Source organism: Megasphaera sp. ASD88, assembly GCF_002287425.1.
GTDB classification, from domain to species: domain Bacteria; phylum Bacillota; class Negativicutes; order Veillonellales; family Megasphaeraceae; genus Megasphaera; species Megasphaera stantonii.
Genome location: NZ_NQXW01000006.1, coordinates 57,672 through 101,520, shown reverse-complemented (window position 1 = coordinate 101,520; position 43,849 = coordinate 57,672). Strand labels below are relative to the sequence as shown.

Annotated in this window: 37 protein-coding genes and 1 pseudogene (1 of these 38 running past the window's edge); 4 read left to right on the top strand and 34 right to left on the bottom strand. The window is 42.7% G+C overall.

The genetic code is table 11. The features are described from left to right. Nucleotides 1-197: 197 nt before the first annotated feature. The 21 genes and pseudogenes from bcp to CJ260_RS05450 form a co-directional block, all read right to left on the bottom strand. Nucleotides 198-649: pseudogene (gene bcp / locus CJ260_RS05550) on the bottom strand (thioredoxin-dependent thiol peroxidase). Nucleotides 650-673: 24 nt separating this feature from the next. After that, complete coding sequence (locus tag CJ260_RS05545) at nt 674-2,707, bottom strand: LTA synthase family protein (RefSeq protein ID WP_095629496.1); 2,034 nt, start codon at nt 2,705-2,707, stop codon at nt 674-676. A 97-nt stretch (nt 2,708-2,804) separates the two neighbouring features. Continuing rightward, entirely contained in the window at nt 2,805-3,809 is a 1,005-nt protein-coding gene (locus CJ260_RS05540) for an NAD-dependent epimerase (RefSeq protein ID WP_095629495.1), read from the bottom strand. Nucleotides 3,810-3,824: 15 nt separating this feature from the next. After that, on the bottom strand, nt 3,825-4,991 hold the full coding sequence (locus CJ260_RS05535) for a nucleotide sugar dehydrogenase (protein ID WP_095629494.1): 1,167 nt from the start codon (nt 4,989-4,991) through the stop codon (nt 3,825-3,827). A gap of 18 nt (nt 4,992-5,009) precedes the next feature. Beyond that, a complete protein-coding gene (locus CJ260_RS05530; RefSeq protein ID WP_157949708.1) occupies nt 5,010-5,999 on the bottom strand; it encodes a glycosyltransferase in 990 nt (329 codons plus the stop codon). Between the two features lie 5 nt (nt 6,000-6,004). Then, nucleotides 6,005-7,018 (bottom strand): glycosyltransferase family 8 protein, encoded by a 1,014-nt coding sequence (locus CJ260_RS05525; RefSeq protein WP_095629492.1) that lies wholly within the window; start codon nt 7,016-7,018, stop codon nt 6,005-6,007. Further along, nucleotides 7,015-7,965, bottom strand: coding sequence for a glycosyltransferase (locus CJ260_RS05520; protein WP_095629491.1), 951 nt, complete (start codon nt 7,963-7,965; stop codon nt 7,015-7,017). Before CJ260_RS05520 ends, CJ260_RS05525 begins: the two co-directional genes overlap by 4 nt. A gap of 24 nt (nt 7,966-7,989) precedes the next feature. Beyond that, a complete protein-coding gene (locus CJ260_RS13365; RefSeq protein ID WP_095629490.1) occupies nt 7,990-8,643 on the bottom strand; it encodes a CatB-related O-acetyltransferase in 654 nt (217 codons plus the stop codon). A gap of 51 nt (nt 8,644-8,694) precedes the next feature. Then, nucleotides 8,695-9,903 (bottom strand): O-antigen ligase, encoded by a 1,209-nt coding sequence (locus CJ260_RS05510; protein WP_095629489.1) that lies wholly within the window; start codon nt 9,901-9,903, stop codon nt 8,695-8,697. 19 nt (nt 9,904-9,922) lie between these two features. Then, nucleotides 9,923-10,852, bottom strand: coding sequence for a glycosyltransferase family 8 protein (locus CJ260_RS05505; RefSeq protein WP_095629488.1), 930 nt, complete (start codon nt 10,850-10,852; stop codon nt 9,923-9,925). Between the two features lie 3 nt (nt 10,853-10,855). Further along, nucleotides 10,856-11,614, bottom strand: coding sequence for a glycosyltransferase family 2 protein (locus tag CJ260_RS05500; protein WP_095629487.1), 759 nt, complete (start codon nt 11,612-11,614; stop codon nt 10,856-10,858). Nucleotides 11,615-11,885: 271 nt separating this feature from the next. Next, nucleotides 11,886-13,457: an AAA family ATPase gene (locus CJ260_RS05495; RefSeq protein WP_095629486.1), complete on the bottom strand. Its 1,572-nt coding sequence runs from the start codon at nt 13,455-13,457 to the stop codon at nt 11,886-11,888. A 182-nt stretch (nt 13,458-13,639) separates the two neighbouring features. Further along, complete coding sequence (locus CJ260_RS05490; protein WP_095629485.1) at nt 13,640-15,211, bottom strand: AAA family ATPase; 1,572 nt, start codon at nt 15,209-15,211, stop codon at nt 13,640-13,642. Nucleotides 15,212-15,386: 175 nt separating this feature from the next. Beyond that, nucleotides 15,387-16,769 (bottom strand): S-layer homology domain-containing protein, encoded by a 1,383-nt coding sequence (locus CJ260_RS05485; protein WP_095629484.1) that lies wholly within the window; start codon nt 16,767-16,769, stop codon nt 15,387-15,389. A gap of 376 nt (nt 16,770-17,145) precedes the next feature. After that, nucleotides 17,146-17,391: a type III toxin-antitoxin system ToxN/AbiQ family toxin gene (locus CJ260_RS13410; RefSeq protein WP_369831706.1), complete on the bottom strand. Its 246-nt coding sequence runs from the start codon at nt 17,389-17,391 to the stop codon at nt 17,146-17,148. Further along, a complete protein-coding gene (locus tag CJ260_RS13405) occupies nt 17,379-17,627 on the bottom strand; it encodes a type III toxin-antitoxin system ToxN/AbiQ family toxin (protein ID WP_369831704.1) in 249 nt (82 codons plus the stop codon). Before CJ260_RS13405 ends, CJ260_RS13410 begins: the two co-directional genes overlap by 13 nt. 207 nt (nt 17,628-17,834) lie before the next feature. Further along, entirely contained in the window at nt 17,835-19,229 is a 1,395-nt protein-coding gene (locus tag CJ260_RS05470) for an S-layer homology domain-containing protein (protein WP_095629481.1), read from the bottom strand. A 943-nt stretch (nt 19,230-20,172) separates the two neighbouring features. After that, entirely contained in the window at nt 20,173-21,492 is a 1,320-nt protein-coding gene (locus CJ260_RS05465) for an S-layer homology domain-containing protein (protein WP_095629480.1), read from the bottom strand. 345 nt (nt 21,493-21,837) lie between these two features. After that, nucleotides 21,838-23,145 carry an S-layer homology domain-containing protein gene (locus tag CJ260_RS05460; protein ID WP_095629479.1) on the bottom strand — a complete coding sequence of 436 codons (1,308 nt, stop codon included), beginning with the start codon at nt 23,143-23,145 and terminating at the stop codon, nt 21,838-21,840. 313 nt (nt 23,146-23,458) lie between these two features. Next, nucleotides 23,459-24,919 carry a [FeFe] hydrogenase, group A gene (locus tag CJ260_RS05455; RefSeq protein ID WP_095629478.1) on the bottom strand — a complete coding sequence of 487 codons (1,461 nt, stop codon included), beginning with the start codon at nt 24,917-24,919 and terminating at the stop codon, nt 23,459-23,461. A 236-nt stretch (nt 24,920-25,155) separates the two neighbouring features. After that, nucleotides 25,156-27,027: an ABC-F family ATP-binding cassette domain-containing protein gene (locus CJ260_RS05450; RefSeq protein ID WP_095629477.1), complete on the bottom strand. Its 1,872-nt coding sequence runs from the start codon at nt 27,025-27,027 to the stop codon at nt 25,156-25,158. Between the two features lie 285 nt (nt 27,028-27,312). Between CJ260_RS05450 and putP the strand changes: the two genes are divergently transcribed. The 3 genes from putP (at nt 27,313) to CJ260_RS05435 (ending at nt 31,282) form a co-directional block, all read left to right on the top strand. Further along, entirely contained in the window at nt 27,313-28,818 is a 1,506-nt protein-coding gene (gene putP, locus CJ260_RS05445) for a sodium/proline symporter PutP (protein ID WP_087478812.1), read from the top strand. A gap of 98 nt (nt 28,819-28,916) precedes the next feature. After that, on the top strand, nt 28,917-30,668 hold the full coding sequence (locus CJ260_RS05440) for an SWIM zinc finger domain-containing protein (protein WP_095629476.1): 1,752 nt from the start codon (nt 28,917-28,919) through the stop codon (nt 30,666-30,668). 65 nt (nt 30,669-30,733) lie between these two features. After that, on the top strand, nt 30,734-31,282 hold the full coding sequence (locus CJ260_RS05435) for a helix-turn-helix domain-containing protein (RefSeq protein ID WP_095629475.1): 549 nt from the start codon (nt 30,734-30,736) through the stop codon (nt 31,280-31,282). An 81-nt stretch (nt 31,283-31,363) separates the two neighbouring features. Here CJ260_RS05435 and CJ260_RS05430 read toward each other — a convergent pair whose 3' ends face one another. Together CJ260_RS05430 and CJ260_RS05425 are read right to left on the bottom strand one after the other, a co-directional pair. Further along, nucleotides 31,364-31,987: a hypothetical protein gene (locus CJ260_RS05430; RefSeq protein WP_233127901.1), complete on the bottom strand. Its 624-nt coding sequence runs from the start codon at nt 31,985-31,987 to the stop codon at nt 31,364-31,366. Nucleotides 31,988-32,179: 192 nt separating this feature from the next. Beyond that, complete coding sequence (locus CJ260_RS05425; protein WP_158221371.1) at nt 32,180-32,758, bottom strand: bZIP transcription factor; 579 nt, start codon at nt 32,756-32,758, stop codon at nt 32,180-32,182. 228 nt (nt 32,759-32,986) lie between these two features. On the opposite strand from CJ260_RS05425, the gene CJ260_RS05420 reads away from it, so the two are divergent. Beyond that, nucleotides 32,987-33,400 (top strand): hypothetical protein, encoded by a 414-nt coding sequence (locus tag CJ260_RS05420; protein WP_095629472.1) that lies wholly within the window; start codon nt 32,987-32,989, stop codon nt 33,398-33,400. 578 nt (nt 33,401-33,978) lie between these two features. Here CJ260_RS05420 and glf read toward each other — a convergent pair. The 11 genes from glf to rfbH all read right to left on the bottom strand — a co-directional run. After that, nucleotides 33,979-35,073 (bottom strand): UDP-galactopyranose mutase, encoded by a 1,095-nt coding sequence (gene glf, locus CJ260_RS05415; protein WP_095629471.1) that lies wholly within the window; start codon nt 35,071-35,073, stop codon nt 33,979-33,981. A gap of 64 nt (nt 35,074-35,137) precedes the next feature. Then, nucleotides 35,138-36,235: a glycosyltransferase family 2 protein gene (locus CJ260_RS05410; protein ID WP_095629470.1), complete on the bottom strand. Its 1,098-nt coding sequence runs from the start codon at nt 36,233-36,235 to the stop codon at nt 35,138-35,140. A 4-nt stretch (nt 36,236-36,239) separates the two neighbouring features. Then, nucleotides 36,240-36,980, bottom strand: coding sequence for an SDR family NAD(P)-dependent oxidoreductase (locus CJ260_RS05405; RefSeq protein ID WP_095629469.1), 741 nt, complete (start codon nt 36,978-36,980; stop codon nt 36,240-36,242). A gap of 1 nt (nt 36,981) precedes the next feature. After that, nucleotides 36,982-37,866 carry an alpha-ketoacid dehydrogenase subunit beta gene (locus CJ260_RS05400; RefSeq protein ID WP_095629468.1) on the bottom strand — a complete coding sequence of 295 codons (885 nt, stop codon included), beginning with the start codon at nt 37,864-37,866 and terminating at the stop codon, nt 36,982-36,984. After that, nucleotides 37,863-38,654, bottom strand: a complete 792-nt coding sequence (locus CJ260_RS05395; RefSeq protein WP_095629467.1) for a 1-deoxy-D-xylulose-5-phosphate synthase N-terminal domain-containing protein — start codon at nt 38,652-38,654, stop codon at nt 37,863-37,865. Before CJ260_RS05395 ends, CJ260_RS05400 begins: the two co-directional genes overlap by 4 nt. Beyond that, the gene (locus CJ260_RS05390; RefSeq protein WP_095629466.1) at nt 38,651-39,790 is read right to left on the bottom strand and encodes a glycosyltransferase family 2 protein; all 1,140 of its coding nucleotides are present in this window, start codon (nt 39,788-39,790) and stop codon (nt 38,651-38,653) included. Before CJ260_RS05390 ends, CJ260_RS05395 begins: the two co-directional genes overlap by 4 nt. Nucleotides 39,791-39,793: 3 nt before the next feature. Beyond that, nucleotides 39,794-40,858, bottom strand: a complete 1,065-nt coding sequence (locus tag CJ260_RS05385; RefSeq protein WP_095629465.1) for a hypothetical protein — start codon at nt 40,856-40,858, stop codon at nt 39,794-39,796. Next, on the bottom strand, nt 40,855-41,877 hold the full coding sequence (locus tag CJ260_RS05380) for a hypothetical protein (protein WP_158221369.1): 1,023 nt from the start codon (nt 41,875-41,877) through the stop codon (nt 40,855-40,857). Before CJ260_RS05380 ends, CJ260_RS05385 begins: the two co-directional genes overlap by 4 nt. A 14-nt stretch (nt 41,878-41,891) precedes the next feature. Then, complete coding sequence (locus CJ260_RS05375) at nt 41,892-42,827, bottom strand: transketolase family protein (RefSeq protein WP_233127900.1); 936 nt, start codon at nt 42,825-42,827, stop codon at nt 41,892-41,894. A 17-nt stretch (nt 42,828-42,844) separates the two neighbouring features. Then, nucleotides 42,845-43,705, bottom strand: coding sequence for a transketolase (locus tag CJ260_RS05370; protein WP_095629462.1), 861 nt, complete (start codon nt 43,703-43,705; stop codon nt 42,845-42,847). Beyond that, on the bottom strand, nt 43,705-43,849 hold the end of the coding sequence (gene rfbH / locus CJ260_RS05365; protein ID WP_095629461.1) for a lipopolysaccharide biosynthesis protein RfbH. 1,205 nt of this gene lie beyond the right edge of the window; only the last 145 of its 1,350 coding nucleotides appear in the window; the start codon falls outside the window, past its right edge; its stop codon occupies nt 43,705-43,707. The genes CJ260_RS05370 and rfbH overlap by 1 nt, the downstream gene beginning before the upstream one ends.

Here is a 43,849-nt window from a genome sequence, read left to right as displayed (position 1 = left end):
TAAGCTGTACAATCTTTTCAGACATGGTTTGCTTGCTCCTTTCAGAATGGTGTGTCGCGACTTCATTCTACCAGAGTTCTGCAAGCCATGTCTCTTTTTATTTTTGCGAAACTTATTGTACCTTATCACTCATAACCATGCATGATACAAAAGGAAGCCCAGTCTGCATCACGCAGCGGGCTTCCTTTTGTATTTCTTTATATTTCTTTCAGCATTTTTTTCGGATTATCGCCAGGCCGAACTTTACCGAAAGCTTTGACGATTACGCCGTCTTCATCAATTAAATATGTCAGCGCTCGATGCCCATGTACTTACGGCCGTACATGCTCTTTTCCACCCACACGTCGTATGCCTGAATCACCGTCAGCTCCGGGTCGGACAACAGCGTAAAGGGCAGGCCGTAAGTTTCCTCAAACTTCTTATGCGACGCCACGCTGTCCTTGCTGACGCCCAGTACGACAGCTCCCTTTTCCTCAAACTGGGGATACAATTCAGCAAATCCGCAGGCCTGCTTCGTGCATCCCGACGTGTTGTCCTTGGGGTAAAAATACAGCACGACCTTCTTCCCGGCAAAATCGCTCAACGATACCATAGTACCATTCTGATCCGGCAAGGTAAACGCCGGCGCTTTCGTCCCTACTTCTAACATATTCCAGCCTCCTTATGTTTGTTTTTAAGATTTTAAAAGCTTTTCCACAGGTTCCAGCAATTCCGGATGGCGTAAAATCCAACCCGTTATTTCACAATAGGCATCTCTTTCCTTCTTAAATTGCATGCTGTCATGTTCAACAGGCACCTCATCGCCAGTAACAATTAACTGCTGAGAGATTTGTTCTCTATAATCGCCTATTCTATCTTTTGTCATCCAATGCGTCGGCGTCACAACTCGATCAATCGGTTTAAAGAAAGACTCCATGAGCGAATAGTATTCAAACCCTTTCGGCGCAATCGCTTCAAAAATAGTCGGCAATATATTCATATGTCCGCCAATCGTATTATTAGCAAACATATCTGGAGTAAATTCTCGATGATACATGGCAAAGGACGTAGCAAATTTTTCCCTTAACGTTTCCGTTGTCCGTTTTATAATGCTGCCGTCATAATTATATACACGCCGCGCATGATCGCCCGTTGCAATAATAAGGCTGTCTTCATATGTTTTCTGCATTTCTTCAATGAAGGAAAACATCGATTTATCCGTATACCAGTAAGTTCCCATATTAACCATCATCGTTTTATTCCGACGCAGTGATTCCGGCGCATCGGGCATTATTTTGTCAGGATCCCATCCATATTTCTTAATAGGAATCGTATACGGCCCATGATTTGACGTAGTATATACAAAATGAAAGGTAGGCTGGACAGTCATATCAGCTTTAATTCGCTTAGCAACTTCCTCCAAAAACAGATGATCATAAATCCCCAGCCAAGTTGACGGCGTCCCCTTCGCACAAATATCCGGTCCTCCATAGGCTTCATCAAAGCCGATAGCCCTCGCAAAATTACCGATACTAGCCCAAGACAAGCTGCCTCCATACCATAAAGAGGTACGATATCCTAACTTTTTTAATTGCAACGGCAACGATGTCCTAAGACTATTATGCCAAAATTCATTCGTCTCATTTATTTCCAATTGGCAGTCGTAAATACCAGCCATGAGACTTGTAACTGCCGGCTGCGATATCAGTCCTGCCGGCAAAAAGTTTTCTACTTTAAATGTATGTGGATTATTTCTAAAAAGCTTTCCTCTATCAGTCAAATGCAATACATCAAAAAATTCATCTAACATAGATTGAGTATAACTTTCTCCTACAACAAAGAAAATATGTGATGGAGTATGTATACGAGGACCCGCAGCAATATGCTTAAAATTCTTTAAAATCAGCTTGTCACTTTCTGTGCTTTTAAGAATAAGCGGTTCCATAATTTTTTCAGATGTAGCATCATCATGAGTCAGAATAGTCTGCACAGGATATTTTAATGCCATTTCCAAAGCAACTAAATCATCAACAACAGCTTTCGATAAAAAATCATCCTCTTTTACAATAGTAGGGATAGTGTCACGTTCAGGTTTGTTCGCATGGCGCAAAGTTCCGCCAAATCGAAAATAATAAAAACCTATAATGCTGCAAAGAACTACCACGACATTAAACAGATATTGTATCCATGGATCATTAAAAACAGGATAAGGAATACTCGGCACAGATAATAATACTTGCGTTGCCAAAACACAAAATCCAACGTATGGAATATATCCTAATAAAATAAAAAAACCATGATTTTGATTGAAAAAAATATCTAAAAAATTCATCTTATCTGCATTTTTTCCTAGTTTCACCAATGAGTTAAAGATGTCGTGAAAATGATAATAAAAAATCATTTTTCCCATAAATGCAGTATATAAGATCACCATATATGCCGTATTTAAAACCAGACGAACCTCATCACTGACAGCATAATAGGAGCTAACAAATGCAGCCGGAATACTGACTACAATCATGGAAATCAAAAAGACATATGCATTGAAATCCATTCCCCACCAAAAGCCAAACTGAAAGCAGCGGATTATCCTTTTTGCGTCGTGGGCCAATCTCTTTTTAGGCCGATACACGCCAATAAATGCCAAACGAAATAAAGCGCATACGACAGGTGCTAAAACTGCTAACTTGATATCTTGCTGAATTCCTAAAAAGAAATACTCAAACATGTTATGCCTCTTTTCACAGATATAGTTACATCCTCTTTTCAAAACAGTATTATAGCACGAACAGAGGCAACTAACAAAACATTAGTTGCCTCTGACATCACATTCTATAATGGTCCTTATACCACGCAGCAAATTTTCCCAATCCCTCTTCAATACTCGTGTTGGGCTTGAAATCAAAATCTTGTTCCAATTCGCTTACGTCAGCGTAGGTCTGGTACACATCGCCGGGCTGCATCGGCAGATACTCTTTTTCCGCCGTCTTGCCAAGAGCCTGTTCCAATACTTCGATAAAATGCATGAGCCGTTCTGGCTTGTTGTTGCCAATATTATATACCTTATATTTGTCGCCGGCTTTATTTTCTTTCGGCGGATTGCACAGCATGTGCTCAATGCCTTCGACGATATCGTCTACATAGGTAAAATCGCGGTACATATCGCCGTGATTGTAAATCTTGATCGGCTCGTTTCGATACATCATGTTGGCAAATTTAAAGTAAGCCATATCGGGCCGGCCATACGGGCCGTATACGGTAAAGAACCGCAGCCCTGTCGCCGGGATGCCGTATAAATGGCTGTACGTATACGCCATGAGTTCGTTCGATTTCTTCGTCGCCGCATATAAGCTGATGGGATGGTCTACGTTGTCCGTCGTCGAAAAGGGCGTTTTTTCCTGATTGCCGTATACAGACGAGCTGGAAGCAAACAGCAGATGCTGCACGGGATACTGACGGCATGCTTCCAATATATTAAAGAAGCCGACGATGTTCGAATCAATATACGCCCGCGGGTTGTCGAGGCTGTACCGCACACCGGCTTGGGCCGCCAAGTTCACAACGATATCGGGCTGAAACGATTTAAACGCAGTGGTTACAGCCTGTTCGTCCGCTAAATCGCCCTTGATAAAGGAAAAATTAGAAAATGCACGTAACACGCCCAACCGGTTTTCTTTCAGCGACACGTCGTAATAGTCGTTCATATTGTCAAATCCCAGTACGACGGCGCCCATTTCCAGCAGCCGCTTCGCCAAATGAAAGCCGATAAACCCGGCGGCTCCCGTAATAAGCACCTTTTTAGTTATGTCAAACGCCTGATATGCAGCCATAATATATTCCTCCATCTAATCGCGGTCAAATAAATCCCGCGTATACACCTTATCCTTCACGTCGGCCAGCTCGTCGGACCAGCGGTTGGTCACGATGACGTCGCACATGTCCTTGAAAGCACGCAAATCCTTGACGACGGGCGAACGGAAAAAGTCATCCGCATCCAACGTCGGCTCATACACGACGACGGGAATCCCCTTCGCTTTGATCCGCTTCATGACGCCTTGAATCGCCGAAGCGCGGAAATTATCGGACGCCGTCTTCATCGTCAGGCGGTACACGCCGACGACGCGGGGGTTTTTAGCGATAATCATATCGGCAATATGATCCTTTCGCGTCCGGTTAGCCGCTACGATGGCGGAAATCAAATTCTGCGGTACGTCGCTGTAATTCGCCAGCAGCTGTTTCGTATCCTTCGGCAGGCAATAACCACCGTAACCAAAAGACGGATTGTTGTAGAAATCGCCGATACGCGGGTCGAGACATACGCCGCGGATAATCTGCTCCGTATGGAGGCCCCGCATTTCGGCATACGAATCAAGCTCATTGAAGTACGCTACGCGCAGGGCCAAATACGTATTGGCAAATAATTTAATCGCCTCGGCTTCCGTAGAACCCGTAAACAACATGGGAATATCTTTCTTTACTGCTCCTTCAGCCAAAAGATTGGCAAATACGCGGGCCCGTTCCGAATCCTCACCGACGACGATGCGCGACGGATGAAGGTTGTCATACAAAGCCTTTCCTTCGCGGAGAAATTCCGGCGAAAACATGATATTATCCGTATGGTACTTCTTTTTAACGCTTTCCGTATATCCCACAGGGACAGTAGATTTGATGACCATCACCGCCTGAGGATTAATGTCCAGCACTTCTTCAATTACCGTCTCTACAGACGATGTATCAAAGAAATTTCTATCCGTATCATAATTTGTCGGCGTAGAAATAATGACAAAATCAGCATCTGCAAAAGCTTCTTTAGCATCTAAAGTCGCCTTAAAATGCAGGTCATCACGCTGTAAAAAAGCAATAATATCTGCATCAACAATAGGCGACCTTCCTTTATTCATCATTGTTACCTTTTCCGGCACAATATCTAATGCAACGACCTCATTATGCTGAGCCAACAAAAGGGCATTGGAAAGGCCAACATATCCAGTCCCGGCAATTGCTATTTTCATACAACCAACTTCCTATCTTTATAATTTATTTTGAATCTTTAGCACACTATACCAAAATAAGCATTGCAGCCGCTTCATGGTATTTCCTTTTTTATGATACACTTCGGCTAATTTTTTAAAACTATGATAAAACTCCGGTTTCTTAGGCGGCATAGGATCAGGCATACTCGGCCAGAATGAAATATCTAAGTAGTGCCGCCATAATTCATCATCTTCATCCAGTACAATTTCCCACGGCTTATCTCTTCCTGAATAGTGAATCAAAATTCCTTGAACACTGAAATCTTTGTTTTTATGATGAAATAATTCCGGAATTGGTTTCATATTACCTTCTACCACTAAATTTAATAAATCTTGTGTTTGACCTTTAAATCGCCGTGGATCAGCACCTTGGTAAGAAAAGACTTGTTCTGTAATCTTCTGTTTTATCCATTCATCTACTTGAATCCACATCAATCCATCAGAAAAATAAACATCCTGCTTCATTTTCAAAAATGCAACTCGATCTGGTGTCGGATAGGTTAAAGCCCCTATTGCCTTATCTCCCAAATCAATATTTAAAAATCGCCTTAAACTACCAACACAAATCATATCTGAATCTAAATACAAATAATATTTCGTATACTGACGCAATATCCAGGGCATAACGATGCGAATATAGGTCACACGAGAAAATCGTTTTACTTTTATATGGAAATCCTGGTAAATACTCATATCCATGACATATAAATAGATATTACATTTATACTTTTCTGCTGTTTTACGCAGATTTTCTTTATTATCTTCGCTATATACGTCCACAAAAACATAGAAATTAAAGGCAATATCATCATTAACCTCTAAGATAGATGTAATTTCTGCACCTAATGGCTTAAAAAATGGGTCATTTATATTAAAACAAACGTGCATTCTGTCTCGGGATTCATTTGCATCCATATATTTAAAATCGTATTTTTCGGTATATAACTTTGCTGACTCAAAATACGCAGTTGTAAATTTATTGTTCATATACATTACCTCGATTTCAATTTATATAACAAATATTTTACATATGCATTACATGCCTTTTTATACTCACCAGCATGCCGATACATATCGGATAAATATCTCCATTCAGTATATGACTTGGGTTTATCATATGGAACATTTTTCCATGGAGATTGTCCTGCACAAATTCTCCATTGTTCATAATACGAATATTTCCAAGAATGCTCTTTATCGCCAAAGCAATAATTACTATCCCATAAAGTAGTATATAATTTCCATGGCTTTTTACTCCCAGTAAAATGAACAATTTTTACTTTATTTTCATCAAATTCATGGTTCCGAACAGACATTGTGCAATTATACTGACTAGCCGTATCACATATCACCTTATCTTCCAATAATATATTTAATACATCCTGATCCATATATTTATAATTTTCTTCTCTAGCTAATTGGATTGCTTTATTTCCAATATCCTGCCTTATATATGTTGGAATATTAATTAACATCATTCCAGAATTAAAATAGCGATTTCCACGCATGCCAAGAAAAGCACAATAACGCTTCCACCATTCAGGTATAGACGTAAACCCTTTGACTACATAAGCAATATTTTTCTGCATATCGATAGAAAATAATTCTTCAATATTCCCTTTGCACAACATATCAACATCTAGATACAATACCTTAGTAACCCCTTCTTCCTCCAATACATATGGCATTAGCAATCGATAATATGCTGTAATACTTATATTTTCCGTCTTATGTAAATCATATAGCATTTCATCTTTCATAAAGTATATGATAATCGGAACATGAAATTCCTCAGATAAATATTGAATTTTTGTCTTATTTTCTAAATCAAGCTTCCCTCGAAAAAATATATGAAATGCAAAGCGCGAAGGATTATTTTGCAGTATTGAAAATAACAGCACTCCCATCGCCCGAACAACATTTTTATCTGTACAAACAGCAATACTATATACTTTAGAATAATCAGAAATCTCATTAAAAGCAATTTTTTTCATAATATGATTCATGACAAAAATTCCTCACTATCAGCATCAATAACTTTAATGTTTCTGCTTTTTATTAAGTATTTAAATTCTAATCTCCTACGAAAACTCAAATTTTCTGATATAAAACAATATAATTTATCTTTCATGCTTTTAATTTTATATCCATCATTCGTTGCTCTGACGAAATGAAATAGCTCTCTTGCTAACTTCTTATATAAAAGATGTAAAAAATACGTATCCGAGAAGCCATCGGCTTGTAGATCATGAATAAGTTTATTAGTACATATACAAATATCTAACGGCCTTCGGTTACCTGACCGTGTAATGCTCTGGGGATTCTGGCGATAGTAATATAATGGTTTATCAATAATCATCATTCTTTTACTACGATATAAATACATCCCAGAGACATAATTATCCTGCGAATGACATCTTTCCGGAGACAGAATCCCTTTCACAATATCTTTTTTATAAACAGCATTCCATACAACCTTGCAAAGGAATTCATCAAAGTATCGTTTAAAAACATCTTCATTAATAAAAAGCTGATTCTGAAATTCTTTTTTGGGAGAAAGGATTTCTTTTTTCTCTCCATCAGAAAAAAACGCGGCACATCGAACCATGTCCAGCTTATGTTTCTGCAATATTCGAAGCAGTTCATCATACATGTGTATATCAAGCCAATCATCACTATCAACATACGCTACATATTGGCCTTGAGCAAGGTCCGTTCCAACATTTCTCGCCCCGCTTAAGCCTTGATTTTCTTGATGCACAACCCGTATACGTGTATCCTTAACTGCATATTGATCACAAATCATACCACTACGGTCAGTAGAACCATCATCAATTAACAGAATTTCTAAATTTTCATAAGTCTGATTGATAATAGAACTTATACATTGATTCAAGTAGGTTTCTACATTATATACCGGAACAATAACAGACAAAAGCCCTGCGTTAGTCATTATTCATTTCCACCCCATACCTAATTAAGATATTTCTAGTGAATTAATAAACTTATCAATATTATAAAGATTATCAATTTCTTTTTTTATCTTATTATCTTCCCAATCCCACCACTTTATTTCTAACAACTTCCTGCAAATTTCCTTATCAAAACGATATTTTAAAATTTGATCTGTGTTAATAACAACTGCATATGGAGGGACATCTTTTCGCACAATACTTCCTGCACCGATAACAGCCCCATCACCGATAGTCACATCTTGAAAAATCATTGAATTACTTCCAATCCATACATCATTCCCTATATGAATTGATTGAGCAGGATGCCGTTCTTCATACGTCATATTGTTCATCATCCGAAAAGATGGATTCGCCAAAATAGGACTTGTTGTCACATAATGAATATTATGCGTATTCGTCGGAACCAACAAAATATTTTTTCCTATAGAAGTAAACGCGCCAATCGATGCAATCATATCAAACGGGGACATATTTTGCCAACCATATGTATATTTGCCAATAGATACATTCTTATATTTTTTCAGCCAATATCGGATTAAATCTTCCCGATAACCATATTTTTTTCTAGACCAAGTGTATATCGACTTGGGTGGATTCGTCGTCCCTCGCACATATCGCAAAAAGCTACAACTTACTTTTTCAAATGTAGATACCATATACCTTCTCCACTTCCACGTATTATAATACAAAAGTGACGCAATTCTTCTTTAATTGAAAGTATCTTTTTGGGACAATGCTTTCAGCTGCATCATGATCGCTAAAATAAACCAGAAAATTCGCACGCCAGAAGATAGATCCATCGTATATTCAACTTGACCAAAAATACAAATATAGCTAAGAACAGTTGTTAAAATGAGTAAATCATAGGGATTTTTATCTTTTTTCCATCTACGAAAACTTGTCATGACAAAATAACCTGTAAAATATAATAGTCCGGCCATACCAAGAGTTCCCGTTTCCGCTAACAAATGGAAGAAATTGTTATGCGCATGATTTAATCCCTGTGTATCATCAGCAGTCCGGTAATAAGTTTTATACGTTTTGCTAAATTGGCCCAATCCTATGCCTGCAATTGGATGATCTTTATACATTTCAATACAAGCTTCCCACACAACAATTCTATCCCCATTAGACCGATCTGTCGTTATGTTTGTTATGGAAGCAAAACGCGCAGTGTACTGTGGCTGAGATGCAAAGAAAGCACCAAAAGCAATAAATAATCCAATAATAATACCTAAGAATTTTTTATTACAAACAACATACCTCCAAGCTGAAAAAGGAACTAATACCATATTAGAAAGCCAGGAACCTCGGCTTTTATTGCAAAGAAGCCCTATGCAAATACATAGCAAAGTAAACGCAGAAACCTTCTTCAGCCGTCTTTCAAATGCTGAGTCAAATAATATGACTACTGCCAACGGCATCATAATACACATCAAACTGGCAATGCCTAATTGACTGCCGCCAAGCCCCCACCCTCGTCCATTATCACTTAAATCAAATAAAACCTGAACCAGCGTAACTAAACAATCAATACCAAAAACAGCGGTAAATACAGTCAGCATGTTGACTAAATAATCACGTCGGCGAATACAGAAAAGTATTATAAGAAATACAGCATATCTCCAAAACCACATTTGTAAAAATTCATGCATTCCCTTAGAAAGATCTCCGGAAAATAATGCAGCTGGAAGCGTACTTAACACAAAAATGCCATACGCAATGCAATATCCCTTTGTTTCTTCCGGGAAAGAGAGATAGTCTCGTTGCTTATAAAGTAAAATAATGCCAAATAATAAAGCTAATCCATTAAATACCTGGCCTGCCGCCATGGAAAGACGGGTTAGACACACCATACAAGTAATACACACAGCAATCGCAAAGGTTAACCGCTGCGGAGTTAGGGTTGCTTTCATTAAAAATTCTCCTCAATAATTATAGTATATGAGTCCAAAAATGAGCCCATTTCATACGCCATTCCTGCCGCCGAATACTTTTCCCCTTCATATCTTTTCCCGGCTGCGGCATAGACACATCTTTAAACTCAGTGTATTGCAAATATGTATAATACAAGGAATTAAATAAAGAGCTTACAGAAAACTCCCACGGCTTGTATCGGCCAGCCCAATGAAATACTGCCGGCGACTTTAATGCCTGGACCGCTTCTTTTCTCATATCACTGCAAAGAAATACCTTGAGAGGCAATGAAAATACTGGCGGAATGATATTCCAGCGCAGCGGCAACGGAAGCCAGTGATTTTGAAATATCATATTGAGTCCATCTTGATCATGATGTCTGAATTGATTGGAAGAAATGCAATCTATAACGGCTTGTCCGTATTGCTTTTCTCGCCACTGCACGGTGTCAATTACGAGCATTCCTGAATTAAAGTATGGTTTTCCTTCAGACAATCCGATCGTTTCTCTTTTTTGCCGACGCATTCGTTTAGACGCCATAATGCCGTAATCGCACACAGCACCTAAAGGGTATCCCTGCAGCGATATATTCCACAGCGTTTCTACATCATCCAACACCACTAAATCAGTATCAAAATAAATCGCTTTTTGAACATGTTCTGGCAGCAGCTGCGGAATTAAAAGACGCAAATATGCGGCCTTGCTTAAATGACCGCTCACAAATCCCTGTAATGCCGCACTATCTGCCTCAATAAAGGAGATATGCCCCCCTAGAGATAAAACCGTTTTCTCAATACGGCTGCGCTGCGCCGCCGCTATAGCATCACTTAGCACGTAAATATCTATATGTTCAGGATAAGACGCATTTTTTAATACAGACGCGCAAGCTACAGCCACGTGCTGAGCATAATTATTGTCTGATGCCAATACAATAGAAATTCTATCCATGTGCTATCCCTCTTTATGATTTATCTGCATCTCATACAGCTTAACATATTTCAGCATTGTATAAAAGGCGTGCTGACCACAAGAAAGGATTCCCATCCATCCATCTAAAAAGGCCTTTTTTATCAACAAAGCCCGCAATCCGCCAAAAAAGGAATGCAGAAAAGCGCTGCTCAATGAAGTCCGCTTCCCAGACTCATAACGTTCTTTTGCCCAAATCGTCGTATAGTGATCAGCCTTTTCCAACCACTGATGCCAACTTTCATACGTATAATGGTCTACTCTCCCTGTCAGCATTTTCCTTGGGGAACGGCATTCTGCATGTTCATGAACTTTTCCAACCCAAATTACATCTTTTCTTAGAAACATGCGATATACCGTATCGGGTGCAAAAATGCCATGATGAAACCGATATCCATTGAATACCATATGACGTATCATGCCGTACTGCCCTGCCTCATTCTGCGCCGCAATCTGTTTAACATGCTGGCACATAGCATCATCCATACGTTCGTCAGCATCCAAATACAACACCCAGTCAGCCTCCGTCTGCGACAAAGCAAAATTCCGCTGGGCAGAAAAGTCTCCATCCCAGGCCCGAAAAGCTACTTTGGCCCCTTCTTGCTCCGCTAATTCTACCGTCCGATCCGTACTGCCCGAATCTATGATGACGACTTCGTCCGTACACGTCTTGGCGTTACGAACGACGTCTACGATATTATCCTCTTCATTTTTCGTCAAAATCAAAATAGCTAATGAACTCATGCTGCGACTCCTCAAACCGTACTTAATACGCTTTTATCATATTGTATTATAGCATATTTGCCGCTTATACACTACATAAATTGCACCATCGGCCCGACTCTGAATGGGACAAAAATTTCATTCTCTCCCCGAGTTTTCAGCCATATCGAGCAATGTGCTCCGTAGTCGCACCCTTCAAAACATGCCGTTTCATTTTTTCTGGCAAAAGAAAAAGCAATGACTTAATGAGACATACTCCCTTGCCATTGCTTCTAAATATATTTATATGATATTATGTTGTTTCTTTTTCTATACGGCAGGTATGCTTCTTGCTTCCTCGGTCATACGTAATGCCGACACATAGGATATTTCCTGTGTAATCCTGCAAAGCCCCCGTATACTGTTTATCCCGTATTTGCCGAAGCGCCGTATCGGCAGTGCTATCCCATTTCAGTTCCACGACCATAGCCGGCTTGTCGGCATATTTTTTCTTCGGCAGAAATGCCATGTCGGCAAAGCCTTTGCCCGTCGGCAGTTCGCGGATAACCGTATAGTACTGCCTTGCGCTGTAGTAGGCCAGCGAGACGGTATAGCTCAACGCATTTTCATCGTTATATTGCAGATGGGACGTATTCAAGTGCGCTTCCTCCATGCCTTTCGCTACGGCTTCTTCGTCGCCGTTCCACGTAGCCTGGAGAAGCTTGTCCGACTGCAGCACGGAATGAATAATTTCTGACCACTGGGACACCCGCGTCGCTGTTACGTATTCGCCCATGATTTCCCGATTAGGAATAAAGACTTCCTTCGTATCGAAGTCATAGCCTAAATACCCCAAATGAACGAGCAAGGTCAGCACGTCGTCAGCCGAATGGAAGGTCGTCATATCGTTGACAAAGGACCGCGTGTCGATTTTCTGCCGCCCGCCGGCCATGAGCTTGACAACGGTATCCCGCAGACCTGAGAAGTTCATGTCGATATAAATTTTCAACGCTTCAAAGGTCTCCGTTTCCGTCCAGTACGTATCTAATATACCGCTTTCCATCGCCGATACGACCGAGCGGGGATTGCATATAGACGTCATATCTCGAAATTGGTATCCATCATACCAGCTCATGGTTTCTTCATAATCCATATGATACTGTTCGCACAATTTCCGAACTTCTTCTGCCGTAAAGCCTACAAACGGCGTTAGCTCCCGCGGATTGGTCATGGAAAACTCCGTAAACATATTCAGCGCCGAATGGGTCCCATACTTTTTGATAGGCAGTATCCCCGTCATATAGGCCAAGCCGATATAGGCTTTGTCCTTGAGCCAGCCACGCAGGAAATCCAGATACTGCCGCTGGGCCTGATAATCGTTTCGGTATTCGCGGAAGATGCAGTCCCATTCGTCAATAATGACGACAAAAGGACGCTGCGTTTCTACAAAAACATCGTCCAAACACCCAACCATATCCGTACGATCAAAATAAGAGATATGGGAATATTCCCGCAATACATCATGCAGTATTTTTTGCTTCAGCAAATCCAACATATCTTTCATGGTCTGACTGCAACTCAAAAATTCCTGCATATTAATAAATAAAACATCGCACTGGTTGCAATACATAGCAAACGCCGCATCGCCAGCGATCTCTAATCCCTGAAAAGCAGCCTCACCGTCTACAGTTCGGTCATAATACGCTGATATCATATTGGCCGCCATAGACTTGCCGAATCGCCTGGGACGGCTGACGCAGATAAACCGGCTCTCCGTATCAAAAACCGAATTCAGATACCGAATCAGACCGCTTTTATCGACATATATGCGGCTGTTTCGCGCCATTTTAAATTTCCTGTCTCCCGGATTCAAATAAATACCCATGGTCGTCCTCCCGTTATGACATTGGTTACGAGTACGTTAACCGACATACTTCATATTGCGTACATAATATATGTATATAGTATCAGCATCAGCGGCAAAATTCAACGACGGTATGGCATGAAAAAGCAATGACACTCAGAATACTCCTCCTGTCATTGCTTCTAACCGATTTCTACCCCATATTACATGGTTTCTGTTTCTATACGGCAGGTATGCTTTTTGCTGCCTCTGTCATACGTAATGCCGACGCAGAAGATATTTCCTTTGTAATCCTTCAAAGCCTCCGTACAGTGTTTATCCCGTATTTGCCGCAATGCCGTGTCGGCAGTACCATCCCATTTCAGTTCCACGATCATAGCCGGCTTGTCGGCGTATTTTTTCTTTGGAAGAAATGCCATGTCGGCAAAGCCTTTGCCCGTCGGCAGTTCGCGGATAATCGTATAGTACTGCCGCGCGCTGTAATAGGCCAGCGAGACAGTATAGCTCAAAGCATTTTCGTCGTTATACTGCAGGTGGGACGTATTTAAGTGCGCTTCCTCCATGCCTTTCGCTACGGCTTCTTCGTCGCCGTTCCACGTAGCCTGGAGAAGCTTGTCCGACTGCAGCACGGAATGAACGATTTCCGACCACTGAGAGACCCGCGTCGCCGTCACGTATTCGCCCATGATTTCCCGATTGGGAATAAAAACTTCCTTCGTATCGAAATCATAGCCCAAATACCCCAAATGAACGAGCAGGGTCAGCACGTCGTCGGCTGAATGGAAGGTCGTCATGTCGTTGACGAAGGACCGCGTGTCGATTTTCTGTCGTCCGCCGGCCATGAGCTTGACGATGGTGTCCCGCAAGCCGGAGAAGTTCATGTCGATATAGATTTTCAACGCTTCAAAGGTTTCTGTTTCCGTCCAGTACGTATCTAATATGCCGCTTTCCATAGCCGATACGACCGAGCGGGGATTACATACCGACGTCATATCTCGAAATTGGTATCCATCATACCAGCTCATGGTTTCCTCATAATCCATATGGTACTGTTCGCACAATTTCCGAACTTCTTCTGCCGTAAAGCCTACAAACGGTGTCAGCTCCCGCGGATTGGTCATGGAAAATTCCGTGAACATATTCAGCGCCGAATGGGTCCCATACTTTTTGATAGGCAGTATCCCCGTCATATAGGCCAAGCCGATATAGGCTTTGTCCTTGAGCCAGCCACGCAGGAAATCCAGATACTGCCGCTGGGCCTGATAATCGTTTCGGTATTCGCGGAAGATGCAGTCCCATTCGTCGATAATGACGACAAAGGGGCAATTCGTTTCAGCATATACATCACCTAAGCAACCTATCATATCAGCTCTGTCAAAGTATTCCACATCAGGATATTCCCGCAGTACGTCATGCAAAATTCGCCGTTTCAGCAAATCCAACATAGATGCCATATCCATGCTTCGACTCAAAAATTCCTGCATATTGAGGAATAACACATCGCACTGATTTCGATAGGTATCAAAATCCGCATCGCCGGCAATATCTAATCCCCGAAACACCATGCTGCCGTCTACAGTCCTGTCGTAATATGCCGACAACATATTGGCCGCCATGGATTTTCCGAATCGCCGGGGACGACTGACGCAGATATACTTATTGGATGACTTGAATATACGATTTGTATAGGCAATCATACCGCTTTTATCTACATATATAGCAGAGCGCAGCGCTTCCTGAAATTTGTCGCTGCCTGGATTTAAATAGATTCCCATGGCTCTCCTCCATCATGAATACGTTACCGATATTGTTACGCTTACCATTACGCTGATTGATATTGTCCTGTTACGTATATAGTATCAATATTGGCGGCAAAATTCAACGACAGCAGGTATAACAAAAAGACTACCCATTACTGAGTAGTCTTTTGTATATAACCTAAGGATTCGATTAGAATGCGAAGTTGAATTCTGCGCGAGTCATTTCTTCATCATTCTGGCCTTCACCAGTTGTGCTCTTATCTTTGTAGTCCGAAGCAAAGGACTGCATAATGCTGAACTTAGCGTTCTTAGCGAATACGTAGTCGATACCTACGCCCCAGGATTCGATATTATCGATCTGGCCGAAGTTTCTCCAAGAACCTGTAGAGCCGCCGAGCCATGCGCCGTCTTCAGCATCGAGGTATTCAACCCAGATATCCCAAGACTTCGGCTGAGCCATGTTGGCTTTACCATACATAAGGCGAGCAACCCACATTTCCGGATCACTTACTTTATTACCAGTTGTTAAGCTGTAACCATTTTTGTCAACACTTTCATAGTTAACGAGGAGATTCCATTTAGAACCCATGTTTACACTAGCATATGCACCCCAGAGATTATCTGCATCAGTATAGAAGTTAGCATCATCTTGATCTCCATCGGCACGGCTGAACTGGTTATAATATGCACCTACAGCGGAACCATTACCAAAGAAGCCTTCGATTTCACCATAGCCAGTTTTAACGCCATCTAAGTCCCCATCACCGGTAAGAACTTGACCAGCCCAATTGGTACCCAATGCCTTTTCAGCTATCGCCTGACCACCGTTTTCTTTAAATTTACCATAACCAGCCGTTACAGCAAAGCTGTCGTTCTGATATTTCAATTCAGCGCGGTCAAATACATCGCCATATTGATAACCATAGGAGCGGGGACCACCGAGGAAGTAAGCATCAGTACGTCCAAGGCTGAGGTTCCAGTTCGGGCTGCCGAAATTGTAATCAACTTTGATGATATCTGCATATACATCATTTTCGCCATCATGAGCAGCACCGTTGCTGCCAAAGCTCTGGTTATCAGAAGACAAACCCACCGTAGCGGTTACACGGTCATTAACCTTAGCCTGACCGCGGAGACGGATACGATAATCCCAAGAATTATCGTTCTTCATAGAGCTATCATTCTGGTAACGATAACGGAGACGAGCATCTCCGGTGAATTTGATGTTGCCGACTTTGTTTTCGAGGTTCGATACGCGAACGCCGAGGTTGTTCAATTCGTCAGCATATTCATCAGCCAATTTGTTAATCAAAGCGCGCTGTTCAACAGAAGCTTTGTCCATGTGAGCCATAGCTTTTGCTACCATTTCAGCTGCTTCATAACGGGTGATGTTGCGCTGACCTTGGAAGTATTCGCCGTCTACGCCCTGGATGACGCCTGCGTCAGCCAATTCTACTACGGATTTGTATGCCCAGCTGTCCGTCGGTACGTCGACAAACGGGTTAGCTGCGAATGCACACGTTGCGCTTACTGCCATCGTTGCTGCCAATGCTGCTAATACTTTTGCTTTCATTGTGAAATGACCTCTTTTCGATAAAATAATGTAAAATAAGCCTTACATCGTTACGTGCGAGCGTCCCATATACGCTGCAAGGGGTCATTGGCGAGTTGTCCTAGTTTCCTCTCTCTTACTGCCTCACATTGTACCATGTTTCACTCTATACGAGTCACGCCTACAATATATCGTACCGCAACTCTATGTATCATTTTACCAGAAACTCTTTACTTTGTCAAAAAACAGTAAACCAAAAAGTAATTTTTAAACTATACAGGCCAGGAAAATTATTCATAAGCAAGATAGGCTTGTACTATTTTTAACTTTTTTCACATATTCCTCTGCAGCATATCCATAAATCCGTCTTAAGAATATAGAAGAAATCGTATGGATATTAGGTCTCTGTACTCCTCTTTTCATGCATACCGCAAGTATAATTTCTATATATCTTTTCTAACAGCGTAAAATCACAACAGGTATGATGTAACACATGATTGCTGTTACATCCAAATTTATACAATTTATATGCTAACTCATGAATCTGCTCCGCATGCTTTCTGCAATATCCGCGCTCGATTTCCAACAATCTCCAATATTTTTCATCCGTTTTTCTGATCTGTTCAAAATTCAATTCCGACAAAACACTATGGCCGAGAACATAAATGACAATCGTACAGTCGAAAGGATAGTCCCCATACTATTTTTGATAGCAAAGGAGGTTCTGAACTTTTTAGTATTCGAAGATATAGGCGCAAAATAATTGGCATCATGAATCTTCAAGACAATGCCGCAAACAAATTTAGTATGCCCTGCATATCCTATATTGGGAACTTTAAGCTCATATCGCTGTAAATAGGTCATGTACTCTTGAGCCACATGATAAACCGCATAGATATCCTTTCTAAAAAAAGAGGCAGACCATCGGCCTGTCCCTTTTCAAATTAAGTTCTCACTTACGGCAGAGATTCACCAGTATTACTTGTCTTTCTACTGTCATTATACTAAATTCCAGAAAATACAAGCACATTAGCAAAAAGACCGCCCGTTGCCGGGCGGTCTTTACTTGTTTCCTAAAGGACGGAATTAGAATGCGAATACGAACTGAGCGCGAGTCTGTTCTTTTTCAGCTTCGTTATTGTATCCTAATTTTTGAGAGTCTTTTCTATCCGTTGCAAAGGACTGCATTACGCTGAACATAGCATTCTTAGCGAATACATAGTCAATACCTGCGCCCCAAGAGGTGATATTATCCATCTGACCGAATCTCCAGGAGTTCGTGGAACCGCCGAGGAATGCACCGTCTTCTGCATCAAGGTATTCTACCCAGATATCCCAGGATTTCGGCTGGGCCATATTAGCTTTACCATAGGTTACCTTGCCAATCCATACTTCCGGATCGCTGACATCGTTACCGCTGTAATAGCCAATACCATCACGGTTTACCTTTTCATAGTTAGCAAGGACGTTCCACTTGGAACCAATGTTTACGCTAGCATATACACCCCAGAGATCGTCTGCATCCAAGTATTCACTAGCATCACCATTATTTTCAGCACCGCTACCACCAGCACGTGTAAAGTTATTGTAATATACGCCAGCTGCAGAACCATTGCCGAAGAAACCTTCAATCATGCCATAACCAGTTTTCAGGCCATCAAAGTCTCCATCATACCCTGCATATCTGCTATCCTGTTCAAAAGCAAGTTTGCCGCCTCTTACGAAGCCTTCGCCGTTATCTTCTTTAAATTTACCATAGCCAGCCGTTACAGCAAATTTACCGTTGTTGTACTGCAACTGAGCACGGTCGAATACATCACCATACTGGTAGCCATAAGAACGAGGACCACCGAGCATCCATTCAGCTTCACGGCCCAAGCTGAGTTTCCAATTCGGGCTGCCGAAATTGTAATCCACATTAATGATATCAGCAAATACATCATTTTCAGCATCATGAGCTGCGCCATTGCTGCCAAAGCTCTGGTTATCCGAAGACAAGCCAACCGTTACAGTCGTACGGTCATTGACCTGAGCCTGGCCACGGAGGCGGATACGATAATCCCAAGACTTGTCATTATCCATATTACCGCTCTGATAACGATAACGGAGACGAGCATCGCCAGTAAATTTAACGTTGCCGACTTTATTTTCGAGGTTCGATACACGAACGCCGAGGTTATTCAGTTCGTCAGCATATTCATCAGCCAATTTGTTGATCAAAGCGCGCTGTTCAACTGTAGCTTTGTCCATGTGAGCCATAGCTTTTGCTACCATTTCGGCTGCTTCATAACGGGTGATGTTGCGCTGGCCCTGGAAGTATTCGCCGTCTACGCCCTGGATAACGCCTGCGTCAGCCAATTCTACTACGGATTTGTATGCCCAGCTGTCCGTCGGTACGTCGACAAACGGGTTAGCTGCGAATGCACACGTTGCGCTTACTGCCATCGTTGCTGCCAATGCTGCTAATACTTTTGCTTTCATTGTTAAATGACCTCTTTTCTAAAATATAAAACGATAATTTACGTTACAGTCGAGCCATATATCGTTCGTTTTAAGGGGTCATTGGCGAGTTGTCCTAGTTTCCTCTCTTTTACTGCCTTAAAACTCAACAGATATGCGCTCTATTTAGCTGCACCTACGCCTAAAGCGTACCTCAGCTTTGCCTATATTGTAACGCAAAATTTACTTTTTGTCAAAATTCTGTAAACTTTTATTCATTCCACACCAGACAACGGCATGATACTGCACTTTTCACATAACATTTTTCAGGCTGCGTCTCATAGCGGTAAAAACACTGATTCATTCAGTAATCTATACTTCAATAGTCTCTCCGATATAATATCTCCAGCAATTTATCATTTTATTAGTCGAATTATTAGTCGAAAAGCATAAATCCTTATTCTTCAAAAACATATTTCAAATAATCACATTTCTCTTGCCATACATTACTAGCAATTTAATTAAGATTAAAATTTAGTTAAAAATGAAATGCCGCGAGTTTCACCTACAGACAATGCGAATCCATCTATGCTATACTAAACGCGTTGCTTGTACTTCCTGAAATTTCTGCAACAGGAAGGAGGTGCGCCATGTTTGAGATTGCGGTCTCCCTGTTACTTTCTATCGCGGCAAATGTGATATCTTATTACATTTGCAAATGTCTGGATAGAAAAGGATAAGCAGCCAGACTGGCCGTCAGCGTTCGGCATAGAATAAACGTTAAAACCCCTCCATAGATACCAGCTATGGAGGGGTTTGTGCGTCATGGCAAATTGCGTTCTCCCTTTTGCCTGTCTTTAGTATAACAGGAAATTCAGAAAAGGCAAGGCTAAATATAGATATTTTCGAGCTATTTAACTGAGTTTTCATGCAAAAGAAGACCGCCCGTAGTTGAGCGGTCTCCGTGTATATAGCTGCAATGGAATTAGAATGCAAAGGTAAATTCTGCGCGGGTCTGTTCTTCCGGATCGGAATCGTTGCCGTCTTTGATATCCGAAGCAAAGGACTGCATAACGCTGAACTTCGCATTTTTAGCGAAGACATAATCAATACCGGCGCCCCAGGAGGTGATGTTATCCATCTGTCCAAATCTCCAAGAGTCCGTCGAACCGCCGATATCAGCGCCGTCTTCGGCGTCAAGGTATTCAACCCAGATGTCCCAGGATTTCGGCGTCGACATGCTAGTCTTGCCATACATCAAGCGACCGATAAACATGTTAGCACTGTCATCGTTCGTAACCTTCGAAGCGGTTTCGAGGCTGGTGTTTTCATACTGAGCCAGGAGGTTCCATTTGGAGCCGAAGTTTACGCTAGCATAAGCGCCCCAGAGGTCATCGGCGTTAAAGTCGCCGACTACACCGTCGCCGGTTGCATTGAAGTCATTATAGTATACGCCGGCAGCCGAACCATTGCCAAAGAAGCCTTCGATTTCCGCATAGCCAGTTTTTACGCCGTTAATGTCAACCTCCTTGCCATTACGCCATCCGCCGTCTACTTTGCCAGCCGTATTGCCTTCTTTAAATTTACCATAGCCAGCCGTTACAGCGAATTTATCGCCGCGGAACTGCGCTTCTACGCGGTCAAATACATCGCCGTATGCATAACCGTAGCCGCGGGGGCCACCGATTTTATACTTATCCGTACGGCCGAGGCTGAGGCCAAAGGACTTGGTATTGTAATCGACTTTGATATCGTCGGCAAAAATATCACTTTCCTCGCTAGCTTTACCATTGTCAGCAAAGCTCTGGTTATCAGTGCTGATGCCCAATGTAGCCGTCATGCGGTCATTGATCTGCGCTTTGCCGCGAAGGCGGATACGATAATCCCAAGAACTGTCGTTATCTTTATTGCCATCCTGATAGCGATAACGGAGACGAGCGTCGCCAGTAAATTTGATGTTGCCGACTTTGTTTTCGAGGTTCGATACGCGGACGCCGAGGTTGTTCAATTCGTCGGCGTATTCGTCAGCCAATTTGTTGATGAGAGCCCGCTGTTCCACCGTTGCCCGGTCCATGTGAGCCATGGCTTTCGCTACCATTTCAGCAGCTTCATAACGGGTAATGTTGCGTTCGCCCTGGAAATATTGACCGTCGACGCCCTGAATAATGCCGGCATCGGCCAATTCTACAACAGATTTGTAAGCCCAGCTGTCTGTCGGTACGTCGACGAAGGGATTGGCCGCAAAGGCGCAGGTCGCGCCTACAGCCATCAGTGCTGCTACAGATGCTAATACTTTGGATTTCATTTGGAAAACCTCTTTTCTTAAAGTTAAGTACTCTTCCTATCTCGTTACATGCGAGCGTCTTTAGGAAAAAAGAAAAGGGTTCATTGGCGAGTCATCCTGGTTTCCTCTCTTTTACTGCCTTTTCTTGTCTTTCTATTCCGCTCTTTTACAAAGAGACGCCTGCCCAGGATTCATTCCCGGCACCGCTCTTTTCGTAACTTAGTATACCGAAAGTCCGCCAGTACGTCAAAACGGCTGAAAACCGCATCACCATGCGATTTTCAGCCGTTTTTACACGCTTATTACAGAGATTTTTCTGTTTCTTTTCCTACATTTTACGTAAAAGACAATGGCTCTTTTTGTCTCTTAGAAGAAGAAATTTAACTCTACATCGGTAAATTCGTCAGGGTCTTTCAAGCCGTTTTTGCCTTCAGTACCAAAGGTTTGTCCTACTGTCAACACTACGTTTTTGCCTACGGCATAATCAAATCCGACGCCCCACGAGGTAACGCCGTTGAGAACACTGTCGTCGCGCCAGGAGTTCGTCGCCCCGCCAATAAGTGCTCCTTTTTCCGCGTCGATATATTCTAACCAGGCATCCCAAGAGCCTTTCTGTTCTTCGCTGACCGATCCATAGGTAACCTTTCCAATCCAGACCTTCGGATCGCTGACACTGTCATCTGATTTATCACGGCTGATGCTTTCGTAGTTTGCTAAAAGATTCCATTTCGAACCGACATTTACGCTGGCATAAGCGCCCCACAGATCGTCGACGTCATAATAATCGGCAGCTGTCCGGTCGCTTCCTCCGGCAGTAGAGAAATCATTGTAGTATACGCCGACAGCCGAGCCGTTGCCGAAGAATCCTTCGATTTCACCGTAGCCGGTCTTTACACCGTCCAATGTCAGTTCGCTGTCGCCGGCGATGTCGCCTTCCTTAAATTTACCGTAGCCAGCCGTTACGGCAAAGGAATCGTTCTGGTATTTCAATTCGGCCCGGTCAAATACGTCGCCGTATTGGTAGCCATAGGCGTTCTCGCCGCCGAGGACGTACGTATCCGTGCGACCCAAGCTCAAATTCCAGTTCGGGCTGCCGAAATTGTAATCGATTTTGATGTCATCGGCAAATACGTCGGCATTTTCACTGGCCGCGCCGTTGCCGCCAAAGCTTACGTCACCTGTACTGATGCCCACTGTCGCCGTCGTACGGTCATTGACCTGGGCTACGCCGCGGAGGCGAATACGGTAATCCCAGGCATCATCATTTTTCAAGCCGGCATCACTGCTGTGCTGGAAGCGAACGCGGGCGTCGCCGCTGAATTTAATATTGCCGACGCGGTTTTCTAGATTCGACACGCGGACGCCGAGGTTGTTCAGCTCGTCGGCATATTCATCGGCAAGCTTGTTGATAAGGGCCCGCTGTTCCACCGACGCCTTATCCATATGAGCCATCGCTTTAGCTACCATTTCCGCCGCTTCATAGCGGGTAATGCTGCGCTGGCCCTGGAAGTACTGGCCGTCGACGCCCTGAATGACGCCGGCGTCAGCTAATTCTACGACCGATTTGTAGGCCCAGCTATCTGTCGGTACGTCAACAAAGGGATTGGCCGCAAAGGCGCAAGTCGCGCTGACTGCCATAACGGCCGCTAAGGATGCGAATACTTTTGATTTCATGATGAATTACCCCTTCCAAATGAAATATGTTTTCTTTTTTTACATTTGTCAGATGGGTATCGTTCTCAGCAATTTCAGTGACGAGTGCGCCTAGTTTCCTCTCTTTTACTCTTGTGAAAACGATAGACTCCGGCAATATGCAAGGCATGTATGCATTTTCATTACCTTGGTGACAACCAAATTATACAAGAATAATTCTCATAAGTCAATAGACATTGATTCATTTTATCATTTATATTGTTCGCATGCAAAAAAAGACCAGCCCGCACACGTCAGGCTGGTCTTACGTCTCTATTCAACTATGATGGGTCTATTACAACGGCTGATGTACCGTCGGTTTGAATCGCGTAGACATGGGGTTCGTTTCCGGCGTCAAGTTCTTCATCTTGCCCAGCTGATCGGACTTGTCGCTGAAGTAGGTATGAAGGGCCCATTCGGCCATTTCCGACAGCGGTTCATCAAGGAAGAGCTTGTACAATTCTTCGATTTCCGGATTCTGCCAGCTGGCTTTGATATCCGTTTCTTCGTCCGATTTGTACAGCGAGGCAATGCGGGCTTCGTTGACCTTTTTCACCTGAGGCAGTTTGACCTTAGGCTGGCCGCCGCCGCCGATACAGCCGCCGGGGCAGGCCATGACTTCGATAAAGGAATAGTTTTCGAAATCGTTGTTTTTGATGAGGTCGTCGATAAAGGCGCGAGCGTTGGCCAAGCCGCTGATAGAGGCGACGTGAAGTACGAAATGGCCGAAGGCGACGCTGGCTTTTTTGACGCCTTCCTGGCCGCGGACTTCTTCAAAGGGAATGAAATCCTTCGGAGCCGGACGGCCTGTAAACAGGTGGTACGCCGTGCGGATAGCCGCTTCCATAACGCCGCCGGAGTTGCCGAAAATCTTGCCGCCGCCAGACGATTCGCCGAAGGCGGTATCGAACTTGCTGTCTTCCAAGGCAGCAAAGTCGATATTTTCTTCTTTAATCCAGTTCGCCAATTCACGCGTCGTAATACAGATATCGGTGTCGCGCATTTCCGGAACATCCCAGAAAATAGACGAGCTGTTGAATTCAGGACGAAGAATTTCCGCTTTTTTCGCCGTACAGGGCGTAACACAGACGTTGACGATCTTGCCCGGGTCGATATCTTTCTTTTGCGCAAAGAAGGTCTTGATGACCGGGCTCAAAATGCTGATCGGGCTCTTCGTCGAGGATAAATGCGGAAGGAGATCAGGATAGAAAATTTCAGCAAATTCTACCCAAGCCGGGCAGCAGCTCGTAAACTGCGGGATAGGGATTTCTTCGGACTGGAGGCGGTGGAGCAGCTCCGTCGCTTCTTCCATGATCGTCAGGTCGGCGCCGAAATCCGTATCGAATACGTAATCGCCGCCAAGAGCCCGCAGGGCTGCGACCATCTTGCCTTCAACGAAAGTCCCCGGCTCCATGCCGAAGGATTCGCCAAGGCCGACGCGGACGGCCGGAGCCGTTTGGAAAATAACGATTTTATCCGGATCCTGAATTGCTGCTTTTACTTTTTCTACGTCGTTTACTTCCGTAATAGCGTCAAAGGGGCAAGCTGAAGCGCATTGACCGCAATGGACGCAAATCGGCATATCGCCCGTACTTGCCAAACTGTAATAGTCCATGATGCTCTGCGTGTTGGAGCAGGCTCGGCGGCACAATGTGCAATTTTTGCACTTAGTTTCGTCAAATTGAACGGCACAGTTGTGTTCATCTATGGGAACGCGCCGCTGAAGTTCTTTGAATCTGGAACGGAATACAGACATCTTTTTCTCCTTTTTGTAAAAAATATTTACATGCAAACTATGTAATCATTTATCACAAACTTTTTTCGTTACCTATAGAATAACATAAACAGAGAATTGATTTCCATTACTTTACCGTATTTTATTTACTGATTTTTACATGATTTTTATGCTGATTTTGCATAGTTAAGAATGAATGCTCAAACTATCATAGATACGAAAAATACCATGTCATACCCGTCCATATGTTTATATTTTTACTCCGCTTTCAAGTCTTCCAGCTCGCACCATCGTTCTGTCAGCTCGTCGACCTTCCGCTGCGTCTCCTGCTGCTCTTTTAAGAGCGATTCAACCTGTTCGTAATCGCTCCCGGCCGCTGCGATGGCCGCATTGATGCCTTTTAGTAATCCTTCATACTGCGGCAATTCCTCCAAAATACGCCGGAGCTCTTCCTCCCGCCGGGCCGTCAAGCCAACTTTGCGGGCAGCCGGAGCCGGTTCGCCCTTTGACTGCGCCGTAGCCGGCGATTTTTTCACGTCGTCTTTCTCGCTGCGGACGGCAAGGGTTTCGGCCAGATAGTCGCTGTAATCGCCGTAATATCTTTTCCACGTCCCGTTTTCGATGATGAACAGCTTATCGGCTACGCGATCCAGGAAATAGCGGTCGTGGGATACGACGAGAACGACGCCCTGATATGTATCGAGATACCGTTCCAATACAGTAAGCGTCGGTATATCCAAATCATTGGTCGGTTCGTCCAGCAAAAGGACGTTAGGCTGCTCCATGAGCAGCCTGAGCAAATAGAGCCGCCGCCGCTCGCCGCCGCTGAGTTTATAAATATAGGTATACTGCATCTCGTCGGAAAAGAGAAATTGCTCCAGCAGGCGCGTCGCCGATATGCGCTGGCCAAACTGGTTGGTCACGAAATGGCCGCGCTCCTGGATGTAGTCGATGACCCGCATGGACTCGTCGAACTCCGGCAGCTGCTGCGTAAAGAAACCGAAGCGGACGGTCTGGCCGATAGTCAGTGTTCCCGCCGTAGGCTGCAGCTCACCGGACAGCACTTTCAGCATCGTTGACTTCCCTACGCCGTTTTCGCCGATGATGCCGATGCGGTCGTGCTTGACGACGTGATACGTCACGCCGCTGAACAACGCCTCCTGCCCCGGATAGGCAAAGGCCACGTCGTCAATATCCAATATGGTCTTGCCGAGCCGTACGGACGTATCGAAGATTTCCACGTTTTCCACAGGCTTGCCGTCTTCAATGGCGCAGAGCTGCTCGTACCGGTCGCGGCGGGCCTTCTGCTTCGTCGAGCGAGCCTGAGCGCCCCGGCGAATCCAGGCCGTCTCGCGCCGTATGAGGTTGCGCCGCTTTTCTGCCGACGCTTCTTCCTGTTCCAGCCGGGCCTGCCGCAGCTCCAAATAAGCCGCATAGTTTCCTTCATACGTATACACATGGCCCCTGTCGAGTTCAATCATGGAGTCGACGACCGTATCGAGAAAATACCGGTCATGAGTGCTGACGATGAGGGCCGCTTTACTGTCCCGAAGATACGCTTCCAGCCACAGGATCGTCTTGTCGTCTAAATGGTTCGTCGGTTCGTCCATGATGAGAAGATCGCAGGGCATGATCAGGGCTCGGGCCAGCCCCAGCCGCTTGCGCTGGCCGCCGGATAACTCGTCGACGCGCTGCGTCAGGTCGTCAATGCCCAGTTTCTGCAAAATGACCTTGGCGTGCTGCTCCAGCTCCCAGGCATGGCTCGCATCCATTTCTTCCGTCAGCTTGACGACTCCCTCGTCGTCGCCGCGCTGGACCGCTTCTTCATAGCGGCGCAGGAGCTGCATGACCGGCAGGTCGCCGTCCAGCACGCTTTCCAGTACGGTGCGGCCCGGCAAAAACTGCGGTTCCTGCGGCAGGAAATGAATGCGGGCCTTCTGATTTTTCCAGATTTCCCCGCTGTCGGCTTCAGCCAGACCGGCGATAATTTTCAGCAGCGTCGTCTTGCCGGCGCCGTTTAAGCCGATGAGGCCCAATTTCTGCCCGCCGTCGACGGCGAAGGTCACGTCGTCGAAGAGAACCCGCATGCCGTATGATTTTTTTACCTTGTCTAACGTCAGTATATTCATAACTGTCTCCCATTCTTCTGTATGCAGTGATTGGCATGCGTTTCGCCGGGCAGCGGCGCGCCGCATGGGAAAATTCATCAAAAATGTATTTAGATTCTATTATTATAAATACATTTAATAATTTTTTCCACTTTATCACGATAAAACCCTTGCCTGCCGGGCAAAAGTACAGTACAATGAAACCATTATTTTATTTATATACAGAATGCTATTACAAGACAATCGCTCGAGCAGGTCTGCCGATGCGTCCGTTCGGCCTGTTTGAGCAGGGGGAGGAATTATTTCATGCTAGAATCTAATGTGTCCGTAATTACGGCATTTGCTATTTACCTGCTGGCAATGCTGCTCATTGGCGTATATTATTCACGCTCCCAGCGGCACCTGAGCGACTACATCCTCGGCGGCCGCAGCCTCGGTCCGTGGATTACGTCCATGAGCGCCGAAGCGTCCGACATGAGCGGCTGGATGCTCATGGGCGTGCCGGGCCTGGCCTACTCTACGGGCGTATCCGCGTCGTGGATCGCCATCGGCATCGCCATCGGCACCTATTTAAACTGGCATTATATTTCGCAGCGCCTGCGCAATTATACGGAAATCGCCAACAACAGCCTGACCATGCCGGACTACTTAAAAAACCGCTTCCACGACGACCAGAACCTGATCCGCATCATTTCGGCCGTATTTATCCTCATCTTCTTCCTGATTTATACGTCGTCGGGCTTCGTATCCGGCGGGAAGCTGTTTGAAACGGTCTTCGGCATGGATTACTTCTCAGCGCTGCTCCTCAGCGCCGGCGTCGTCGTCGTGTACACCTTCCTGGGCGGCTTCATGGCCGTCTGCTGGACCGACTTCATCCAAGGCTGCATGATGTTCCTGGCTATCGTCCTCGTGCCTCTCGTCGGCATGATCGTCGTCGGCGGCCCCGTCGAAACGATGACCCGCATCGCTGCCGATGCGCCGCAGCTGCTGGATATGGTGCCCGACTCGAGCACGGCCGGCATTATCGGCATCATTTCTTCCCTGGCCTGGGGCGTAGGATACTTCGGCCAGCCTCACATCCTCGTCCGCTTCATGGCTATCGGCAATCCCGATGAATTGAAGAAATCGAAGCACATCGCTATGACCTGGGTCGTCATTTCCCTGGCCGCGGCCGTTCTCGTCGGCCTCGTCGGCAAGGTCGTGCTGATCGACCCGCTGACCGGCGCCGATACGGAAAAGGTTTTCCTGGTCATGAGCCAGATGCTCTTCTCGCCCTTCGTCACCGGCTTGATTTTATCGGCCGTACTGGCGGCTATCATGAGTACGGCGTCGTCTCAGCTTCTCGTCACGGCGTCGGCCATTTCCAAAGACTTCTACCATACCTTTATCCGTAAGAACGCCAGCGACAAGGAATTGATCCTCGTCAGCCGCATCACCGTTCTCGTCGTCTCAGCCCTGGCCATCATCCTGGCCCTGAATCCAAACAGCTATATCCTCACCATGGTCGCCTATGCCTGGGCTGGCTTCGGCGCGGCCTTCGGCCCGACGATTCTCCTGTCCCTGTACTGGCGGCGCATGACGAAAAACGGGGCTCTGGCCGGCATCATCGTCGGCGGCCTGACGGTCCTGATTTGGAAGCAGTTCGGCTGGCTGGGACTGTACGAAATCGTACCGGGATTCATTTTCTCCCTCATCGCCATCTACGTCGTCAGCAAAATGGACAAGGAACCAAGCCCGGAAATGCTCAAGGAGTTTGACGAAGCCATTCATTTTAAACAAAAAATCACCATCTTAAAAGGTGATGAACGATAAGATTCTGCAAAACGTTGCCCTCTCGCCTGACGGCAACGTTTTGATATATCTTCAAATAAGACTATTATGTACAACTATGCGCAGGAGGAGGGCATACAATGGACTGGGAACTCTTATTTAAACCGCATATACTGCATCGCGGAGCAGAGTATTACCGCGACGCCGCCGTCGAGGATCTCAAAATTACAGACACGCAAATAACAGCTGTCGTCTTGGGCACGGAAGACTATGACGTTGAAATCGATATAAAAGACGGGATCATTGAGGCGATGTCCTGCACCTGCCCTTACGCGGCTGACGACAATCACTGCAAGCACATGGCCGCCGTCTTGTTCGCCTGTCAAGAAACAGAGGACCTCACATTGTCAGCAAAGCCCGATGAACCGGAATGGGGAAGCGAAGAGGAAGAAGATGATGTCTTAGACGACTGGAAAGCCGACGTTCTGCCTGATTTCCCCGGAATGACCTGCAAGCCGGACCAGGAAACCATCCTCGCTGAACTCATACACAACGCCGACGACCTGACGGTCCGCGCCTTTTTATACTCCATCTTAGAAAAAGATCCGGCCCTGCAGAACCGGTTCCGCATGCTCACGCAAAACGTCATGACTAAGGGCCTGCTGAAAGAATGGAGACGGGAAATTGACCGCATTTTCGCCGACGCCGGCTGGGATGACTATATAGATTATGAACAGGCCAGTTATTTCACAGGAGAGCTGTACTCTTTTTTATCGTCCCTGGACCAGCGTATATCCGCAGCTACGGCAGACGGTATTTTCAAAACGGTAGATTATACCCTGTCGCAGCTGCAAGCCACGGATATGGACGACTCCGACGGCGGGCTGTGGTGCTTGTTCGATTTCTGCTATCAAATCGTCGGCAAGCTGCTTCCCTACTGCACGGCAGAAAACCAGCTCCGCATCTTCGACTGGGCAGCCCGGCAGCTCGATTACACCCATAAGGACGGCCTATGGTATGAGCTGGCCCAGGACTGTGCCATGCAGTTTATCCTGCAGCAGTTCCCCGGCCCGGACTTTTTAGACAAAAAGCTGGCCTTGACCGATAAGGAAGTACAAAAAGCTGCCCGGCAGACAGATTTTGAAAACGTCATCTTGCCGCAAAAAATAAAAACCCATGTCCTTCTGATGGAGCAAAAAGGCTGTCCTGCCGAGGAACAAGCAGCCTATATTGCCCAATACAAACAGTACGGCAGCGTCTGCCTGCTGCTGAGCGAATTTTACGAATGGCAGCAAGACGACGCCAATGCGATTGCCGTCTTGGAACAAGCCTACGCCGCCGACAGCACGCCGTCGTACATCGCCCGCGAATGCTGCGAAAAACTCAAGGAGTTATACAAAAAGACAGGAAATCAGGAACGCTACCTCCAAATGCTGTGGGATTTAGCCCTGACCATCCACGTCGCCAATATCGATTTGTACAGGGAATTAAAGAGTCAGTATAAGCCGGAGGAATGGCGGGAACAACGGGAAAAAATCCTGACCAGCTGGGGAACCAATCCCTACGCCGGCCAACTATACGCCGAAGAAAAGCTCTATGACCGCCTTCTCTGCCACATTCAAAAGCATTGCCGTCTATCGGAAGTACAGCAATACGAATCCATCCTCAAAGCGAATTTCCCCGACGAGCTCCTTCAGCTCTACGAACGCATCGTCACGGACATCGCCGTCCAAGGTCTCGGCCGCCCGAGCTACGTCAAGATCGTACGGATTCTGCGCAAGATGAAACGCCTTCCCGGCGGGCCGCCCTTCGTGCAGGCCCTCGTCGGCCAATGGCGGCAGCAGTACAAGCGGCGCCGGGCCATGATGGAAGAGCTGGATAAGCTGACGTGAGACGGCCCGCATAGTTGACGAAGAAGGCCTTCGTCTGCTAGTATCAATACAGAAAGGAGCCTGTCATGGATTTATCACTGCAATTAGGTCAAAAAATTAAAAGCTACCGCCTGGCCCGCGGCCTGACGATAAAAGAACTGGCTGAAGCGTCGCAAATCACATCGTCCATGCTCAGCCAGATAGAGCGAGGGCAAGCGTCGCCGTCGCTGAATACGATTCGCCTCTTGTCCATCGCCTTAGACGAACCGCTATACCGATTCTTTTTGGACAGCCCCGACATCCAAAGCGACGTCGTCCGCAAGGAAAACCGCCGTCAGCTCATCGACCAAGGCATTCATTACGAAGTCCTGACGCCGGACATGAACGGCACCATCGAAATGATGCAGCTTACCTTGCCGCCTAAGGCCAAGAGCCGCCAGGAACCGCTGGCCCATAAGGGAGAAGAAGTCGCTCTCGTCCAGGCTGGCACCGTCGAGCTGACCCTGAATTTCGAAACCTGCGTCCTCTATGCCGGCGACAGCGTGCGCATCAAAAGCGAAACGAAGCATACCTGGCAAAACGTAGGCGAAGAACCAGCCGTCGTCATCTTCGCCGTTTCTCCGCCGTCATTTTAACCTCATATACGACAACAACGCCGTACATCACACATCGGATGTACGGCGTTCATTTTTTGAATATAGTTTTGCCCGTTAACGCTATTTCAACATTTTAAATTGCTTGTAATACCAAGCGGCAAATCCGCCCTGCATGATATACGACAATAACTCGGCCAATTCTTCTATATTGCTGTCTACATAGGAGTGAAACAACAGCCCCTTGTCGCTGCAGGCTGCTAATACAGCCGTTACAATCAGGATAGCAAATCCCAATTTAGGCACTGGAATTTCATGAAAAATTTTCTTCCAGGGAACAAGCCAAATTAAAGATACCAGCACAATCGCTGTATAAATAGAGATACCGCCATGAATATACTGATGTCCCGGCACAGAGCTCATAGAGATAAACGTCGGCCCATGCTCATCCATGCCTGTCTGAAAAAAGATTCTCCCCCAGCTGATTTCTCGCCCAAACAGCAGCAAAAAATATCCGGACACAGCCAGCCATAATTTATGAAACCGCTGTCCTGTTGTTTTGCGAAAAAACGAAAAACAAAGAATTACATTGAAAAATAGCACCATATTTTGCAGCATTTCCAACAAGCCATTTTCCCATGCCAAATAATTAGGCATCACAAACGCCACGGGAACAATCAGCAAAAAATATACAACTATGCCGACTTTCAAAACCAATTCCGGCATCGAATTCCCTTCTTTCAACACAACCATTCTCCCTCCCGGCAGTTCAGCGAGACGCCGCTGTCATTCGTAAATATACTGTAAACATTTTATAAATATATCATAAACACCGGCCAACAGCAAGAACTTGGAGCGATAAAAAAGAGCATCCTCATCAATTACAGCGCTGACGCACAAAAACAAAGGGATGCTCTTACGTTATGTGAAGTTATATCTTTACTTTTTTAAGGCTTCAAGCTCTTCCCGCAGCCTTTGGTTTTCCGCTTCCAGCTCGGCTAACTTTTGCTGCAAGTACGCTACACTGACCGCCGACGTCGGATCGGTTTCATCCGTCTGTATTCCCTTCACAACGCCCTGCCCTGCAAAGGCAACGCCGCCAATCGTCCCTGTCGGTGCTTCCACGCGTCTGCCGTATATATTTCCTAAATCCGCACCGGAAGCCTGCACATGCTTCGCCGCTATGGTATTCGCCGTCACGTTGCCGTCTTTCAGCTGGATGCCGTTCATATAGCCTTCCACATGGCGTCCCCTGTCGTCCGTATCCCACGTCAGAACGCCGCCGTTTCCATCGACCGTCGTCACATCCGATTCCGTCACGCCGTTGCGCTTCGTCACGACGCGATGATAGGTCTTGCCGTCAGCCGTATTTCCATAGGAAACAGACTGGTATTCATAGCTGGAAACGACATTAGGCTCCTGACTCGGATTTCTCATATCGGCAGCCTGCGCACCCATGACAGCACATAGCCCCATCACAGCCGTCATAATTATATTAGATACCCTTTGATGTCTCATCGTCAGTCATCCTTTCCGGTAATATTCTATCCTCTATTGGATTACGACCATTATATATCTGCCTATATATAGAAATCAATATTCGTTCCAAAAAGTTTATATGTACTGCTCGCACTTGCAAAAATCGATTGGAACAGGATGTTCCCACAGCAATTATTCTATTGACAAAGCAGCATAATAAATAGTAATATAATCAAAAATTATACTTATTATTAGGAGGTATCCCTTATGGCAAAGATCCTGCAAAAAAGCATTGCCGCCATCCTGCTCAGCGGAGCCATTTTATTTCCCTGCGCATCACACGCTATGGACTGGAACGATTACGACGAAAGCCCGCACTATGCACCGACAGCCATGCACCAAGGCTACTATCAAGTCGACCTGGTCGACACCCTCTCCATCGACGAATATGCGCCGCCCATTTACGTCCTGTCCGTCAACTCCTTCCTCGTCTCGCCCGACGGCACGACGAAAAACATCGGCCGTACAACCTATAAGCTGAACTACGAAACAAAAGAAGCCTGGCTCCTGACCCTGAAAAAACCAGAATGGTTCCCCATCACCACAGCCACCACCTCGTCCCGAGACCTGTTCAATAAGCTGTTCATGAAAGCTTATGGTATTCCGTTTATTGCTAATTAGGAATAAATAATAGAATAAATAAAAACTCTTGCAAACTAACTATAAGCTATATTGCAAGAGTTTTTTCATATATTTGTTATACCAACGATGTATTTGTTCACATTAATCTTAATAAGGCTTAATCGCCACGATTTTCAAAGTGTTCTACATAAAAAAAGAGCAAAAAAACTTTTAAAGACTAAGCCATGATAAGGAAACCATACAAAATCCGCCAGCCAATGATACACGGCATTACAGATACTCTAACCCACTAAAGTCTTCACTAGTAAGCATTTGGTTGCCCATTTGCACCAGCAGCAGCATGAAAATCAGGAAATTGATAGGAAACTTTCCCAATAGCAACTCATCCAGTATCTATACATCGCTGCAATACATTGCAGAAACCAAAAGGAACAATAAAAGATACACGAAGCACGTGAAAGCCTCGTTAAAAAATTATTCCACAATCAGCTAATATCATTATTTCTAATGCTAGCATTTACAAAAAAATACTCGACACGACTGTATAAATCATAGGCCAAAAACATAAACCATAATCAGCTGTCGAAATAACAGCTTTACACATTTAGTCTATTATCTTACTCCTTTTGTGTTGCTACAGCCTGCAATGCGCTGGCAATAACGTCATCCATGTCATAATACTTGTACTCTGCCAAGCGTCCTCCAAAGATGACGTGTTTTTCTTTAGCCGCCAAGGCCGCATACTGATTATACAATTCCGAATTCCTGCTGTCATTTACGGGATAATAGGCCTCTTCTCCAGGATGCCAGTCTGCCGGATATTCTTTCGTTATATACGTGACGGGCTGTGTGCCGAATTCAAAATGCTTATGCTCAATGCTGCGCGTATATGGCGTTTCCCTGTCCGTATAATTCATGACCGCTACGCCCTGATGATTTTCTTCTTCCAGCCGTTCCGTTTCGAAGCGCAGGCCCCGATATTCCAGCTGGCCGAGCTTATAATCAAAGTATGCGTCAATCGGCCCTGTATACACAACAGTCTTAGCCAATTTCCGATATTCGTCCCTGTGCTCATTATAATCAACGCCAGTACGCACTTCAATACCGTCAAGCAAAGTATGAATAAGCACATTATAACCGCCAATGGGAATCCCCTGATAGCGATCGTTGAAGTAATTATTATCAAAGGTATAGCGAATCGGCAGACGTTTAATGATAAATGCCGGTAGTTCTGTACAGCTCCGTCCCCACTGTTTCTCCGTATAGCCTTTGATCAGCTTTGTATAAATATCTGTACCGATCAAAGAAATGGCTTGTTCTTCCAAGTTCTTCGGCTCGCCCTGAATGGCCGTGCGCTGTTCGGCAATCTTTGCCGCCGCTTCAGCAGGCGTCACGACGCCCCACATTTTGGAAAAGGTATTCATATTAAACGGCAAATTGTATAGTTCCCCTTTGTAATTGGCAACAGGAGAATTAACATAGTTATTAAATTCAACAAACTGATTCACATAGTCCCAAACCTTTTTATCAGATGTATGAAAAATATGAGCTCCATACTTGTGAATGCGAATTCCATCCTTTTCTTCGCAATACACATTGCCGCCGATGTGCTTTCTCTTTTCTAAAACAAGGCAGGAATATCCTGCCTTGTCCATTTCATGGCCAAATACGCTGCCGAAAAGGCCGCTGCCTACTATCAAATAATCGTACATTTACTATCGATCCTTATAAAGTAAAACAAACATCTCCTCACCTAAAATAGGAGGACTCGGTTATTTATCTTAACCACAATATACCTTTTATTGCCATTCCTACTTTACATATCAACGTAATAATTTTATATACATATAATAAAATGGGAGTTACATGCTTGCGTATTAAGAAATTACTGATTTTACAATCCTCAACTGCACCATATTTTTTTATTAAAGTTAGTTTCGCATTGATATTATCTTGCATTTGGGCATTAGCAAAAAGTTTTCCCCATACTTTAGAAAAAGGAGTCAACCCATACCGATATTGTGCAAACAAAGAATCTGAATATATCAATTTCTCAATCGTACTTATTTTTAACGTCTCATTATTAACCCATCTATAGCCACCTAAAACCATACCACTTCTTAATACAGTATAATCTTTCATAATCAGATATCCTAAAACGGCATCCGCAGTTGGTCCAAAGTCATAATTAATTCCTCCAGCTTTTACATAGGCTTCCTTGAGAATAGTCGTACCACAAGTCGGCATTCCCGTATGCGTATGCCCTAAAATAAGCGTAGTGAATCTCGTTAATTCTAAATGAAATGGAAGTCGTTTAAATTTAATAGTTTTCTCATCAAAAGTATTAGTAAACCCTTTATTTCTTGCATGAATATAACCTAACGGCTTCTCAAAATGCCAAGGCTTCATAATAATCTTATAAATATTTTCGAGGGCATCACTACACAACACATCATCATCATGCAAAAACGTAATCCATTTTCCTTGAGCTAATTCAACAGCTCGGTTCCAATTATAACCTGAGCCAATGTTTTGCCGGTTATGATAATATTTTATAGACGGATTATTCAGTGCTTGAACAATTTTTAACGCAGGGGTCATTTTATTATGATCTAAAGGAGTATTGTCAATCACAATCAGTTCCCATTTAAAAGATACCTTTTGTCTAAGGACACTTTGTATTGCTTCTTCTAACACTTGAATACGATTATATGTAGGGATAACAATTGAAATCTCAAAATTTTTCGTATAGTTTTGTCCCCATAATAAATCCGTCTTAATATTTTTAATTATAGAAAAACAATTTTGTTTTTCTTCCAACTTCTTATAACAATAAGGTGAAATATTATTCGCATCAAATTTTATATTACTCATTCATTTAATTTAAAGACTTACCTCCGTCGATTGGTAATATAGCCCCCGTTATATAACTAGCATCATCAGAGGACAAAAAACTAACGATTTTAGCAATTTCTTCTGGATATCCTACCCGTCCTAAAGGTATATTAGGAGCATAAACTTCTGCTGGCCGCCTCAATAAACCGGTTTTTATAAACCCAGGACAAATACAATTAACTCGAATTCCAAGAGAAGCATAATTTTTCGCCAACATTTTAGAAAGTTTAATTATTGCAGCTTTAGATACACTATACGCATAGGAATCTCCTAATGTGCAATTCTCAAGGCCTGAATTTGAGGCATTATTTATTATAATGCCTTTTGTAAGTTTTAAATATTCTTTTGTATATTTAATAAGCAAAAAATAGCTACTTAAATTAACTTTAAAGGTATTATCCCAATCAGATAATTCTAAAATGTCTAAATCTGTAGATGGCACAGAAATTCCTGCATTATTAAATAAAATATCTATTTTATTATAAAACGTTATGGTATCTTGTACTAATTTTTTTACTTGCTCTTCGACTGTAACATCACATTGAATAAACTTTGCGCTGCCGCCCTTATTAATAATTTCTCGTTCAATCGCTATCCCATTTTCAACATTCCGTCCTGCCAAAATAACTGAAGCTCCATTTTCTGCAAATAATTTGGCAGTCGCTGCCCCAATACCAGAGGTAGCCCCAGTAACAATTGCAACTTTCCCTTCTAACATTTTCATTTTATTCACCTATAAGCCTTTCTAATTTACATCTAACATTAGTTTTAGTTAATCCATAATAATCTAATTTTTCTTTATACGTTCCATAGTTTCGAAATATTTCTCTTGGAAATGCAACTTCCTCAATTTTTAAAGCAGTATTAGGTAAAGATTTGTAAATATCATATAGTAAACTACCTTCGTATTCCGGTTCACAAACTAAAATTTTCCCATTTTGACAATTATTTGCCAGAGTCTCTCTATCAAAAGGTTCCAAAGTGGTATAGTATAAAACAGTCACGTCTTTATCGCGGCAAACCTCCATAACATCATCTAACATAACCGATACTGCAATGACAGTTGCTTTACTCCCTTTTTGCATGACAACAGCTTTTCCAAATTCAACATCAACATCATATGTTATATTAGGATGATCACTAATTCGGAAAAATGTAGGATTACCATTTCTATAAGATTGATTAAAAAGTTGCAAAAACTGCTTTGCCGTACCCGGAGCTACAAATTCACATCCAGGAATAGATTTAATTATCATTACATCTTCAGCACAATAATGAGAATATCCATATTTAGGATAATCTACTGCAGCACCTGTAGCTACTACATTTACACCTAATTTTTGATATGCAAAATCCATTTTAATTTGTTCTAACGTACGTTCAATCAAATACGGCTGGATTCCAAAAATAGTAGGGATCAAGCCCCGTCGTGCCATACCAGCAGCAACGCTAAACATACCATCTTCATAAATACCTATGTTTGTACATCTCTCCGGATAATCACGCAGTACCTCCCTAATAGCCCACATCCCTATATCAACAGTAAAATATGTCGTATCCGGCTCATTCTTTATCATATCAGCAACACGACCTAAAAATGCTCTTCTCAAAATTCTTCAACCTCCTTGCACAACATATCTAATTCTTCCTGATTAGGAGCTTTATGAAACCAAATATCTTCTGCCATCATGGTTTTGCTTCCATAACCTCGAATAGTTTTAGCTATAACGGCTTTTGGCCTGCCATTTTCTATTTTGACTTTTTGAAAGACTTTTGCTAAAGCCTCCATATTATGCCCGTCTACGACAAATACATCAAACCCAAATGAAGTTAATTTTTCCTCCATGCTTCCCATATCAACCATAGCACCAACAGAATTATTATCATCAATAATAACGCATAGATTATCTAATTTTTTTGCAGAAGCCAGAATACTAGCTTCCCACATTGTTCCTTCGCAAAATTCTCCATCACCGACCAGAACATATACTCTTGAGGGAGACTTCTTAATCTTATTAGCCAGAGCAATGCCTGTTGCAAATGGATAACCATGTCCTAAGCTTCCAGCATTGTTTTCAATTCCCCCATTAAATTTGGTCAAATCCGTTTGAATACAATATCGAGAATTAAAGGTACCAATTTCACTAGCAATTTCTTCTAAATTAAACATCCCTTTTTCAATTAAAATGGGATATAAAGCTAATGTTGCCTGTCCTTTACTGATAATAAAGAAGTCTCGATCTTCGTCAGTCGCCTTTTGAGGTGACCAATTCATTATCTTGTCATACAAAACCCACATTACATCTAAACAAGAAAAAACACTTTGTAAATTGCCATCTTGACATTTGTGAGAAAGATATAGTGCATCTTGTCGAAGTTTTTTTGCTATCATTTTCATAAATTCACCTCATTTTTCATTGCTTTTTTAGCAACAATTTTTCCTTCAATCCGTTTATACAAAAAATAAGTTTTTCTTATAAAAACAACATATACAGCATACAAAAATTTATTAGGTAATTTTACATTCGGTAATAAAAAATCTCTAACTTTAATTCTGTCTTCTTTAGATACGCTCATATTCTTTGCATTTATAACTTCTGTTGTAAAAAGTCTATTATGTATTGGTCTAAGTACTTTTCCCAAAAGTTTCGTAAAAAAAGTTCGAGAATAAACGTATTCTCTAAAAGAAAAACCGTCCGCAATAACTCGCCTAGTACTTTCCGGTTTTACCATTGTATTAGCACCCCAACGATAAAAACCTAATGGTTGTAAAGTAGAATAAACCCTATATTTACTTTCTAATCTATAAAAAAGTATTAAATCACCAGATATTCCAAAATCTTCTATAAACCCACCACATTCAAGTGCAGCTTTTCTATTAAACGTAGTACCATTGGATGGAACATCACCACCTATATTAGCAGTAAACCAAATATTATGATGGGTCAAGCGGTATAATTCATAGGAAAATGGTAGCGCAGAGAAGTACCTGTTTAACTCAGGAATATTAGCTAATACTTTATCCTTCTTTATATCGTATACAAATTGAAAATACTTAGCACTAATAGCCCCTAAAGGTTTGTCATTTTTAAATGTATAACCCTTAATCAATTTTCCTATTCTCAACAAGGCATTTTGGATCAACAGATCATCATCATGTAAAAAACAGACCCATTCACCTCTAGCAATTTGCATTCCCCTATTAAAATTATCACCAGGTCTAATATTTACATCATTACGATAATATAACACTCTTGGAGAATCAACTTTTCTAATAAACTTTTCTGTTTCATTAATTTTACCATCATCAGGTTCATTATCTAAAACAAGGACATCCCACGCAAAATCACAATGAGCTTGTGACAATACACTTTCTAATGCATTTTTCAGTAACTTTACCCTTTTATATGTTGGAATTAGAACAGTAATCCAAGGTGATTCAATAGTATCCATATCACCATATTTTAAAACAGTTTGAACATTTTTAATATTAGAAAAATCTCTTTTTTCTTCATAGTTAAGTCCTTGATACATATACTAATCCTCAAAATCAATATCTTGAACACACAAGCGATAAAATTCAATTAAGGTTCCAATAAAAGCATTATGCTCATGTCTAAGCAGAAATTTAGCAACACAAGCAGGCATAATTGCTACAACATACAGCTTCCAGAAGGAACTGCGACACATTTTCTGTAAACATTTTTTATATCTTTTTATATTTTTTAAACTCACGCCTCGATTTATTCTAATTTTAAACAGCGAAAGAAATCTGCCTAAACGAAATTCATGGGTATTAACGTTGTATAAATCCTTCTTTATACTATCATATATCTCTGGTAAATTATTTACTACGTCATAATAATAATTCCATCTCTTTATGGCCTCTCTATTTTCTCCCCAATATTCATCTATTATAGTGCCATAATTATACCAAAATACATCAGTACAAATAAACACCGCAAAAAAGTCATTCCTTGCTATGTCATGAAACATGCTTCTACAAAGCCATAATGAATATTTTGAATCGACATCAGAAAATTTATCTAATAACCGTCTTGATACATCACTTCTGATAACAATAGTTCCCATAACAGTAGTTCTCAGAAATTGTTCTTTACAAAACATTAAATGCTGCTTGTATTCTTTCGTATAATCTTCATTAGTTTCACATCTAAACTTACTATCAATAACGACATATTCCGGCTTCTTTTTTAGACATCGCAATAAACATTCATAACATCCATAAATATTAATTATAAATCCAATTTGACAAATCCATACATAATCATACACCTCACAACAAAGCTGCAAAGCTGCAATTACCCGATCGTCAATACTAATATTATCAGATAAAACTTTATCTCTAATATACTTTACATTGTCATATCCTTCATAGATGTAATTATATACTATATTCTTTATCTTATCACTACGACTGCTATCAAAAATAATAAAATCTATATTTAATGCGTAAAATCTTTTTACAGAGTTTAATAATAGTGATTCAACCGCATTCTCTTGTTGATAAACGGGATAAATAACAGCCAATTTTAAATTTGAAATAAAAGGTCCCTGTTTTAACATAAGCACCTCTTTCATTTTCTTATATCCTCTAAAATTTTAGGGGAATAGATTATTTTATCAAAAGCATTTAATTTTTTTAACGCATTCTCAAATAAAGATATCGGAAGTTCATTCTTTATGCAATATCTCGCATAATTAGGATTACACTCATATCGAGCAGTTAAATAAAATGGAATGGAATATCCCCACGGTTCAATGGCATATACATCTTTAATATAGTTTTCATAAATACGCAATATTTTTTCAATATCATACTGTTTGCCACATTGTTCATTCATATATTTAGCAATTATTTCAATGTTTAAGTTCCCCGCACCTCTGCCGATGCCATATACGCTAGCATCAATTATTATATCTCTTTGAAACTTTTCATGAATCATTGTCTGTGCAGCTGCTAACGCCTGCATCATATTATTATGCCCATGATATCCTAATGAAATGTGTTTTGGCATATTTTCATCAGCCAAGTGCATATAATGCAGTAAATTTTCAGGATTTTGCGTTCCCCATGAATCAACAACATATATTGCCAACGGATTCAAAATGCTAAATTGTTTCACCATAGCTACAAATTCTTTATCAGAATATTGAGATACTCGCGCCGGCTGCACACACAATTTATACCCTTTTTCCACAATACCTTTGCAATATTCAAATCCTTCTTGCAAAGCATCTACGACATTTCCTTGCTCATCATGCTTTGTTTTCCAAATGATGACTCGAATAATATCAGCAGAATCTTTATCTGCTGGCGCAAGCAACTCTAAAGGCAGTGGATTTACAACTTCACACATGACAGCATATTTTACTCCCTCCTTTTTCTTTCCAATAACTTTTTTTACTTGCTCCACTGAGTTAAATACACAACGATCCTTCTGATACGGTTCATTTTTAAGAAACCCAATTTCTACAATGTCAACACCAGATTGAACCATCTTATCAGTAATATCCTTAATAGCGCTCTCACCAAAACACCAATCATTGATATATCCCCCGTCTCTCAGGGTACAATCTAATAACTGAATCCGTCCCAAAATAGCCTCCTCTATTACATTTCATTAATACATTTTGCTTTGTCAACAATATTTTCTACAGTTAATCCATAGCTTTGCCGCAAGAAAGCTTCTACTCCTACACGACCAAATTGATCTTCCACACCGACACGCAATACTTTAGTCGGATAGATTGCAGATAAATATTCGCAAACAGCACTTCCCAAGCCACCAATAATATTAGCGTTCTCTGCTGTCACAATACCTTTCGTAGTTTGTGCGCATTGCAAAATCAATTCTTCATCCAACGGTTTTATAGTAATAATATCTACAACTTTAGCTGAAATACCCTCATTAGCTAAAACTTCAGCAGCCTCTAGACATGTAGAAACCATAATCCCACTGCCAATTAAAGTAACGTCTTGACCATCTCTCAAAATTTTGGCTTTACCAATTTGAAAATTTGTATCACGAGTATAAATATCTTTTAAATCACGTCGTGGAGTACGAATATATGTTAATCCTGGTCTTTCTTTCGTCAACTTCATAAAAGCTCCGCACATAATCGGATCACTTACGTCAACAATACAAGATTCCGGCAAAGCTCTTACCATCGCAACATCTTCAAAGCACATATGTGTGCCTCCGTTATGAGTTGCCATAATACCAGCATCTGAACCAATTACACGAACACTTTTATGCGCATATGCTACGCTAACCGCTAATTGATCAAAAACTCGCCTTGTTGCAAAAGGAGTAAAAGTATGAACATACGGTTTGAAGCCATTTAAATATAGTCCACATGCCAAACCAATCATATTCGCTTCCTGTATACCTGTATTAAACACATTCTGAGGATATTCACTCCACAAATTTTGGGTCTTTAAGGATCCCATTAAATCCGCATCAATGTATACTACACGTGGATCCGCTTCAATTAATTCTCTAAAAGTATCTCCAATAACTTCAAAAACTTCTTTTTCCGGTTTCATACCTGTATATCGCATTGTCATTTTATGCAAACCTCCACATCAAGTTTTTTGCCCTGAATAACTAACTCATCTACAACTTTTTCTTTCAATTCATCAGGAAAGCCAATGCAATGATTATTGGCTAAATCCATAATGCATTTAGCGCCTTGTCCCTTAATTGTATCTAATACAATCATTGTTGGTTTTTGATTAGGATTTTCTATTGCGTGTAAAATTGCTTTTTGAATTCCAATTACATCTGTTCCTTTTACAAGGCAAGAATTCCAACCAAATGCTTGATATTTAGCAACTGGATCACCTAAATCCATTACTTTTTTATTTGTTCCATCAATCTGCATTTTATTCCAATCTAAAAAAGCAATAAGATTATCTAATTTAAAATGGGCAGCACATTGAACAGCTTCCCAGATCTGCCCTTCAGCAGATTCACCATCACCAGTAACACAGAATATCCTTTGATCTGTATTTCGTACTTTAGCTCCTAAGGCCACACCGCATGCAATGGATAACCCCTGACCTAAACTCCCCGTAGTAGCATCAACACCGGGTACTTTGTTTCTATCGCAATGCCCTGGCAACAAAGAGTTAGAATTGTTTAAATTTTCCAACCTCTCATATGGAAAGAATCTTTGTAATGCTAAAGTTGCATATAATGCAGGGCCAGCATGCCCTTTGGAAAAAATCATAAAATCTCTGTCTTCCCAACGTGGATTTTGCGGATCTACACGCATAAAATCAGAATATACAACTGCCATCATATCAGCTAAATCCAGTGAACCACCTATATGTCCGCCATGATTAGCTGAAATAGCCCGTATTATACCTATTCTAATTTTTAAAGCAGTTTTTTCTAGCTCTAATTGATTATGCAAATTCATCAGTTCATCCCTCCAACAGCATCAATAATAACCTTTGCCATGTAATCAATCATCTCATCGCTCATGCCGGGATATACCCCTACCCAAAATGTATGATTCATGATATACTCTGTATTCTTTAGTTCTCCAATAACTCTATAAGCA

Excerpts from the sequence above, each read along its gene's own strand:
- CJ260_RS05545 (WP_095629496.1), bottom strand. The coding sequence starts at position 2,707 with ATGTTTGAGTATTTCTTTTTAGGAATTCAGCAAGATATCAAGTTAGCA.
- CJ260_RS05540 (WP_095629495.1), bottom strand. The coding sequence starts at position 3,809 with ATGGCTGCATATCAGGCGTTTGACATAACTAAAAAGGTGCTTATTACG.
- CJ260_RS05535 (WP_095629494.1), bottom strand. The coding sequence starts at position 4,991 with ATGAAAATAGCAATTGCCGGGACTGGATATGTTGGCCTTTCCAATGCC.
- CJ260_RS05530 (WP_157949708.1), bottom strand. The coding sequence starts at position 5,999 with ATGAACAATAAATTTACAACTGCGTATTTTGAGTCAGCAAAGTTATAT.
- CJ260_RS05525 (WP_095629492.1), bottom strand. The coding sequence starts at position 7,018 with ATGAATCATATTATGAAAAAAATTGCTTTTAATGAGATTTCTGATTAT.
- CJ260_RS05520 (WP_095629491.1), bottom strand. The coding sequence starts at position 7,965 with ATGACTAACGCAGGGCTTTTGTCTGTTATTGTTCCGGTATATAATGTA.
- CJ260_RS13365 (WP_095629490.1), bottom strand. The coding sequence starts at position 8,643 with ATGGTATCTACATTTGAAAAAGTAAGTTGTAGCTTTTTGCGATATGTG.
- CJ260_RS05510 (WP_095629489.1), bottom strand. The coding sequence starts at position 9,903 with ATGAAAGCAACCCTAACTCCGCAGCGGTTAACCTTTGCGATTGCTGTG.
- CJ260_RS05505 (WP_095629488.1), bottom strand. The coding sequence starts at position 10,852 with ATGGATAGAATTTCTATTGTATTGGCATCAGACAATAATTATGCTCAG.
- CJ260_RS05500 (WP_095629487.1), bottom strand. The coding sequence starts at position 11,614 with ATGAGTTCATTAGCTATTTTGATTTTGACGAAAAATGAAGAGGATAAT.
- CJ260_RS05495 (WP_095629486.1), bottom strand. The coding sequence starts at position 13,457 with ATGGGTATTTATTTGAATCCGGGAGACAGGAAATTTAAAATGGCGCGA.
- CJ260_RS05490 (WP_095629485.1), bottom strand. The coding sequence starts at position 15,211 with ATGGGAATCTATTTAAATCCAGGCAGCGACAAATTTCAGGAAGCGCTG.
- CJ260_RS05485 (WP_095629484.1), bottom strand. The coding sequence starts at position 16,769 with ATGAAAGCAAAAGTATTAGCAGCATTGGCAGCAACGATGGCAGTAAGC.
- CJ260_RS05470 (WP_095629481.1), bottom strand. The coding sequence starts at position 19,229 with ATGAAAGCAAAAGTATTAGCAGCATTGGCAGCAACGATGGCAGTAAGC.
- CJ260_RS05465 (WP_095629480.1), bottom strand. The coding sequence starts at position 21,492 with ATGAAATCCAAAGTATTAGCATCTGTAGCAGCACTGATGGCTGTAGGC.
- CJ260_RS05460 (WP_095629479.1), bottom strand. The coding sequence starts at position 23,145 with ATGAAATCAAAAGTATTCGCATCCTTAGCGGCCGTTATGGCAGTCAGC.
- CJ260_RS05455 (WP_095629478.1), bottom strand. The coding sequence starts at position 24,919 with ATGTCTGTATTCCGTTCCAGATTCAAAGAACTTCAGCGGCGCGTTCCC.
- CJ260_RS05450 (WP_095629477.1), bottom strand. The coding sequence starts at position 27,027 with ATGAATATACTGACGTTAGACAAGGTAAAAAAATCATACGGCATGCGG.
- putP (WP_087478812.1), top strand. The coding sequence starts at position 27,313 with ATGCTAGAATCTAATGTGTCCGTAATTACGGCATTTGCTATTTACCTG.
- CJ260_RS05440 (WP_095629476.1), top strand. The coding sequence starts at position 28,917 with ATGGACTGGGAACTCTTATTTAAACCGCATATACTGCATCGCGGAGCA.
- CJ260_RS05435 (WP_095629475.1), top strand. The coding sequence starts at position 30,734 with ATGGATTTATCACTGCAATTAGGTCAAAAAATTAAAAGCTACCGCCTG.
- CJ260_RS05425 (WP_158221371.1), bottom strand. The coding sequence starts at position 32,758 with ATGAGACATCAAAGGGTATCTAATATAATTATGACGGCTGTGATGGGG.
- CJ260_RS05420 (WP_095629472.1), top strand. The coding sequence starts at position 32,987 with ATGGCAAAGATCCTGCAAAAAAGCATTGCCGCCATCCTGCTCAGCGGA.
- glf (WP_095629471.1), bottom strand. The coding sequence starts at position 35,073 with ATGTACGATTATTTGATAGTAGGCAGCGGCCTTTTCGGCAGCGTATTT.
- CJ260_RS05410 (WP_095629470.1), bottom strand. The coding sequence starts at position 36,235 with ATGAGTAATATAAAATTTGATGCGAATAATATTTCACCTTATTGTTAT.
- CJ260_RS05405 (WP_095629469.1), bottom strand. The coding sequence starts at position 36,980 with ATGAAAATGTTAGAAGGGAAAGTTGCAATTGTTACTGGGGCTACCTCT.
- CJ260_RS05395 (WP_095629467.1), bottom strand. The coding sequence starts at position 38,654 with ATGAAAATGATAGCAAAAAAACTTCGACAAGATGCACTATATCTTTCT.
- CJ260_RS05390 (WP_095629466.1), bottom strand. The coding sequence starts at position 39,790 with ATGTATCAAGGACTTAACTATGAAGAAAAAAGAGATTTTTCTAATATT.
- CJ260_RS05385 (WP_095629465.1), bottom strand. The coding sequence starts at position 40,858 with ATGAAAGAGGTGCTTATGTTAAAACAGGGACCTTTTATTTCAAATTTA.
- CJ260_RS05375 (WP_233127900.1), bottom strand. The coding sequence starts at position 42,827 with ATGAAACCGGAAAAAGAAGTTTTTGAAGTTATTGGAGATACTTTTAGA.
- CJ260_RS05370 (WP_095629462.1), bottom strand. The coding sequence starts at position 43,705 with ATGAATTTGCATAATCAATTAGAGCTAGAAAAAACTGCTTTAAAAATT.